53 protein-coding genes, 1 tRNA gene and 1 riboswitch are annotated in these 57,671 nt (G+C 54.9%); of the genes, 27 read left to right on the top strand and 27 right to left on the bottom strand.

From position 1 onward, the window contains the following. The first annotated feature begins 217 nt into the window (after positions 1–217). Positions 218–616 carry a hypothetical protein gene (locus E1H13_RS13215; RefSeq protein ID WP_169613885.1) on the top strand — a complete coding sequence of 133 codons (399 nt, stop codon included), beginning with the start codon at positions 218–220 and terminating at the stop codon, positions 614–616. Positions 617–621: 5 nt separating this feature from the next. On the opposite strand, the gene E1H13_RS13210 is transcribed toward E1H13_RS13215, so the two are convergent. Beyond that, positions 622–694 (bottom strand) — tRNA-Ile (locus tag E1H13_RS13210). Positions 695–1,042: 348 nt separating this feature from the next. Here E1H13_RS13210 and E1H13_RS13205 point away from each other — a divergent pair. The 3 genes from E1H13_RS13205 (at position 1,043) to E1H13_RS13195 (ending at position 4,359) form a co-directional block, all read left to right on the top strand. Beyond that, entirely contained in the window at positions 1,043–1,294 is a 252-nt protein-coding gene (locus E1H13_RS13205; protein WP_169613884.1) for a hypothetical protein, read from the top strand. A gap of 75 nt (positions 1,295–1,369) precedes the next feature. Further along, positions 1,370–2,824: a hemolysin family protein gene (locus tag E1H13_RS13200; protein ID WP_169613883.1), complete on the top strand. Its 1,455-nt coding sequence runs from the start codon at positions 1,370–1,372 to the stop codon at positions 2,822–2,824. A 479-nt stretch (positions 2,825–3,303) separates the two neighbouring features. Beyond that, positions 3,304–4,359 (top strand): Gfo/Idh/MocA family oxidoreductase, encoded by a 1,056-nt coding sequence (locus E1H13_RS13195; protein ID WP_169613882.1) that lies wholly within the window; start codon positions 3,304–3,306, stop codon positions 4,357–4,359. Between the two features lie 11 nt (positions 4,360–4,370). On the opposite strand, the gene E1H13_RS13190 is transcribed toward E1H13_RS13195, so the two are convergent. After that, positions 4,371–4,946 carry a L,D-transpeptidase gene (locus E1H13_RS13190; RefSeq protein WP_169613881.1) on the bottom strand — a complete coding sequence of 192 codons (576 nt, stop codon included), beginning with the start codon at positions 4,944–4,946 and terminating at the stop codon, positions 4,371–4,373. Positions 4,947–5,061: 115 nt separating this feature from the next. Between E1H13_RS13190 and lipA the strand changes: the two genes are divergently transcribed. The 4 genes from lipA to E1H13_RS13170 all read left to right on the top strand — a co-directional run bounded on the left by lipA (position 5,062) and on the right by E1H13_RS13170 (position 8,919). Then, on the top strand, positions 5,062–5,973 hold the full coding sequence (gene lipA, locus E1H13_RS13185; protein WP_169613880.1) for a lipoyl synthase: 912 nt from the start codon (positions 5,062–5,064) through the stop codon (positions 5,971–5,973). An 89-nt stretch (positions 5,974–6,062) separates the two neighbouring features. Continuing rightward, on the top strand, positions 6,063–6,566 hold the full coding sequence (locus E1H13_RS13180; protein ID WP_169613879.1) for a CAP domain-containing protein: 504 nt from the start codon (positions 6,063–6,065) through the stop codon (positions 6,564–6,566). A 106-nt stretch (positions 6,567–6,672) separates the two neighbouring features. Next, positions 6,673–8,436, top strand: a complete 1,764-nt coding sequence (locus E1H13_RS13175; protein WP_169613878.1) for a solute carrier family 26 protein — start codon at positions 6,673–6,675, stop codon at positions 8,434–8,436. A gap of 237 nt (positions 8,437–8,673) precedes the next feature. Continuing rightward, complete coding sequence (locus E1H13_RS13170) at positions 8,674–8,919, top strand: DUF4327 family protein (protein ID WP_169613877.1); 246 nt, start codon at positions 8,674–8,676, stop codon at positions 8,917–8,919. On the opposite strand, the gene E1H13_RS13165 is transcribed toward E1H13_RS13170, so the two are convergent. After that, positions 8,916–9,287, bottom strand: coding sequence for a helix-turn-helix domain-containing protein (locus E1H13_RS13165; protein WP_169613876.1), 372 nt, complete (start codon positions 9,285–9,287; stop codon positions 8,916–8,918). The genes E1H13_RS13170 and E1H13_RS13165 overlap by 4 nt on opposite strands. 473 nt (positions 9,288–9,760) lie before the next feature. Between E1H13_RS13165 and E1H13_RS13160 the strand changes: the two genes are divergently transcribed. Further along, complete coding sequence (locus E1H13_RS13160; RefSeq protein WP_169613875.1) at positions 9,761–10,882, top strand: site-2 protease family protein; 1,122 nt, start codon at positions 9,761–9,763, stop codon at positions 10,880–10,882. Positions 10,883–11,104: 222 nt separating this feature from the next. Here E1H13_RS13160 and E1H13_RS13155 read toward each other — a convergent pair whose 3' ends face one another. The 3 genes from E1H13_RS13155 to E1H13_RS26900 form a co-directional block, all read right to left on the bottom strand. Then, on the bottom strand, positions 11,105–11,995 hold the full coding sequence (locus E1H13_RS13155) for a nucleoside monophosphate kinase (protein WP_169613874.1): 891 nt from the start codon (positions 11,993–11,995) through the stop codon (positions 11,105–11,107). An 18-nt stretch (positions 11,996–12,013) separates the two neighbouring features. After that, positions 12,014–12,700, bottom strand: coding sequence for a Mo-dependent nitrogenase C-terminal domain-containing protein (locus E1H13_RS13150; protein WP_169613873.1), 687 nt, complete (start codon positions 12,698–12,700; stop codon positions 12,014–12,016). Between the two features lie 210 nt (positions 12,701–12,910). After that, positions 12,911–14,653, bottom strand: a complete 1,743-nt coding sequence (locus E1H13_RS26900; RefSeq protein ID WP_206070455.1) for an SUMF1/EgtB/PvdO family nonheme iron enzyme — start codon at positions 14,651–14,653, stop codon at positions 12,911–12,913. 340 nt (positions 14,654–14,993) lie between these two features. On the opposite strand from E1H13_RS26900, the gene E1H13_RS13135 reads away from it, so the two are divergent. Continuing rightward, on the top strand, positions 14,994–15,368 hold the full coding sequence (locus E1H13_RS13135; RefSeq protein ID WP_169613872.1) for a hypothetical protein: 375 nt from the start codon (positions 14,994–14,996) through the stop codon (positions 15,366–15,368). Here E1H13_RS13135 and E1H13_RS13130 read toward each other — a convergent pair. From E1H13_RS13130 to E1H13_RS13115, 4 genes are all read right to left on the bottom strand, one after another. Continuing rightward, entirely contained in the window at positions 15,365–15,772 is a 408-nt protein-coding gene (locus E1H13_RS13130; protein WP_169613871.1) for a DUF4346 domain-containing protein, read from the bottom strand. The two genes, E1H13_RS13135 and E1H13_RS13130, sit on opposite strands and share 4 nt — an antisense overlap. An 81-nt stretch (positions 15,773–15,853) precedes the next feature. Continuing rightward, complete coding sequence (locus E1H13_RS13125; RefSeq protein ID WP_169613870.1) at positions 15,854–17,026, bottom strand: GNAT family N-acetyltransferase; 1,173 nt, start codon at positions 17,024–17,026, stop codon at positions 15,854–15,856. Between the two features lie 73 nt (positions 17,027–17,099). Beyond that, positions 17,100–17,798 carry a RibD family protein gene (locus tag E1H13_RS13120; RefSeq protein ID WP_169613869.1) on the bottom strand — a complete coding sequence of 233 codons (699 nt, stop codon included), beginning with the start codon at positions 17,796–17,798 and terminating at the stop codon, positions 17,100–17,102. Between the two features lie 197 nt (positions 17,799–17,995). Beyond that, positions 17,996–18,784: a DUF2993 domain-containing protein gene (locus tag E1H13_RS13115; protein ID WP_169613868.1), complete on the bottom strand. Its 789-nt coding sequence runs from the start codon at positions 18,782–18,784 to the stop codon at positions 17,996–17,998. A 495-nt stretch (positions 18,785–19,279) separates the two neighbouring features. Here E1H13_RS13115 and E1H13_RS13110 point away from each other — a divergent pair, with 495 nt between their 5' ends. The 4 genes from E1H13_RS13110 (at position 19,280) to E1H13_RS13095 (ending at position 23,108) form a co-directional block, all read left to right on the top strand. After that, entirely contained in the window at positions 19,280–20,536 is a 1,257-nt protein-coding gene (locus tag E1H13_RS13110) for a DUF4912 domain-containing protein (protein WP_169613867.1), read from the top strand. Positions 20,537–20,670: 134 nt separating this feature from the next. Continuing rightward, positions 20,671–21,402, top strand: a complete 732-nt coding sequence (locus E1H13_RS13105) for a 2-phosphosulfolactate phosphatase family protein (RefSeq protein ID WP_169613866.1) — start codon at positions 20,671–20,673, stop codon at positions 21,400–21,402. Positions 21,403–21,807: 405 nt separating this feature from the next. Further along, positions 21,808–22,566 carry a 16S rRNA (uracil(1498)-N(3))-methyltransferase gene (locus tag E1H13_RS13100; RefSeq protein ID WP_169613865.1) on the top strand — a complete coding sequence of 253 codons (759 nt, stop codon included), beginning with the start codon at positions 21,808–21,810 and terminating at the stop codon, positions 22,564–22,566. A gap of 86 nt (positions 22,567–22,652) precedes the next feature. After that, entirely contained in the window at positions 22,653–23,108 is a 456-nt protein-coding gene (locus E1H13_RS13095) for a transcriptional repressor (protein ID WP_169613864.1), read from the top strand. On the opposite strand, the gene E1H13_RS13090 is transcribed toward E1H13_RS13095, so the two are convergent. Beyond that, the gene (locus E1H13_RS13090) at positions 23,105–23,563 is read right to left on the bottom strand and encodes a hypothetical protein (protein WP_169613863.1); all 459 of its coding nucleotides are present in this window, start codon (positions 23,561–23,563) and stop codon (positions 23,105–23,107) included. The genes E1H13_RS13095 and E1H13_RS13090 overlap by 4 nt on opposite strands. 650 nt (positions 23,564–24,213) lie before the next feature. Between E1H13_RS13090 and E1H13_RS13085 the strand changes: the two genes are divergently transcribed. After that, complete coding sequence (locus tag E1H13_RS13085) at positions 24,214–24,810, top strand: tetratricopeptide repeat protein (RefSeq protein ID WP_206070446.1); 597 nt, start codon at positions 24,214–24,216, stop codon at positions 24,808–24,810. Positions 24,811–24,868: 58 nt separating this feature from the next. On the opposite strand, the gene E1H13_RS13080 is transcribed toward E1H13_RS13085, so the two are convergent. From E1H13_RS13080 to cimA, 4 genes are all read right to left on the bottom strand, one after another. Beyond that, positions 24,869–25,084, bottom strand: a complete 216-nt coding sequence (locus E1H13_RS13080) for a hypothetical protein (protein ID WP_169613861.1) — start codon at positions 25,082–25,084, stop codon at positions 24,869–24,871. A gap of 337 nt (positions 25,085–25,421) precedes the next feature. Beyond that, positions 25,422–26,216 carry a twin-arginine translocase subunit TatC gene (gene tatC / locus E1H13_RS13075; RefSeq protein WP_169613860.1) on the bottom strand — a complete coding sequence of 265 codons (795 nt, stop codon included), beginning with the start codon at positions 26,214–26,216 and terminating at the stop codon, positions 25,422–25,424. Between the two features lie 78 nt (positions 26,217–26,294). After that, a complete protein-coding gene (locus tag E1H13_RS13070; protein ID WP_169613859.1) occupies positions 26,295–27,176 on the bottom strand; it encodes a RodZ domain-containing protein in 882 nt (293 codons plus the stop codon). A gap of 270 nt (positions 27,177–27,446) precedes the next feature. Further along, positions 27,447–29,099, bottom strand: coding sequence for a citramalate synthase (cimA, locus tag E1H13_RS13065; protein WP_169613858.1), 1,653 nt, complete (start codon positions 29,097–29,099; stop codon positions 27,447–27,449). A gap of 310 nt (positions 29,100–29,409) precedes the next feature. Here cimA and E1H13_RS13060 point away from each other — a divergent pair, with 310 nt between their 5' ends. The 3 genes from E1H13_RS13060 to E1H13_RS26895 all read left to right on the top strand — a co-directional run bounded on the left by E1H13_RS13060 (position 29,410) and on the right by E1H13_RS26895 (position 32,793). Continuing rightward, complete coding sequence (locus E1H13_RS13060) at positions 29,410–30,471, top strand: serine protease (RefSeq protein ID WP_206070444.1); 1,062 nt, start codon at positions 29,410–29,412, stop codon at positions 30,469–30,471. A 255-nt stretch (positions 30,472–30,726) separates the two neighbouring features. Beyond that, positions 30,727–30,960, top strand: a complete 234-nt coding sequence (locus tag E1H13_RS13055; RefSeq protein WP_169613857.1) for a hypothetical protein — start codon at positions 30,727–30,729, stop codon at positions 30,958–30,960. Positions 30,961–31,152: 192 nt separating this feature from the next. Further along, positions 31,153–32,793, top strand: coding sequence for a serine/threonine-protein kinase (locus E1H13_RS26895; protein ID WP_206070442.1), 1,641 nt, complete (start codon positions 31,153–31,155; stop codon positions 32,791–32,793). Between the two features lie 210 nt (positions 32,794–33,003). Here E1H13_RS26895 and E1H13_RS13045 read toward each other — a convergent pair whose 3' ends face one another. Next, positions 33,004–34,134: a spermidine/putrescine ABC transporter substrate-binding protein gene (locus E1H13_RS13045; RefSeq protein WP_169613856.1), complete on the bottom strand. Its 1,131-nt coding sequence runs from the start codon at positions 34,132–34,134 to the stop codon at positions 33,004–33,006. A 487-nt stretch (positions 34,135–34,621) separates the two neighbouring features. Beyond that, positions 34,622–35,737: an ABC transporter ATP-binding protein gene (locus E1H13_RS13040; protein WP_169613855.1), complete on the bottom strand. Its 1,116-nt coding sequence runs from the start codon at positions 35,735–35,737 to the stop codon at positions 34,622–34,624. 206 nt (positions 35,738–35,943) lie between these two features. Between E1H13_RS13040 and E1H13_RS13035 the strand changes: the two genes are divergently transcribed. Continuing rightward, positions 35,944–36,531: a hypothetical protein gene (locus E1H13_RS13035; protein WP_169613854.1), complete on the top strand. Its 588-nt coding sequence runs from the start codon at positions 35,944–35,946 to the stop codon at positions 36,529–36,531. Positions 36,532–36,543: 12 nt separating this feature from the next. Here the strand turns inward: E1H13_RS13035 and E1H13_RS13030 are convergent, their stop codons facing one another. Further along, positions 36,544–36,813: a hypothetical protein gene (locus E1H13_RS13030; protein WP_169613853.1), complete on the bottom strand. Its 270-nt coding sequence runs from the start codon at positions 36,811–36,813 to the stop codon at positions 36,544–36,546. A gap of 33 nt (positions 36,814–36,846) precedes the next feature. Then, positions 36,847–36,902, bottom strand: a riboswitch (Glutamine riboswitch). Between the two features lie 534 nt (positions 36,903–37,436). Then, positions 37,437–38,399, bottom strand: coding sequence for an RNA polymerase sigma factor, RpoD/SigA family (locus E1H13_RS13025; RefSeq protein ID WP_169613852.1), 963 nt, complete (start codon positions 38,397–38,399; stop codon positions 37,437–37,439). Positions 38,400–38,812: 413 nt separating this feature from the next. Here E1H13_RS13025 and E1H13_RS13020 point away from each other — a divergent pair, with 413 nt between their 5' ends. From E1H13_RS13020 to E1H13_RS13000, 5 genes are all read left to right on the top strand, one after another. Further along, entirely contained in the window at positions 38,813–40,117 is a 1,305-nt protein-coding gene (locus E1H13_RS13020; RefSeq protein ID WP_206070440.1) for an ABC transporter substrate-binding protein, read from the top strand. A gap of 197 nt (positions 40,118–40,314) precedes the next feature. Next, entirely contained in the window at positions 40,315–41,214 is a 900-nt protein-coding gene (locus tag E1H13_RS13015) for a sugar ABC transporter permease (RefSeq protein ID WP_169613851.1), read from the top strand. 44 nt (positions 41,215–41,258) lie between these two features. Next, positions 41,259–42,149: a carbohydrate ABC transporter permease gene (locus E1H13_RS13010; protein ID WP_169613850.1), complete on the top strand. Its 891-nt coding sequence runs from the start codon at positions 41,259–41,261 to the stop codon at positions 42,147–42,149. A gap of 51 nt (positions 42,150–42,200) precedes the next feature. Beyond that, a complete protein-coding gene (locus tag E1H13_RS13005; RefSeq protein ID WP_169613849.1) occupies positions 42,201–43,268 on the top strand; it encodes an ABC transporter ATP-binding protein in 1,068 nt (355 codons plus the stop codon). Between the two features lie 337 nt (positions 43,269–43,605). Then, positions 43,606–45,051 (top strand): NAD(P)/FAD-dependent oxidoreductase, encoded by a 1,446-nt coding sequence (locus tag E1H13_RS13000; protein ID WP_169613848.1) that lies wholly within the window; start codon positions 43,606–43,608, stop codon positions 45,049–45,051. 82 nt (positions 45,052–45,133) lie between these two features. Here the strand turns inward: E1H13_RS13000 and E1H13_RS12995 are convergent, their stop codons facing one another. Genes E1H13_RS12995 through E1H13_RS12980 form a run of 4 tightly spaced genes read right to left on the bottom strand, consistent with a single transcriptional unit; the run spans position 45,134 to position 51,953 of the window. After that, positions 45,134–47,998 (bottom strand): NHLP bacteriocin export ABC transporter permease/ATPase subunit, encoded by a 2,865-nt coding sequence (locus tag E1H13_RS12995; protein WP_169613847.1) that lies wholly within the window; start codon positions 47,996–47,998, stop codon positions 45,134–45,136. Then, positions 47,995–50,265 carry an NHLP family bacteriocin export ABC transporter peptidase/permease/ATPase subunit gene (locus E1H13_RS12990; protein WP_169613846.1) on the bottom strand — a complete coding sequence of 757 codons (2,271 nt, stop codon included), beginning with the start codon at positions 50,263–50,265 and terminating at the stop codon, positions 47,995–47,997. Before E1H13_RS12990 ends, E1H13_RS12995 begins: the two co-directional genes overlap by 4 nt. A 10-nt stretch (positions 50,266–50,275) precedes the next feature. Further along, entirely contained in the window at positions 50,276–50,851 is a 576-nt protein-coding gene (locus tag E1H13_RS12985; protein WP_169613845.1) for a hypothetical protein, read from the bottom strand. Beyond that, positions 50,844–51,953: a cyclic nucleotide-binding domain-containing protein gene (locus E1H13_RS12980; protein WP_169613844.1), complete on the bottom strand. Its 1,110-nt coding sequence runs from the start codon at positions 51,951–51,953 to the stop codon at positions 50,844–50,846. Before E1H13_RS12980 ends, E1H13_RS12985 begins: the two co-directional genes overlap by 8 nt. A 275-nt stretch (positions 51,954–52,228) precedes the next feature. Here E1H13_RS12980 and E1H13_RS12975 point away from each other — a divergent pair, with 275 nt between their 5' ends. Continuing rightward, on the top strand, positions 52,229–52,411 hold the full coding sequence (locus E1H13_RS12975) for a hypothetical protein (RefSeq protein WP_169613843.1): 183 nt from the start codon (positions 52,229–52,231) through the stop codon (positions 52,409–52,411). A gap of 215 nt (positions 52,412–52,626) precedes the next feature. Here E1H13_RS12975 and E1H13_RS12970 read toward each other — a convergent pair whose 3' ends face one another. Together E1H13_RS12970 and E1H13_RS12965 are read right to left on the bottom strand one after the other, a co-directional pair. Next, positions 52,627–53,025 (bottom strand): hypothetical protein, encoded by a 399-nt coding sequence (locus E1H13_RS12970; protein WP_169613842.1) that lies wholly within the window; start codon positions 53,023–53,025, stop codon positions 52,627–52,629. A gap of 5 nt (positions 53,026–53,030) precedes the next feature. Further along, positions 53,031–53,687, bottom strand: a complete 657-nt coding sequence (locus E1H13_RS12965) for a peroxiredoxin-like family protein (protein ID WP_169613841.1) — start codon at positions 53,685–53,687, stop codon at positions 53,031–53,033. A 260-nt stretch (positions 53,688–53,947) separates the two neighbouring features. Between E1H13_RS12965 and E1H13_RS12960 the strand changes: the two genes are divergently transcribed. Then, complete coding sequence (locus E1H13_RS12960) at positions 53,948–54,970, top strand: DUF3179 domain-containing protein (protein ID WP_169613840.1); 1,023 nt, start codon at positions 53,948–53,950, stop codon at positions 54,968–54,970. Positions 54,971–55,112: 142 nt separating this feature from the next. Next, a complete protein-coding gene (locus tag E1H13_RS12955) occupies positions 55,113–55,994 on the top strand; it encodes a sulfite exporter TauE/SafE family protein (RefSeq protein ID WP_169613839.1) in 882 nt (293 codons plus the stop codon). A 138-nt stretch (positions 55,995–56,132) separates the two neighbouring features. Here E1H13_RS12955 and E1H13_RS12950 read toward each other — a convergent pair whose 3' ends face one another. Then, on the bottom strand, positions 56,133–56,708 hold the full coding sequence (locus E1H13_RS12950; RefSeq protein ID WP_169613838.1) for a DUF2808 domain-containing protein: 576 nt from the start codon (positions 56,706–56,708) through the stop codon (positions 56,133–56,135). Positions 56,709–57,476: 768 nt separating this feature from the next. Then, positions 57,477–57,671: IS1 family transposase (locus E1H13_RS12945; protein WP_240966398.1), on the bottom strand; the 195-nt coding region annotated here is incomplete at its 5' end.

The following is a 57,671-nucleotide window of genomic DNA, read 5'->3' as shown; positions in this document are numbered from 1 at the left end:
ACGTGTCCGTTTCTAACGTGTCTGTACTTATCGGTACTCAGAGGTTGCTCTTGGAAATTATTGGCCCGAGGTGTTCCGTTTTGGCTGGGTTGCGCTATAAAGGACGTGGACTGGGAGATTCTGGCTGTATCTACCGCGATCGGGGATGACCCTGGGGCAGTTTAGCCAGATCCCACCGTATCGTACTGTTACATTGGGTTGTTGAGGAGGCTTGGCCATGGGCATTCAATTAAATCACATTTCAGGGATAAGCTTGGCACTGGTGGCGGCAGCGGCGATCGCCGCCCCAGCTGGGTGGGCCCAAGAAGCTCCCCGGCAAACTATTCCCGACGCCATGGACGAGCTCACTTCCACCTACTCGGGGGATTTCTATCGCAATCGCTCCATTAGCCGCCAGGCTGCTCGCATCGTTGGTTTTGGGTTTCCCGAGCGAGAAATTGAGTGGGATAGCCACGCCACCTCCGCCGCAGTTCGGGATCTGATGCTGCTGCAAACCGGGGTCGATCCAACCCTGCGGGTGCCTGACATGGCCACCCCCTTTAACACCAGCCTGCTGACCATGCCAAGCAGCCAGGCTCCAGCGGTCGGTACAGAATTTATTTTTGAGCGGCTTTAATAAAATCCAGGGTGCAGGAGTTGAACCTGCCTAAGGCGAATTATGAGTTCGCTGCCTAATCCGCTCGGCCAACCCTGGCTAAGGTCAATACTATTGTATGGCGTCTCCAGCCAATGGCCAAAAATTTTTGGCTAATTTGTCTAAACATTACATGGCACCTGGACCAAGACATCTCCTGACAAGGGAAGCCTCTCGCTATCCAGCCATTGTCCTAGTCCGTTGTGGCATTAGTCGGCCAACCCTGCTTGATACCTGATACCCGGCACCTGACACCCGACCCCCTCGGCCAGGGGAGTTACATCTCTGCCAGCCAGTACTCATTATCGGAGTCAAAAAAAAGGACTTGCATCCCTAGGATTTATAGGTCAAAATTTGGTTCTATCGATATGCTAGTAGGTGTCCACTTGCCGCAGCCTAGGCTCCACCATGAATCCTGCCGTTGCTTTCACCCTGATTCTGTTGTCCCTGATGATTGGTTCAGGGGTTGTTAGTGCATCGTGGGGATTTACCCTGGGTCGGCAGGCCCTAACGGGGGTGCGCCAGCCAGAGGCTCGTCCATCCAGTGGAACCCCAGTTAGTCGCGACGGAGCCACCACTGGGCAAGGTAGCGTTATTTTGTTAAGCGAAGACGAGATTTTACAGCAGGTGCAAGCTCGTATTAACGGCGGAGGTCAGTAGCGGGCGAGCTGGCTGTTATCCAAGCACCCTCTAGGGAGAGGGCTGACCTTGGCGCCACTTGAGCACCCCGTGGCTATGAACATCTCTCTCCAGGTGTTGGTTGTGGTCATTCCGGAAGAACTGCCGCCCTCTGCGGTTCTGTCCCGATTAATGGCGGTCTTTCTGCTGATTGGCATCAACGCTTTTTTTGTGGCCGCCGAATTTTCTATGGTATCGGTGCGGCGATCGCGCATTAGCCAATTAGTTTATGAAGGTGATCTGCGGGCTAAAACCGTTCAGCAACTCCAGCGCAGTTTAGATCGACTGCTGTCTACCACTCAGTTTGGCATTACCCTCTCTAGCCTGGCCCTGGGCTGGATTGGCGAAAGTACCATGGCTGCCACCCTGGCCTTTTGGATTACCCAAACCCCCCTCAACGCCGCCCAAAGCCACGCCATGGCTCACACCATTGCGGTGCCCGTGGCCTTTATGCTGATCGCCTACTTGCAAATCGTTCTAGGAGAGCTCTGCCCCAAGTCTGTCGCAATGTTGTACCCCGAGCAGGTGGCGCGTTTTTTGGGACCTGCGAGTGTGACCATTGCCCAACTATTTAACCCGTTCATTTGGGTGTTAAACCAGTCCACTCGGCGGCTGCTGCGACTGGTGAATATCCAGTACAGTAACCAATTTAGCTACAGTCGGCTTACCCCAGAAGAATTGCAGCTGATTATCAGCACTACCGCCGAAACCCCCGGCTTAGACGCAGATGAGCGAGAGCTGTTGAACAATGTATTTGAATTTCGGGACTTCACCGCTGGGGAAATTATGATTCCCCGCACTCAAGTGCATGGGGTGCCCCTCGAAGCAACCTTTGGGGACCTGCTGGATGTGTTTGCCGCGACCGAACATTCCCGCTACCCGGTAATCGGCGACTCTTTGGATGACATCCAAGGCATTGTCGATGTGAAGCAACTGCTACAGCCCCTAGCGAAACAAGACATCACCCTAGACAGCTCGATCCAGCCCTGGGTCAAGCCGGCTCGGTTTGTACCCGAGTACACCCCCCTGCACGAATTGCTGGCCACCATGCAGCGCACGGGGCAAGAATTGGTCATGGTGGTGGATGAGTTTGGGGGCACCGCAGGTCTATTGACCCTGCGAGATTTAACCACTGAAATCATCGGTGAAATCAACGAACCTGACAGCCAGGACGATTTGCCAGTGCAATTGCTAGAAGACCAGTCTTATCGGATTAAAGCCTACACCGACCTGGAAGAGGCCAACGAATTATTGGGTTTAGAACTGCCCTATGACGAAGACTATCAGACCTTAGGGGGCTTTTTAATCTACCAAATGCAAAAGATTCCACGGGATGGCGATCGCTTGATCTACGCCAATCGAGAGTGGATTGTGCTGTCTACCGACGGCCCTCGCCTGGAAGATATTTTGGTCAAACCCCTAGATCCCCTAGCCGAAAGCGCTATGACCCATCCTGTCGATCCCAACACTCCGATCTTCTTTCCAGCCGTAGATCGGCCTAAAGCCCCTTAAGCGATCGTCGTGTTCCCTCGAACCAGCTGGAAAACTGCCACATCCTCGTCAATTGACCTAAGACCAGCCGGTACCCTGTTAACTGTGTTCCAGCTCAATATCTTCCCAAGGTTTAGATCTAGCAGGCCAGAAAGGCTACGCTAAATAGTCTCAGTTGGCATAGCGGATAAGTCCGGCTCAAGTTGTTCCCCAGGCCTATGTCTTTTCAGGGAAATAGAAGGCGTTCTATCGTTAGATTAGGCAATTATTCTTTACAGGTCTAAGCATTGTGATACTATCTGGATGAATTTAGCCCTAAAGGGCTTGATTCAGATCCCTCTTCAACCTAGTCCAAGTTCACCAACCGATTTTGTGTGCAAAGAGCTGCACAATTAAACCCTGACTAGGTTACTTAGGGCGACGGTATCGTTTTAACGTATTTTCGTCCCCACAAAGGAGGGACAGACGTGCATCTCCCCCTATCGTCATCTGCCTTAGATATGCATCCATCTCGAAATCAATCTGATCCAATCCGTGTAGGTGTCATCGGTGTTGGCAATATGGGCCAGCATCATACTCGGGTGCTCAGCCGATTCAAGGATGTGGAGTTAGTTGGCATATCTGATGTCAATGTGGAACGTGGCCTAGATACAGCGGGTAAGTATCGGGTCCGTTTTTTTGAAGACTACCAGGATCTGTTGAACCATGTGGATGCGGTGTGTGTAGCGGTGCCCACCCGGCTACACCATGCGGTGGGTATGGCTTGTCTGCAAGCCGGAGTACATGTGCTGATTGAAAAGCCGATCGCAGCCAGCATTGCCGAGGCAGAGTCGTTAGTAAACGCCGCTGCCACCACCAACTGTATTCTGCAGGTGGGTCACATCGAGCGGTTTAATCCAGCCTTTCAAGAACTGCACAAAGTCCTTAAAACAGAGGAACTTCTAGCCCTAGAAGCTCGCCGCATGAGCCCCTATTCCCAGCGGGCTAATGATGTGTCAGTGGTCCTGGACCTGATGATCCACGACATTGACCTGCTCCTGGAATTAGCGGGGTCTTCGGTGTCTACCCTGACGGCTAATGGTAGCCGGGCATCTAACTCGGGTTATCTAGACTATGTGACCGCCACCCTAGGGTTCAGCAACGGAATTGTGGCCACCCTGACTTCGAGTAAAGTCACCCACCGAAAGATTCGCAGCATTACGGCCCACTGCAAAAATTCTCTCACCGACGCCGACTTCCTCAACAATGAAATTTTGATTCACCGACAAACAACAGCGGATTGTTCCACAGATTACGGGCAGGTGCTTTACCGTCAAGACGGTCTGATTGAAAAGGTTTACACCAGCAATATCGAGCCCCTGCATGCGGAATTAGAACACTTTATTAATTGTGTCCGAGGTGGAGAAAAGCCCTCTGTTGGTGGTGAGCAGGCCCTGAAAGCACTACGACTAGCTAGCCTAATTGAACAAATGGCCCTAGATGGTAAGCCCTGGCAGTTGGTTGACTTGGCGACCAATTCAATACCGGCTGAAGCCGAAGTGACCATTGCAGTTTAGGGCTTAACCGCTTAAGGCTTAACAATTATGGGGGTGCCGACCGTGACCCGGCTGTAAAGGCTTTGAATGTCATGGTCGAACATGCGCACACAGCCATGGGATACCGCTTCGCCTATGGAGTCCTCCTGGTTGGTGCCATGGATGCCGATGTGGTAGTCCCCGTCTGTGGCAAAGCCAATCCAGCGGGAGCCGAGGGGGTTGGTGGGGCCTGACTGCACCGCTTCTTTGGTGATTGGGTGTCGCCAGACAGGATCTACCCGCATATCGCGCACCGCAAAGTCGCCGAGGGGGGTTTGCCAATCGTCTTGGCCAATGGCTACTGGGAATTCAGCCTGAACCATATCGTTCTGGTAGAGGATAAGCTGTCGCTGGCTGAGATTAATTTCAATGCGAGTATTGGCTGTGATTAAAGTGGTAGGAGCATGGCTGAGCATCGTGGTCAGCCGGGTGAGGGAGTAGCGCTGAAACGGTTGTCCCACTGGGTTAGGGTTGGCCACATAGTCACGCCAAGTCCCAGCTGCTAAAAAGCCAGCAGCGACATAACACAGCACAACGGCGCAGCGATTCAGGGGAGATGGGGTTTCCATAAGTTAAGAATACTGCGATCGCTGAGGGACAGCACAGGGGGCAAATGTCAAATCTTATCAGCCCTGGGGCTAGGGCTTGTTATGATTAAAGCGCACCCCATTTTTAGACGAATCTGTGACTGTAAAACCAGACTGGTTAAGGGTTAAAGCACCTCAATGGGAGCGGGTTGGGGCCGTTAAGGCGATCCTGCAAGACTTGGGTCTTAACACCGTTTGCGAAGAGGCCTCTTGCCCCAATATTGGGGAATGTTTTAAGGCCGGTACCGCAACCTTTTTAATTATGGGGCCTGCTTGCACCCGGGCCTGCCCCTACTGTGACATCGACTTTGAGAAGCAACCCAAGACCCTAGATCCCACAGAACCAGCTCGATTAGCTGAATCTGTACGGCGCATGGGGCTAAACCATGTGGTAATTACCTCTGTGAACCGCGATGACCTGGAAGATGGCGGGGCCAGTCAGTTTGTGGCTTGTATCCAGGCGGTCAAAGCCCTGTCGCCCCAAACCACCATTGAGGTGCTAATTCCTGATTTGTGCGGCAATTGGGATGCCCTAGCCACAATTTTGGCAGCCCAGCCCCACGTGCTCAATCACAATACAGAGACCGTGCCTCGCCTGTATCGGCGGGTGCGGCCCCAAGGTAAGTACGATCGCTCCTTAGAACTGCTGCGCCGCAGCCGGGAATGGGCTCCCTGGGTTTACACCAAATCAGGGTTGATGGCTGGCTTGGGGGAAACCGATACTGAAGTGCAGCAGGTGATGGACGATTTACGGGCTGTGGACTGCGATATTCTCACCCTGGGTCAGTACCTTTCCCCTGGTTCAAAACACCTACCTGTGGTCGAGTTCATTACCCCAGCTCAGTTCGATGCCTGGCGGGTGGCTGGGGAAGCCAAGGGCTTTTTGCAGGTGGTGTCTTCTCCATTGACTCGCAGCTCTTACCATGCCGAGGAGGTGCAGCGGCTGATGGCTCAGTATCCACGGCCACGCCCCGTGATAGCCCCCCTCAACCGAGTGGAACTGTCGTAGCCTAGGGGACGTCAACCCTAGGGTTACCTATGGTGAGGTATGGGATGGCTGGCAACTTATTTAAATCGTTCGGGTTAGGGGGGGTTAGTTTGGCCCTATTTGCAGGCGGGCTGTGGAACGCTGGGGTGGACCTGGGGGCGATCGCCGCTAGCCAGAGGTTGAGTCCGGCGTTAGAAGTAGTCCCGGCGCAGCACCTGAGCCAAGCGGAGGACCCAGCCGTTGCCGAACTGCTGACCCGAGTGAACCAGGAACGCCAACAAGCGGGGGTGAATCCCCTCAGACTGAATCCCCAGTTGACCACTGCGGCCCAGGGCCATGCCCAGGATATGGCCAGCACAGGGCGGCTCAGCCACACAGGGTCGGATGGTTCAACGATGCGATCGCGGATTGACGCCACTGGCTATCGCTGGCGGGCCATTGGCGAGAATGTGGCCATGGGGCAGCCCACGGCCGCTGCCGTGATGGAAAGTTGGCTAAATAGCCCCGGTCACCGTCAAAACCTATTAAACCCTACCTTTACCGAACTGGGGTTGGGACGGGCGGAAGCCGGGGGACGCCTGTATTGGGTGCAGGTGTTTGCCAAGCCCATGTAGAGACTACTGGTCATACTACTAAATAGTTAATTAATCAGATAGACGTCTATCGGGGTATTGTGGAGGAGCACAACCGCCTGTGGGTTAGTTGGTCTAGCGCAATACCATGCCTGATTCCTCATCGTTGCCTAAGTCGTCTGGTTTTGGGGCGTCCCTGCGTCGAGTGCTACCGATCTTAGATTGGGGACTTAACTACCAGGCTAAGGATCTGCCTGGGGATATGATGGCGGGTATGATCGTGGCGGTGGTGTTGATTCCCCAGGGGATGGCCTATGCGATGCTGGCTGGATTGCCGCCCCAGGTGGGCCTTTATGCCAGTATTCTGCCCTTGGTGCTGTACGCCGCCCTGGGTACCAGTCGGGCCTTGGCCGTCGGGCCGGTCGCCATGGTGTCGCTGTTGGTGGCCACTGGCTTAGGCCCCCTAGCTGCCCAGGGTAGCCATGACTATATTGCCGCAGCCTTAGCCTTGGCCCTGATGATTGGCCTGATCCAAACCCTGATGGGAGTGGTGCGCCTGGGGTTTTTAGTTAACTTCTTGAGCCATGCGGTGATTGTCGGCTTTACCAACGCCGCTGCCCTAATTATTGGGGCCAGTCAGCTCAAACATGTGATGGGGGTGAGCCTACCTCCGGCAGAAGGCTTTGCTGAAACCCTGCACTATTTGGTGCAATCCGCGCATCAAACTAACGGTATCACCCTGCTGTTGGGGGTAGCCAGTGCCGGCCTGCTACTGTTTTTTAGTCGTGGGTTGCCTCCCTGGCTTAACCGCTGGGGGGTGTCCCCCGCCTGGGTCACGCCGATTACCCGTAGTGGCCCATTAGTGGTGGTGGGCGGCAGTATTGGGGTGGTGTGGCTGCTGGGGCTAGACCAGCGCTATGGGGTGGCTATTGTGGCAGACATTCCCCAGGGCCTCCCCTCCCTATCTTGGCCATCTTTTGACTTAGGGCTGTGGCAGGCCCTGTTGCCGACGGCCCTGGCCATTAGCTTTGTCGGCTTTATGGAGAGTATTGCCGTGGCCAAGGGGCTGGCCAGTAAGCGTCGGCAGCGGATTAACCCCAACCAGGAATTGGTGGCCTTGGGGGTGGCCAATCTGGGGGCCGCCTTTACGGCGGGCTATCCGGTCACAGGGGGTGTCAGCCGCTCCATGGTGAACTTTAGCGCCGGGGCCAACACCGGCTTGGCTTCGATCATTACGGCTGGATTAATTGCCCTGGTGGTGCTGTTTTTTACTCCCCTGCTGTACCATCTGCCACTGGCCACCTTAGCGGCGGTCATTCTGGTGGCGGTAATGAATTTACTGGATATCAAGAGTGTGCGCCATCTGTGGCAGGTGTCGCGCTGGGATGGGGTGACCGTGGTGATCACATTTTTGGCCGTGTTAGGCATTGGGATTGAAGCGGGAATTGTGGTGGGGTTGGTGACCTCGATCGCCTTTTACCTGTGGCGCACCAGTCATCCCCACATTGCCGAGGTGGGCCGTATCAGCGGCACCGAGCACTTCCGTAACATTCAGCGCCACCCGGTCCAGACCTGTGAGGGGGTACTGGCCATTCGTATTGATGAAAGTCTCTACTTCGCTAACACTAAATATCTGGAAGATTATCTCCTGGGGGTTGTGGCCCAGCACCCTAAGGCTAAAACGCTGCTGATTATCTGTAGCGCTATCAACCACATTGACGGTAGCGCCCTGGAGACCCTGGAACGGTTAATTGAGGGGTTAGCAGAGGCAGGGGTGACCACCTACCTGAGTGAGGTGAAAGGGCCAGTGATGGATCAATTGCAGCGGGCAGGCTTTGTTGACCACCTAGGGGGACGCGATCGCATTTTTCTGACCACTCACCAAGCCATGCAAGCCCTAGGGTGTACCTAGAGTAAGAGGCATGTTAAAAAACGGTAGTGTAGACTACCAATATTGCGATCTGTAAACAAAGGTAAGGATACACATCAATTGCTGGCTCCAGGAGAAAGGGAGGCTCAGTATAAAGGTGGAGGACTAAGCAATTATTCTTACTTTGTTCTAGCAGGCGGCTGGTCAGACCAGTGTCCCAAGCTTGACGAGTTCAGTCAGCCCCTGCCCCTATCGTTTTGGATTGGAGAGCGAATCGTTATGACGACTACCCTTCCCACAACCCAGACATCTACCCTGCACTACACCCTACAAATGCTTTGTGATGAAGCTAAGCAGTTGGTTGACAGTGGGTTGGTCAGCCGCCAACAGCCTATTTTTACCCTGTGCCGCTATATTGCTGCCCGGGAATGGCCCCTGATTGAGGCCGAACTGGAAGAACATGACTATCTGCTGCGCGATCGCATCGCTGACTTACTGACCCACGAAACTTGGACCAATGACTAGTAGCGCGGCATAGAGGCTGGACTGCCCGCAGGTCTCTGCACTAACCACTGGGTACCCACCTGATTTAGGGCGGTCATAATCGGCTGCACCTCTCGCCCTTTCGGTGTGAGAGAGTACTCCACCCGAGGCGGTACCTCAGGGAATACCGTGCGCTTGACCAAGCCATAGCTTTCCAACTCTCGCAAGCGAGCCGTCAGAGTTTTTGTGCTGATGCCTGGTAAGGCTGCCAAAAACTCATTGGTGCGGCGGTTCCCTTGAAACAGTTCTCGCAAAATTAAAATTGCCCATTTGCCGCCGATGTACGACAGAACCAGATGAACTGGACAATGGGGCAGCTTACCGTTAGTACCGTAGTGGGGTTTGGGCATCGGCATCGCTCCATATTGAGGATGTCGATTCCTATTGTGAAGGATTATTTTTTTGCTGGTGGTTACCTTGGCATCATATCTCCAGAATTTAATCTTTTCTTCAGAAGCGCAGTCTTGACATCAAGTCGCTTCCCTCCTGTGTTACCAGTCCAGAGGTCTTGACAGCCGCTGAAAGAGGAATTTTAATGCTCTATCAATATGACAGTAGCGGGTTTACGGTATGAGGTTTAAGGCGAACCGTGAACCGCGAACCGTAGACCGTGAATCGAAAACCCTGTCAGCCCCTCACCTTTAGCTCGATAGATCATTGGTTGGGGTTGACCCCCCAGAGGCACGGTAATCCCCCCCGGCCTCTTCGGATGTTCCCCCCTTCAGTGGATGAGGAACCTTTTAACACTTCGTTACAATCTAGTTAATGCGGATGGCCAGCGCTACAGGCTTGCCCATCCCAGTGTTCGATAGCGAGGTGCCCCATGAACGGCAACTTACGGGTAGGAAATTTATTTGGCATTCCATTCTTTGTGAATGTGTCTTGGTTTTTAGTGCTGGCCTTGATCACCTGGGACTATGGTGGTGGCCTGGCCCAAGCCTTTCCCCAGCTGGGAGGCAGTCTGCCCTGGCTGCTAGGACTTGGGGCCGCACTGATGCTGTTCGCTTCGGTACTGGCCCACGAACTGGGTCATAGCTTTGCCGCCAAACGCCAGGGCATCGGTGTAAACTCCATCACCCTGTTTTTATTTGGTGGCTTAGCCGCCCTAGAGAAAGAATCTGATACGCCCAAAGGGGCATTTTGGGTGGCCATTGCTGGTCCCTTAGTCAGCTTTGCCCTGTTTGGTCTATTCTTTAGTGCATCGCAACTATTGCCTCTCACCGGCCCAATCGCAGCCGTGACGGCTTTACTGGCCTACATCAACCTGGCCCTGGGAGTGTTTAACCTGATTCCTGGGCTACCCCTGGATGGTGGTAATGTGCTCAAGGCTTTGGTGTGGCAAATTACTGGCAAACCCTACAAAGGTTTGGTGTTTGCTAGCCGAGTGGGTCAACTGATTGGCTGGGCTGCAATTATCACTGGCGTTGGTTCCATCCTTGGCCTTAGCCCTGTGGGCAATATCTGGACCCTGCTGATTGGTCTATTCCTGCTGCAAAATGCGAACCGTAGCGCTCAGTTTGGTGAAGTTCAAGGTCGACTAACCGGTTTCACCGCTGAAGATGCTGTGGTTGCCAATAGTCCGGTGGTGACGACGGCCATGTCCCTGCGCGAGTTTGCCGATACAGCCCTGTTGTCGGGCACTACCCCCTGGCGCAAGTTTTTAGTGGTGAATGAGGCTGAGGAACTGGTTGGGACAGTCTTAATCGACGCCCTAAAGCAGGTGCCCCGAGAGAATTGGTCGACCATGTCCGTTGACACGATTATGGACTCTGCGGCCCCCACCACCGTGAAGCAAGATCAGCCCCTACTAGAGGTGATTCAAACTCTGGAAACTGAGAAACTACAAGCCCTGGCGGTGGTGCGACCAGATGGTTCGCTGGTGGGTCTGCTGGAAAAAGCCGCGATTCAGAACCTACTGAGCCAACCCCAAGCCCAAGCGGCTTAGGGCGCCGGTACAGTTCCCAACCGATCCTAGGGTTACGCCGTGGGATACCCCAAGGTTCATAGTCCATCAGCCGGGGAGTGCAGAGTTGCGCTCCCCGGCTTTTTGGCTACCGTAAATCCCTAGAACGCCGGTACAGATCCCAGGGTTCTGCCCTCAGATACCCCAAAGTTCCTAGCTAGTCAGCCCAAGACCCCTGGGATCTTGACATACTGTACCGATGCACTAGTCCAATAAACAGGTCAGGGTGACCTCGTAGTCTTGGTAAGACTTCACCCCTGTCAGGGTCTCCTGTAAGTCGCCGTCTTTAAAGAACATCACCGCCGGAATGCCTTGGAGGCCGAATCGCTTAGAAATCTGCCGATTGGCATCAAAGTCCATGGTCATCACCTTGACCTGATGGCCATAGGTTTCCGCTAACCGATTGATCAATGGCATCACTTGCTTGCAAGCGCCGCACCAGGATGCCATACAGTCGACCACCAGTACAGAGCCTTTCGCCAGTAGTTCATCCAGCTCAGCTTCATCTTGCACCCAACGGATTGCCGTTGGTGGGTCGTTGCCCACCTGGGCCAGATCCCGGGCCACCTCGGCAGCTGATAGGCTACCGTTAACGGTTTCGAGTTGTCCCTGCTGCTGGTAGTAGTCTAGAAGGGGGGCTAACGCCGCCCCATGATCGTCCAACTGGCGGCGAAGTAGCGGGATAGGCTGTTGCTGCCCGCCCTGATTCCACAGCCGATTTAGCAACAACTCAGGAATTGCCTTCAGGTAAACCACGGTAGGGGCTGGTTGTCCCACCGCTGTCAGCCAGTCGCCCAGCCCTTGCGCCTGGGCCAGAGTGCGCGGGAACCCATCCAGCACCCACCCCTGCAACATGGCATCGGGTTGCTCTAGTCGGCGGCGAAGTAGCGTCATGGCCAGGGCGTCAGGGATCAGGGCATCCGCGTCGACATAAGGGCGGATCTCAAGGCCAAGGGCAGATGGTTGCTCGGTAGCCTTACCCACCAGCTGGCCCATAGAAATATGGGGAATATGCCAGTGCTCAGCTAGGGTATGCCCTTGCTCCTGCACCTCCACTCCCGGCAAACCCAATAGGATAAATTGCTTGAATGTCATAGCACACACCAAGTCAGCTTAAAGCAGGGGCGTGACATCTTCGCCACAGTCATCCGCCAGATAGGATAAAGCCCGAAATCGTAGGCCCACTAACTGCTCATAGAGGGGATTGAGCTTGCACATGGGGGGAATGTGCACCAGCTTTTTGTTAAACAGCACCACATCCCGCTCAAACGGGCATTGGGAAGGAATCAGTTTGCACACAAACCTAGCCAGGCGGGGATCATGTACTTCTAGCTGGTCTAGCCATTCTCGGGCCGGTTTGAGCGGGTCGATTTTACCACTGTCGGCAGGAGGGCGCAGCCCTTCAGCCACCTCAGCATTGTCAGGGCTAAGGCTATAGAGGGTCGATCGCACCGATGTCAGGATGTTGTCCTCTAAGTTCAGCACCTGACAGAAGGCTTGTAGTTGCTCATCCTCTTCAACAGAGTAGACCCCATCGGCCAGGGCAACCATCACCGCCATTCGCAGAAAGTTTTCGGCCACCTGGGGATCATCCCCTAGGGTTGTGCCCAGTTCCTCTGGGGTGACTGGGTCAAAGTGGTCAAAGTCAATGCAAGGGGCCAACTCTTCCTGGGTCATGTCGGCAATCAAGGCTTGTTCATCTTGATCAAAATCACCGTCGGCCCAGGCGATGGTTAACAGCCCCCGCAGCCAAACTTTAATTTGCGCTTCAGTATAGGGAGAATTAGTGACTGTGGGCATAGGATTTATGAGGTTGGCATCACATCGGCATTGAGGTGCTAAGCCGTAATATACCAAGTTCAGCTCGGGATCTGGCGTTTTCTCACAGGCAAAACCTGAGGTCTGGACTTGGATTTGGTTTAGACCAAGTTCAGCTCGGGATCTGGCGTTTTCTCACAGGCAAAACCTGAGGTCTGGACTTGGATTTGGTTCACTTCGATTCTAACGTCGTCAGCTCGTCCCGGGACCTGAATCAGCCTGATTTTCCAGAAGCAGCGATCGCACAATCCGAAAGCCCACATCCCGCTGGCGGCTGTGGGCGGTCAAGCCCGTGCGGTAAGCGGACCGACAGTGGTGAGGGCGACTTTGCCAGGACCCACCGCGAATCGCCCGTACTGGCGGTTCGACATGGGGCCGGGGGGTGTGGGATGGATCGGCTTGAATTAACTCGGTGGTTGGGGGCTCATCGGCTTGACTGTCGGTCTCTATGTCTTCATCGATAGCTTCAGGGACCTGCTGCGTCCAAGCATCCGCACACCACTCCAGCACATTACCGTGCATGTCGTAGAGGCCAAAGGCGTTGGCATGGCCCAGGCTGCCTACGGCGGTGGTGGTGCCGCGCAACGTCCCCACGGGCTCTTGGCGGTAGGGATAAGTGCCGTCATAGTTGGCTAAGGCTGTGGTCAAGGTTTCGCCGGTATGAAAGGGGGTCGTGGTTTTGGCCCGACAGGCATATTCCCACTCGGCTTCGGTGGGTAAGCGAAAGGGGGATAGCCCTGGTTGGGCTAATCGACTGAGGCGATCGCAAAATTCTACGGCCTCCATCCAGGTCACTTGCTCTACCGGGCGATCGTCGTCGCCTTTAAAGTGGGCCGGGTTCGTCGCCAGTGGGCGGTTCACTTCTGGCAGCTGGGCCACCGCTCGCCACTGGGCTTGGGTGATGGGGTAAATGCTCATCCAAAAGGAGTCTACCGTGGCAATGGTTGGCTGCAGGTCAGCGGCGGCATGACCGGGTTCAGCAGCTGGGGCTCCTTGCAAAAACTGTCCCCCCGCGATCGCCACTAATGGCAACAGGACAGTGCCAGTTGGCGTTTCTAAGGAAATCTCTGTGTAAGCCTGAGTGGCGACTTGGGCCTGATGGCGTTGCCGTCCAAACTCGTCCACCGTCACCGAGACAAATTCATAGGCATCGGTGCGATCGCTAGACAGGTCAGTGGCAGCCGTCCAAGCCCGCTGCAGTCGATCGGGCAGCGTCGCCAGGGACGGCAGTGGGGCCGCAATCCGGTTAGGTGTAAGCTCCTGGAGTGACTGTCTCCAATGACGCACGGCCAGCGTTGAACTTCCCCCCATCAGCCCCAGCCCCATCAGCCGTAACCACCGCCGCCGGGTTAGAGGCCGAGGGGTCGGCTCTTGAGGGGACTTGGCCGCGGTCAAAGCCGCCGCCAAGTCATCAATCAACGCCCCATAGGGAGACGACGGTGCCCCAGCCGGAGGCGTTAACCGACTAAACACCTCTTCCAAACGTTGAATTAAGCGATCCAGGTCCCGATGAAAATCGGGGTCATGGCGTACCAGAGCGCTTTGACGATAGACCAGACCTCGTAAACTGTCCGGCAGATCGGTATCCTTGGGTATCGATGCCCCGCCTACTAACACCGGAATCACCAGACTGTCTCGTTTCAGGGCGGCTTCAATTTCGACCCGTACCCAATCAGCTGGATCGTCAAGACGCCGCTGCCCTTGTTTGTCGGTAATGGTTAACCACTCAGGACCAATCACCGCCAGCAAGACCGGGCAATGGCTAACTTCCCGCTCTAAATGCTGGCGAAAATTTACCCCAAAGGGAATGGAATCAACATCTTTAAATACGCTGTTGGCGCCAAAATACGCCACTAGTCGGTCATAAATTCGCCCTACGATGTCGATGCTATCGCAGCGACGGTAGGAGATAAATATAGCTTTGGCAACAGTCATAGGATTTAGCTACCGAAACGTAGAATGCACACCCAGAAGCTTTGATGGGCTTGCCAATCAAAAGGATTCCGAGTTCCGGCTAGATTCGTGAATTCATTACATGACCGGTGGCTAAATCCTTAAATCATGAACTTTGTGTATGTCATTGGGGCCAAGGGGCTGTGCCAGGGAAACCTGTAGGCCTAGTCACGCCATCCGAATAAAATAGAGGGATACGCCACCCTCGCGATTGAAAACAACAACACCGCTGGGCAAACAAAGTTTAAATGATTCAGGAGACGCAGGAAGATTGATTGAGTTGAGTCTAGGATAAGTAGCGAAAACTAAAAACAGGCGTCATATGGACTCCATTCAAGAGCAAGTCGTGGTTTTGACTACTAAAGTTGACGCGCTGCACCAGATGATTGATCAAATTAACAGTCAGGTCTCCACTGTTTTAGCTTCAGGCTATCCATCATCTAGCGATATCAGTAACTTTAAGGTGGGGCAGCCAGTCAACCGATACACTCCAAAATCCAATCCCAGTCTGCTAGACACCGTCTGTGAGCACAAAGATATTCTGGTGGATAGCAGCTACCTAGATCTAGAACGGCAGAATAATGAGGCCAACATTTCTCAGGATGTGCAGATTCAGCGCCTGACGGCCCAGCTCACAGCCGCTTACCACCGTATTGCCGCCCTAGAAGAGCAGTTACTCGCGGCCCGTGTCCATTAGTCCTGAATGTAGGGGGCGTTGGTGTTGAGAGCAGCCTCTGCTCGCATAAACTCCCGCCCTAGATAGGCGGCATGATCGAGGTAGCTAATCGGGCAGGGGGTGCCAGCATCTTCGAAAATGGCGATACACAGTTCTTTGGCCGTGCGGCCGCTGTAGGTGTGGGTGGGTACTCGTTCTACAGGGCCTCGCACGGGCAAGGGTTTGCCGGTGACTGGGTCGCAGGCGAGGCCTTTTTCGTTAATCGTGTTGGCAAAGTGTTGGGCGTAGATTAAGCCCTGGGTGTTATCGACATAAATTAAAAAGTATCCCCCTGGGTCCAGGGCGATAAATCGCTTAGACAGCTGATCGTCTAACGCCTGACGTTGGACGTTGTCTAAGGGTTGAGGGGTAGGCGGTATCGTCATCACAAAAGTGGGGCTTAGAAGGTGCACTACAAACCATAGGGCGTGGCCTTCTATGGTATCGCACGGTATCGCACTTGCTCCCTAAGGCCGTTTCAAAGGCAGCTCGGCATTAATGGCGTCGATTTCTGTTTGCTCTAGCTGATTGACTTCAGCAATATAGCGAGTCAGCAGGGTTTGTAAGCGGGGCTGGTAGAATCGGTGCAAACTATAGTTGCCCAGGGCTGGAAAGCCTCGTCGCTTTTTGTGCCGCCCCCCAGCCCCGGGGTCAAATAGATCAATGCCATTGGCGATCGCCCACTCGATCGGCGCATAGTAGCAGGCATTGAAGTGCAAGTTGTTCACCTCCACCCTAGAACCCCAGTAGCGACCATAGAGGCGATCACCCTTAGTCAGGCAAAATGACATACCAATCGGATCGCGATCGTCGTCGTCATAGGCGGCGAAAAACACCATACGATGGCGATAGTTATGGTGCAGCAGCTGAAAAAACTTGCGGCTGAGGTACTTACTGCCCCACCAGCCAAATTTGTCGCAAGTGTCGCCATAAAAGTCGTACATCAGGTTGCACAGGGGCTTACTGATGGCGTCGCCAGTCACCGCCTCTAGCCGCAGACCCGCCGTAGCCATCGCCTTACGTTCCCGCTTGATATTGCGTCGCTGGTTGGCATTGAATTGACTCAGGTAATCATCGAAGTCGTCAAAGTTGTGGTTTTGCCACACGTAGCTGTGGTGCAACCACTGGGAAAAGCCCAACTGGGTCATGGTCGCCCGCCATTGGGGATCGACGTAGAGAAAATGACAGCCCGAAATATTGTTGCGATCGCAAAATCCATCAATCGCTTCTACCATGGCCAGGGTCACAGCCGCTTCATCTTCCCCTGGGGCAATTAAAAAACGATAGCCCTCCGCTGGGGTAAAGGGGGACATGCCCAACAACTTCGGGTAGTACTGCACCCCCAACCGCTCCGCCAGGTCAGCCCACTGATGGTCAAACACAAACTCACCATAGCTGTGGCCCTTCAGGTACAGGGGGGCTGCCCCTATCAAGGTCTTACCCCGCCACAGGGTCAGGTGGCAGGGCAGCCAGCCCGCATTCGCCCCGACGCTGCCAGAGCGCTCCATATTGTGCAGCCAATGCCATTCCAAAAACGGCGTCACCAGGGGCTGAGCCAACTCATCCCACAGAGCCTCTGGTACCTCCTCAATGTGGCGAATCCAGGTGGCAGTCAGCGGCGGCACAGACGGATAGCCCATAGATCATCAGCCAGTAAGGAACAAGGATTATTGACTAGGGTAAAGGAATTTATCCCTGCCTGCAGCTCAGCCTTTAACCGTCAGGTGGCAAAACCCGATAGTGTAAAAACACTTCGTCCTCCACTGTTCGATGGGACAACAGTTTCAACCGAGGGGCCACAGCCGCTAAAAACCCAGGTCCATCCACCGGGGTAGGGGCGGTGACTCCCCCCAACAGCAACGGACAAAGGGTGAGGTAAATTTCATGCACACAGCGGCAGCGCAGCAATTCTGCCGTCAGGGTGCCCCCGCCCAGCAGCGCCAGGGTGTGTATTCCCTCCTGTTGCAGCTGAGCTAGCAGCCAAGGCCAATCCCAGGGGTGAGTGCGCGATTCTGGCATCACCCAAATGCGCTGAAACTGCTCTGAATCCCAGTTGCGGGCCCCCATAGCCGTGGTGATCAACCCCCGGGGGATAGGTTGCCGAAAAAACTGAGCTTGGGGGTCCAACTGACCCGAGGGGGACCAAACCATTTGTAAGGGCTGAGGCGGCTTTCCCCCTTGTTGTCGCTGAGCCAATAGGTGCGGGTGACGCACGGACAAGGCGGTGCCATAGGCCCGCAGGGTACCCCCCCCAAACAAGACCCCGTCCACCGCCGCCACCCGCTGTTCTAAATGGGCCAAATCTGCCGACGACGAAAACCGAGCCGCCCCCCGCTGGACATCGGCAATTTTGCCATCCAAGCTCATGGCTAAAACCAGGGTGGTGTCAGGAATGGGTGCTGGGGCAGACATTAGCTAAAGAACGAAAAGAGAAGACAGAAGAACGCAGACACCCCCAGTGTACTGACCGCTGACGACAAGCTCAGGCCGAACGACAGCGACCCAAAATGAGAATTGTTGTGAGCAGAATCAGCATTGGCATCAGGGAGCAGGGCTACTGTAGGGTGGGCTGCGCCTGCCATTGGAAAGCCTATTGTCCAGCCGTTGCCTTAGGTGGCGGCGATCACCTGGACCGTGCCCTCTAGGGTAATGGCGGCGGGGGTCACTGTCAGGGTTTGAATATCGGTTTCAGGGCCTAGATCAAACCTCACATCGTCTACAACTATGGGGTTCGCTGCCCCAGAACAGGGGTCAGGTGGCTGCAGGGTCAGGGTTGGTTGTTGCAAACATAGCCAGCGCCCATCCACCAGGGTTAAGCGGGCTTCCATGGCCAGAAACTGATCAGCCGCCACGGCCCAGACCAGGGTGCACTGATCAGCCCCCAACTGTATCTCCCGAATGCTGGGGGTCGATTCTCGAGTAGTCGATGCCACAGTCGACCACTGATTTAACTCAGGGCGACTGTGCCACAGCCGTTGCAGCAGGTCTTGCAGCCCATCGCCCAGCAACGCCGAGCCTAAGGACGCTTGTAAATCGGCCGCTTGCACCGCTATCTGCCCACTCACCGGGAATGACCGCAATAATTTCAGGGGCTTGCCTCGCACTATCTGCCCCAAATTGACATAGATATCGGTGGCCGCTACAGTCACCTGGCTGACGTGCAACCCCCGATAAATCGCCTGCTGGGCTGACGCCGTCACCTGGGGCACATGACCCGACAAAATCTGGCGATCGCTACCGTTAACCCGAAAATCAAGCCCTTCAATATGGTCCAGCTGGGTCTGCAACCAAAGGCGAATCGCCGGAGACAGGATCCGGCTAATCAGACGGCTGCCTCGCCCGGAGGTCACTGATGAAGTCGAGCGGTTATCCGCAGAGCTAATCGAGTTGGACGGCATCGATCATCAAATCCTCAAGGAATGCGTAGGCTGGATATCCTTCCAGACTTTAACAAAGATGTCGCACACACCCCGCCGAGATCAAAATGTTTTTAATTCATGACGTAAATACACTCACGGGGATCAAAATGTCATGATATTTTGACATTTTGATCCCCGAACCCCTTAATCCTCGCTGCAATCACCAGAAAAGCCTTGATAGAGGGTTGATCCCAGCTTTCTTTTTTGTCATAGTACCTGGCAAAGATTGATCCCCGCCTTGGCTCGGGGCATCCATCTTAGGTGATTGCAGAGGACTTTTGGATCCCATTGGTCTCATTGCTCCAGTTTGCAGCTTGTCCACAGGTCAGTTGTTGGGTTCCCATCTGTTTGACTTCCAACTCTTTAGCCGTAGGGTGGGCACTGCCCACTACTGGGGAGAACGTTTTCTAGAGGTCACCCTAGGGCTCAGCGTTTAGTTCCAAGTTGTTCAGTTCCCATAGGAGAAGCGTGTCTATGTCTCAGCCTCGTCCCCCCCTTGAAGAAATGACACTGCGGCAACTCCGTAAGGTTGCCAGCGACTATGAGGTCTCTCGCTACAGCCGCATGCGTAAGACTGAATTGATCGCGGCTATTCAGGCCGTGGACGCGAAGCGGGTTCAGGAGCAGGTGCCCCCCGCTGCGGCCCCACCCCAAGCCGCCACCACCCCAGCCGCCGCCCCGGCTATGGCGCCAGCCCCAACAAATACCCTGGCTAGCGTGGATGATGGCCTGGCGGATTTACCCGGTGGCTATGGCGAAAGTCGGATTGTGTTGATGCCCCGTGATCCTCAGTGGGCCTATGCCTACTGGGATGTGCCCCAAGACCATAAGGAGGTGTTGCGGCGGCAGGGGGGCGCCAAGCTGGCCCTGCGGTTCTACGATGTCACCGATATTGACCTCACTTACCAAGCGCCCCATAGTTTGCAGCAGTATGAATGTGATGAAATGGCACGGGAGTGGTATCTGCCAATTCCAGTCAGCGATCGCGACTACGTGGCTGAAATTGGCTATATCACTAACGATGGCCGCTGGCTGGTCCTCGCCCGTTCCCTGCCGGTTCACATTCCCCCGGTGTACCCCTCCGAATGGGTCGAAGACCACTTCATGACCGTTGACTGGCAGGCTGACCTGCGCGGTAAGACGCTGATGTCCCTGAAGCATCCCAGTCAGCGCCTCAGCGACCATGGCAGCCCGATCTACGACAACATCTTTGCCATGACCCAGGGGGCCGAAGCCCAGCGGGTAGCCGGATCTCTGTTTGGCTCAATGCAGCATGTGCCCGGCTCAGTGATCAGTTCCTATGCTTTGCCAGCGGCACCGGTTAGTTCCTATGTCTTCCCCTCCGGGGCTGGGCTGTGGGCTGTGCCTGGGGCTGTGCCCGGTATGGTGCCCAACATGTCTGGGTTGACCATGTCTGGGGTTGGCTTTTCGGCCTCGGCCCCACCGATTCGCCCTCGCCAATTCTGGCTAGTGGCTGACGCTGAGTTGATTGTCTACGGTGCCACCGAACCCGACGCCACCGTTACCATCGGCGGCAAGCCGATCAAACTCAACTCCGATGGCACCTTCCGCTTCCAGATGTCCTTCCAAGATGGCAATATCGACTACCCGATTATGGCCGTCGCCGCCGATGGTGAGCAGACCCGATCCATCCATATGACCTTTGATCGGCAGACCCTCTCCCGCCGCACCAACACCAAAGAAGATGCGGTGCTAGAGTGGCTGCCCTAAGTCGTCCGTTTGCTTAACGCAGAATCACCTGTCGAGGAGTACCCCTTGGGTGCTCCTTTTTTTGGTAAAAAGGGTACGGCTCCCCGCATAGAATGAAACATTGGTGATCCGTACTAGGTTGAGACTCTCCAGCTGTGAAATTATTTCTGTACCACACTCCCGAAGAAGTGCCCGGCGATGGCAGCCCAGCTTGCGCCGTGGCGATTGATGTGCTACGGGCCACCTCCACCATGGCGGCAGCCCTTGAGGCTGGGGCTGAAGCCATCCAAGTGTTTAGTAATATTGACGACCTGCTGTCTACTGGTGCCAGTTGGCCTGCGGATAAGCGCCTGCTAGCGGGGGAGCGGGGTGGTGCCAAAGTGGATGGGTGCGACTTGGGCAATTCTCCGCTCGATCACTCTGCGGAGCGCTCCCAGGGAAAGCGGTTGTTTATGAGCACCACCAACGGTACCCGCTGTTTAAAGCAGATCGAACATGCGCCGATGGTGATTACAGCGGCCCTGACCACCCGCCAGGCAGTGGTCGACTTTCTGCTCCACCATCAACCCGCCACGGTTTGGCTGGTGGGTTCCGGCTGGGAGGGCACCTATTCGTTAGAAGATACAGTGTGTGCTGGAGCGATTATCCACGGGGTGATTGCCGCCACAGGCCAAACGTTTAAAGACCTAGCCGGTAATGACGCGGCGATCGCATCTGTGAGTCTATATCTGCAATGGCAGGACCAACTGCTAGATTTGATGCACTACGCCAGCCATGGGCAACGACTACTGCGCCTAGATAACGAAGCCGACCTCAAATATTGCGCCCAGTTGGATGTGCTAGATGTTGTGCCGATCCAACAATCCCCCGGGGTACTAAGTCGCTAGCACCAGGAAAATCAATCAGGCAGAACCTTTGGTGATCTACAGGAAAGATTTTCCCTTAACGTAGGCTGGGCAAAGGGTCTTGCCCGTGCCCAGCTGGGCTATCGGTCGCTGGGCAAAGCTTGCGTGCCCAGCCTACGGAGGTATTTTTTCATCCAAAAGTCGCCTTAGAGCCTGCACCAACCTTCTAGCTGAAAACGTTTGTCAACAATTCGTAGGGAAAGGGACAATCACAAGAAAACTTCATGTTTTTTGGTTGTTTCCTTACGAAACTTAATTTATAGTTGGCTTGAACCGTAGGGTTCTTATGTAGACGGTACTATACAGAACACGTTATATCGTAGCAATGGCTCTCAATCGATGGGTTGGGGGCCATTACTATGGCATCTTAGATTTTAGGACTTACCCGTGGCTCTACCCCGTGTGATTGTTGCCCCTGATCAGGTTACTCCCGATCAGATTGCCCTCACCCAAGACCAGCAGCACTATCTTCACCGGGTGCTGCGGCTAGTCACTGGGGATCGCTTTATTGCTCTAGATGGCCAGGGACAGCAGTGGGTGGCTCAACTTACCACCACCCCTGATACCGCCGCCATCGTTAACACCCAGCCCCCCCTACAGCCATCAACCGCCCCCATTACCCTGGTAATGGCCCTACCTAAGGGCAATGGCTTTGACCAGGTGGTGCGCCAGGCGACGGAACTCGGGGTAACAACAATTCAACCGGTGATTAGCGATCGCACCCTACATCATCCCAACCCCAAAAAGCTAGATCGCTGGCGACGCATTGCCGCCGAGGCCACGGAACAATCTGAACGACTGCAATTGCCTCAGGTTTTGCCTCCCCTACCCTGGGCCGACTACCTACACCAGCCCGGGGAAGGGTACCGCTGGCTGTGTGTGGCCCGCTGCGGTGAGCCCCACCTACTAACCGCCCTGCAAAACTGCCATAAGCCCCTACCCATAACCCTGGCTATTGGTCCCGAAGGGGGGTGGACAGCCGCTGAAATTGACACCGCGATCGCCGCAGGGCTACAGCCCGTATCCTTGGGGCCACGCATCCTGAGAGCTGTTACGGCCCCCCTAGCGGCCCTGGCCTTAATTACCGCCGTACAAGATCTTTCTGCTGACTTTGCCGCCGCCCGTCTTCGGACTTATTCTCAATAAGAAAAATCTATTGCAAACAGCCATCAAAATTCGCTACTATTCTCAACAAGGGTAGATTATTGAAATTCCTTGGGAGGATTTGAGCTATGGCAGCATATACTCCAACAGCTCTAAAGGCAGAGCTCAATGAGCGAGGCTGGCGCATGACTCCCCAACGGGAAACCATGCTCAAAACCTTTCAGAACTTACCCGAAGGCACTCACCTGAGTGCTGAAGATCTCTGTGACTTGCTTGACAAAGAAGGGGAACCCATTAGCCTATCCACGATTTATCGCAACTTAAAGCTAATGGCTCGCATGGGAATTCTGAGGGAACTGGAGTTAGCTGAGGGGCAAAAACGTTACGAAATTAACCAACCCGCCCCTCACCATCACCATCACCTGATCTGTGTGCGGTGCAATAAAACCATCGAATTCAAAAATGACTCGGTGCTGAAGGTGGGGGCAAAGACGGCAGATAAGTCAGGCTATCACCTGCTGGATTGTCAGTTGCTCATCCATGGTATTTGCCCCCCCTGTCAGCGTTCAATCATACCGACTTAGAGCACTTCATGGGTATATTTGTGCTGCTTAACGTTGTCAGCTAGCGACACCTTACGCTGACCATTCAACACCCGCTTCTTTTCCACTGAGAAGTTAATATCATCCCGCAGGGTACCAAGGGGTAATAAATTGATGGCCTGGGGGCGGGTTTGGTAGGTGCGGGCCGCCGCCAAAAGCCGTTCTTCAAAATCTAGACAGGGTTGAGCCACAGCCACTTTGTCGGTCGAGAACCCAGACACATCTAAGGCTAAAGCTTGGCCTAAAGTAGTGCCACAAATAGCGCTGTAAGAGGTGGCCACCCCTTTAAATACCGCCTCCAAGTAAGCGGAAGGCACTGGCTCGAATACCTGGATTTCTTCCGTCTCACCATCTTGCTGGCGGTAGCAGGTGGCCAGGCCCAAGGCCACGTAACTATCGGCCGGAAGGGAAACCGTCTGGGCGTTAGCTTGAACCATAATCCTTGGCATGAATAACAGCAACATTGAGAGCGTGTCGATCGCCGCCACAAGACGGGTATCTTCTTGACCGCATCCACTGTTTTGAATTCTAGCGGCTAGGTTCAGCAGGACTTAGGTCCACCCCTCAGAACTGTCACAAAACAAAATCTCCTCCCAGAGAATTTAACGCTGATTCATGAGACCTAAAGAAACTACATAAGCCATCTGCGTACAAACCCCGAGAAAACCAACCAAATCCCACTTAAGCCAGAACCCCCCCCGAGAAATCTACGTCCTTTTGCGGTTTAGCCAGCTTTAGGTTGGTGGGAGTATGGCAGTACATCAGGCATGATTGATATCCCTTATGCCAATTCATGTCTGGATAAGTCAGGAATCTTGCTGATTTATGCCCTAGTGCAAGACAACCCAATAACTGCCACACCCATGGCCTGGATCAATCCACTATTAATGCGACTCTATAGCCAGAAATCGCAGGATTACCTCTAACCCTGTCAGCGATGGACTATCGAGCCGGTTAAGCACACCCGTAATCGACAGGACCAATCATGGACATCTACCAACACCCTAGGCGCACAGCAACGGCAACGATCACCGCTCCTGCCCCCAACCCCGGCAGGGTTGCGGTTAAGCCAGTCAGGCCATTACCCATGGCTGTCCCCGACAATGTAATCAGCCAATCTGCCCATCGCGCTATTCAACGCCAGCAGTATGACTGGGCCCTAGCCCTGTTGGACCAGCTGATTGACCGGCATCCCCAGCGAGCCGCCTACTACAGTAACCGGGGGCTGGTGCAGTTGTGGAGTGGCCATCACCAAGCGGCGTTAGCTGATTGCAGTCGCGCCATTCAACTCGATGCCAGTCTAGATCAGGCCTATAACAACCGAGCCAGTTGCTATGTTGCCCTCGGCCAAAAGATGAAGGCCGTGGATGACTATGAGCAGGCCATCGATCTGAACCCGTTTAATATCAAAGCTCGCATTAACCTGGGGATCACTCTGCGGGATTTGGGAAATTGGGATGGCGCCCTGGCTCAATTTGAAGAGGCGTTAATTTTTCATCAACTACCGGACTTTGTTTACGCTGAACGAGGCCGCACCTATCACCTACGGGGTGACTGGAACTGTGCGATCGCCGATTACCAACGAGCCCTAACTGCCGCCAGCCTGGAACCGTCCAGCCTTCAGCGACAGCACATGATAGAGCGGGTGCAGCGGTGGACAGCAGCATTACTACCTGCAGCCTAAGCCATTACAGAAATCTCCTCGACAGACCCCTAGGGTTGTCGCAGCCCTCCGCCTGCAATTAGTCAATCGTAATGGATTGAGGCCCATCGCCATTGCGATGATTGTCGTGGTCGCTGGTCATAATGCTGGGGTTAACCCCCTGCTTCGCTAGCCAGGACTTAACGGGGTCGTCGTTTAAGCTTAAGCGCAACAGACCAGAGGCCAGTCCACCCAGGAAAGGTACAGGATGGCTGGCAAGTTCTCTGGCGAAAGGAGAAAGTTCGTCTAGAAACATAGGGGTTTAATCAGTGACGTCTGCTAGAGCCTTGGTACAGTATGTCAAGATCCCAGGGTTCTTGGGCTGATTGGCCACGTTTTTTGGGCATCCAGGGACAGAACCCTGGGATCTGAACCGGCGTTTTAGAGCCTTGGTACAGTCGGCCAAGATCTCAGAGTGCTTGCCTAGAGTATTGCTCCAAACATTATTACAGTATGCCAAAAATCCACAGCTTGCTGCCCCTTGGCTCACCGTTTTGACATAAACCCGATCTAAGTCCAGACCTGGAGTTTTGCCTGGGGGACAACTCTAGATCCCGAGCTGGACTTGGGATAGTCCCTTTGCCAGGGACGGACTAGCGGCCAATGGCCTTAACCATGAAAATGCCACCAAAGTAAAGAAATAGCACCGCCCCCCCGAGTAAACTTTGGGTAATTGGGTCCGTCGATGGTGTCAGCACTGCCCCCAGCACCGCTGCCCCCAGTAACACGTAGCGCCAACCCGACAGCATTTGCTTAGAGCTGACAATACCCAACAGTCCTAGCAACAGCTGCACCACTGGAATTTGAAAGGCTAGACCGGTGCTAAACAGCAGCAGCAGCACAAACTCGAAGTAGCGATCGATGGACCACAGCTGTTCCACCACGTCGGCCCCATAGCTGATAAAGAAATTCAGAGCCGCCGGGATCAAGGCAAAGTAGGCGAAAAACAGCCCAGCAAAGAATAGAACACTGGACCCTAACACCAGCGGCCCAATCAGCCGCCGTTCGCGTCGGGTCAGCCCTGGCAGCACAAACAGCACCACCTGGTAAAGAATAAACGGGCTGGCGATAACAATGCCGCTATAGCCTGCCACCTTTAGGGAAACAAAGAAATACTCCCCAGGGGAAAGCTGTAAAAACTTCGCTCCTTGTGCCGGAATCTCCAGCAGGGTGACAATGCGATTGACTTGCCAAAAGCACAGGATAATCCCAGCCAAAACGGCAATCAGCGAGTAAAAAATGCGCATCCGCAGTTCTTCCAAATGGTCGAACAGGGACATTTCCACATCGTTGGGGACTTCGTCCAAGTCAGCCTTGGGGTTGGCGGTGGCACCGTTGGGGCTAACCGTCTGGGTCTCGGCGGTATCAAGCTCGGTGGGCGGTGTCATAGGCGTGGCAAGTGGGCTATGGACGCAATGGTTTTATTGTAGAGGAGCGATCGCTCCCACGGCTCAACCTGGCTGGGCTTAGGGAGATGTTGCCAGGGTTTCAGCCCCCGACTCTGGGGTCAACGTCAGGGTGCGCACATCCCCAGAGTTGCCGAGTTCCACCGGGTCATCCCCATTTACCGACAGCTCTACGCCCCCAGCATTGCCAGTGGTAAAGACGAGGGTATCTTCAGCCGTCCAGGTTTCCTCAAACCCGATTTCGGGGGTGCCTTCGTAGACGTTCGAACCATCAGCCACGACGCTCAACCAAGCCCGCTCGCTCAACCGGGCCGTAACCACAATCGGAGCCTCCAAGGGAGCAGACTCCACCACCACGGTATCCGCTGACGCGGCGTCATCCTCTCCCTCAGCCATGCCTACCCCATTGGCTTCCGTGGCTGGGTCAGTGGGGGTACCCGCTACCGGGGAGGGATCGGTGCGGCCAAATAAGGCCCACAGGCCAGCGATGAGTAGCAGGGCTACAGCCCCAAGCCCCAACCACCCAGGGAGCGAAGACTTAGATTTAGGAGTAGAACGACGAGCCGTAGTTGGCGCAGGGGCCGCTTTTTCCAAGACTCGGATGCTGTGGCGGGTTTTAGGTTCCACTACGCCATCAGTGTCAGCGTTAACCAAGCGTTCAGGACTGGGCAGCACGTCCACCGGGGTAACGGCAAATTCCTGGGAAATGCCTTGGCCGTCAAGCCCTAGCGCTTCGGCATAACGACGGATGAAGCCTTGAATAAACACTGGTTCAGGCAGGGCATCATCGTTTCCTGTTTCCAAAGCATGCAGCAAAGCCGGTCGAATAAAAACTTGATTCGCCAAAAGGTCTAGGGATAACCCTTGCTCTTGGCGCACCTGGCGCAGGTAAGCCCCAATATTTTGGAGCTGTTCGACTTGGGTAGGTGCTAACTTAGCCACGGAACCTCACTGAACTAGGCTATGGGCCATAAGCCCGAACGAAGATATTCTAATGGGAAACGGCTGATAACGTTGCGATGAATATTGCGTTTTAACCCAGACTAACTTACCGCTGTCCCTCCGGGAGGGGAACAACCCCTGCCTACTTTGACCAGCTCAGGACATCGCCTGGGGTCACTGCGCGAGCAGTACAGGCTTTGTAGAGAGGGATAGTTAAGCTATCAGCCCAAGCATGACTCTTGTTCGAACTCGGGGCAAGCTCGGATAAGGTTAGAGGGCGTAGTCTGAGGCGATCGCGCAGAACAGCGGCTTTGTCTCCAACATCAGACCATATTCTAGCCCCTCGGTAACCGCCTGATAAGAGGCCTCAATGATGTTGGTGGATACCCCCAGGGTAGTCCAGCGCTGGTAGCCATTGGTGGATTCTACTAAGACCCGGGTTTTGGCCGCTGTACCGGCGCCACTGTCAATAATTCGTACCTTGTAGTCAGAGAGGTGGAAGTTGGCGATCGCCGGGTAGAAGGTGGTCAGGGCCTGGCGCAGGGCATTATCCAGGGCTGCCACCGGCCCATTTCCCTCGGCAGCGGCCAAAATGTCTTGCCCATTGACGGCCACTTTGATGGTAGCTAACGACTGGCTGTTGTGGTTAGCGCCATTCCCCTGGCGCTGGCAATTAATCTGAAACCCCTTCAGGTCAAAGAAACAGGGCCGTTCCCCCAAAGACTCCCGCATCAACAGCTCAAAACTAGCCTCCGCTGCTTCGAACTGATAGCCGTCATGCTCCAAGGTTTTGAGTCGATTGAGCAATTGACGGGAGGCCGGATTTTGACGATCCAACGTCAACCCAAAGCTGCGAGCCTTGACCAGCACATTGCTCATGCCCGCCTGATCAGACACCACAATCCGGCGGCTGTTGCCCACGGTAGCAGGATCAATATGTTCGTAGGTTTTGGGCTCTTTTTGCACAGCGCTGACATGGATACCCCCCTTGTGGGCAAAGGCAGAGCGACCCACATAGGGGGCATGGTCGTCGGGGGCGAGGTTAACCACTTCACTGATAAATCGACTGGTTTCCGCCAGGGTTTCTAGGCGGGCTGGCGCGATGCAGGGGTACCCCAGCTTCACCTGCAAGTTGGGGATCAAGGTACAGAGGTTGGCGTTGCCGCAACGTTCCCCGTAGCCATTGATGGTGCCCTGGACCATGGTGGCCCCCGCCTCGACGGCGGCCATGGCATTGGCTACCGCTGTACCGCTGTCATTGTGGGTGTGAATGCCCAATTGGGGGCCGGGGCCGGGCCGGGTCTGGAGCCAGGTGTGAACGGCGGCTGCGATCGCCCCCACATCCCCGGGCAGAGTACCGCCATTGGTGTCGCATAGCACCAGCCATTCTGCCCCGGCATTGGCGGCAGCCGCTAGGGTTTGCAGGGCATAGTCAGGGTTGGCCTGGTAGCCATCAAACCAGTGCTCGGCATCGTAGATGATCCGGCGCCCCTGGCTTTTGAAGTAGCGAATCGTGTCATCAATCATCGCCAGGTTCTCGGCCAAGGTGGTTTGCAGCCCAGTGGTGACATGCAAATCCCAAGACTTGCCAAACAGGGTAATCCACTCGGTGCCTGCGGCTAACACGGGCTGTAGCATGGGTTCTGCGGCGGCTTGCCTACCCGGCCGCCGGGTGGCACAAAAGGCAGTTAGTTTAGCTTGGGCCAGGGGCGCTTCTTTCAGTTGCCAAAAAAACTGCACATCCTTGGGGTTGGCCCCCGGCCAGCCCCCCTCAATAAACGGTACCCCCAGGGCATCGAGCTTACGGGCAATGCGAATTTTGTCTTCAATGGACAGGGCTAACCCCTCTCGCTGGGCGCCATCCCGCAGGGTGGTGTCGTAAATTTGGATGGAAGCCTTTGCCTGTCCGTTACGCTGAGCCATAGGGTGCCAAACTATCGGGTTGAATCAACATCTGTCCAATTACTTAGCTTACCCGCACCGTTAGGCTCCCTTGGAAGACCCCCTAGCATAGTGTTATAAAACGTAGATATTTTTTGTACGGCGGGGAAATTTTAGTGCCTGCCGGGTCAACCTCAGATGGAACCTTGTTCTAATAGCCAACATCAAGCCAGTCTGGCGGTCGTCAAAGATGACCCGCACGGGTAGTGTGATTGCCATGGGGTCCAGGGCTACAAAGGATGAGAGTTTCCCCACGAAACTTTCTACCTAACGCCTAGGAGCGTAATTACTTATGACAACCACTTATTTAGACGAATCTGTGGGTGAGTCTGTGGAGTTGGAAGGCATTGCAGAAGGTTATGAGCCTCCCTTTGTTAAGGCTGCCTTTAATGACAGTGACGAGGATGCTGAGACATCCAGTAATGGCTTGATTAGCCAGGATCAAGCGGATGTTGCTGAAGCGTTTGTCGGTGTTGATGGTGCAGCGGTGACGGATGGTAGTCGGTTGGGTTTAGAGACTGTCCCTGGATTTGATCAGAGTGTTCTCTATACGTCCCGCCAAGAGCAAGTAGAAGCCCGAGGCGAAGACAAGCTGCTCGATGTCTGGTATGCCGACCTAGACGATCCGATGATTGGGGCTTTGCTGCGGCAGCCCGATTTTTCTAGCCTGGTCCAGGAAGTGGTCATCGGCACTGATGACCGCATTCAAATTCAAAATACAACCAGCTATCCCTGGCGTACCATTTGCAGCTTACGCATTACCGCCCAAGATAACAGCCAATGGATTGGGACTGGTTGGTTGGTCGGGCACCGTACTGTGATTACCGCTGGCCACTGTATCTACATCCATAGCCGAGGCGGATGGGTTAAAGAGGTGGAAGTGATTCCAGGCCGCAATGGCTCCAGCCGTCCCTACGGATCCTGCCGGTCGTCTAACTTACGCAGCGTTAAAGGCTGGACGCAAAACCGTCGGCGTAGCCACGACTATGGGGCGATTATCTTGCCCCAAACCTGTCAGTATGGTCAGCAGTTGGGTTACTTTGGCTATGGCAACTACAGCAATAGTAATCTGAACAACCTGCATGTCAATTTATCGGGCTACCCTGGCGATAAGCCCACGGGTACCCAATGGTGGCATGCCCGCCGCATTGAGCGAGTCACGAGCCGCACCCTGGTCTATAACATCGATACCGCTGGGGGTCAGAGTGGTTCGCCAGTCTGGCGGCTGCTGAATGGCAAGCGCTATGCCGTGGGAATCCATACCAATGGCTCTAGCTCTGGTAACTCGGCGACCCGCATTACTAAGCCTGTGTTCGACAACATCCAGAAGTGGAAGGCAGAAGGGCAGTCTTAGCGATCGCCCTAGGGCCGAGGTTACACTGCTAACGTCGGCCCAACGTACATTGACAGCTACACCCATGATTTGGATTGGCTTATGTTAACTACTGCCCCCTTCATCGGGAGAGTTGCTGGCAGAGTGGCTTGGTTAAGTGGTCTATGCTGGATGGTAGGAGCGGCCCTTTTATTAAGTTGTCAGGCGCCTTCCTACGATACCTTGCCCCCTTTAGACGATTCTGCGGCCCATGTTCCTGCTTCTGATGATTCAGCCATGACAACAATTACAGGAGAGATTACTGAGGTGATGGAAAGTTGGCCACTACAACTAGTGGTCATGACCCAAGCTGGGTCATACGATATTGCCCTAGAGGCGGAAACGTCAGTTACTCGTGCCGGGCAGGCGGCTACAGCCAATGATCTGTCCCCAGGTCAGCAAGTGCGAATCACGGGAGTAACCTCTGAACCTGGTCAGGGACTAATTGCTCACACCATTGATATGTTGTAAGTCCTGGGATTGGAGATCAGGCGATCGCTACCCACCACCGTTCAAACTGCACCCTCCCCCCCCACCCAAGCTGGTCGTCACCAAGCAAACTTAGCTTAATCAGCAGGTGCAACAGAAATAGTCTGCGTTCGTCAGTCATCTATACTGTGTGCTCAGCACTCTGTGCTCCGTTGACTGCTTTCATCTAAGGCCATGCCCAGCTTGCCCAATCTATCCCCAGAGTCAAAGCCCATAGGGGGTCGCTATCGGCTGATTCAGCCCCTGGGGGCGGGGGGATTCGGCCAAACCTTTAGTGCCCAAGATTTGCACCTGCCTGGCCACCCCCTCTGTGTGGTCAAACAGCTACAACCCCAGGTCACCACGGCTGAAGAGTTGCAGGTGGCCCGGCGGTTGTTTGACACCGAAGCCCAGACCCTCTATCGGTTGGGCTCCCACCCGCAAATTCCTGGGTTACTGGCCCACTTTGAAGAAGACCAGGACTTTTATTTGGCCCAGGACTTTGTCCAGGGGCACGCCCTTGACCATGAACTGGAGGCGGCTCCCTGGTCAGAAGCGCAGGTGGTGACTTTTTTAGGAGATTTGTTGGGCATTCTGGCCTTTGTGCACCACCATGGGGTGATTCATCGCGACATCAAGCCGTCTAACCTGATGCGCCGCCATCGTGACAACCGGATTGTGTTGATTGACTTTGGCGCTGTGAAGCAGGTCAGCACCCAGGCCACCCACCTGCGATCTGGCCTCAGCCACACCATTTCCATTGGCACCCAGGGCTACATGCCCAGTGAACAGGTGGCTGGACGGCCTCAGTTCAGTAGTGATGTCTATGCTGTCGGCATGGTAGGCATCCAGGCGTTGACGGGCTATGCCCCCAGTCAGCTGGTCCCTGACCCCCACAGCGGCGAACTGGACTGGCAGCCCTATGCTCCCCATGTCTCTGCCCCTCTGGCAGCAGTGCTAGACACCATGGTGCGCTATGACTTTCGCAGCCGCTACCGCACTGCCGCTGAAGCTCTGGCCGCCCTGCGGGCCTTGCCCCCTGCGTTGAGCCGTTACATTCCTTCCGAAGCTGGGATTGGGGGAATTGCGGTGCCAACGCCCGACACCCAGGCCCAACCGACGGTGGCGGTGGGGCGCTCCCCTCAACCGACCCAGGCTACGGATGTTCACGCTACGGATGGGCGCTTAACTGGCCAACGACAGAGACAACCAGCGACAGCGTTGTTATGGCCCCTGACAGGGGTGGCGATCGCGGCGGTTGTTGCTGTCGGGCTACTGGTCTGGTCTTTCTGGCGGTTTACGGCGACAGACCCGGCCCCAGAGTCCCCTGAGGTGGCAGTTGATTCAGGCGAGGAGTCTGAGCTGGAGACCGAAGACACTGCCCCACCCCTGTCCCCTGAGCCACCTGAGCCTGAGCCTGAACCGGAGCCGCCTGAACCTGAGTTAACCACTCCCCCAGAGCCGGCTCCCGCAGACCCATCTCCCCCGGATCCGGCCCCTAGTCCTGACCTGACCCCGGCAGCGGCCCAGGCCACGGTGACCACGTTGTACAACCATGTGTCGAATCAGAATTGGCAGGCGGCGCGATCGCAGTTTGATGGGGCCTTGGCCCAACAGTTTGATCCCAACTTCTTTGCCCAGTTCGATCGGGTAACCGTGGAAAATCTGCGGGTGACCGATCAAACCAGCGATCGCATCGAGTTTCTGGGCGAAAACACCTACGTTTACCCTGACGGTTCTACCCAGCGGGAAGAGCGCACCTTTACAGTCCAAACCATCGACGGTCAGCCCCGCATTGTGGCCTCTAGCTTTCGGCGGGTGATAACGCCCCGTTAGTACAGAAAGGCAGAAGGCAGAATGGGAACCATTCTGTATCCCTAACCTGAAGAAAGGGGTTTTATCTGGTTCCCGTGCCCTCCATTTTTCTATAAGTGCCGAGGTTCTGGTTTGGGGTGGACTTGACAGCTACCGAGTGGTGGGCACAGCCCACCCTACGAACGCGACGATTGCCGACTTAAAGTGGGGATCTGCTTTCTCGAAAATCGCCTAAGCACTGGTGATTTCGGTCCAATACTGGTCAAACAAATCGTTGCTAGCCAGATCGATAGACTGGATTCCCTCACTTCTGGCCAAAATATCATCGTCGGGATACAGGTCAGGGTTAGAACGAATCTCCTCGGGTAGGCGCTCGAACGCCGCCTGGTTGGCCGTCGCAAAATATAGGCGCTCTACGGCAGCCTGGGCCACCTCTGGCTCCAGCAAAAAGTTGATCCACTGGTAGGCGGCCTCCGGGTTTGGGGCGTTAGCCGGAATTGCCATGGTGTCAGTCCAAAGAGACGAACCACTGGCTGGGATCACAAACTCAACATTGTCCCCTTCCAGGGTAAGGGCGATCGCATCGCTAGAGTAGCTCATGGCCACGCTCAAATCCCCCGCCAAAATCTCGCTTTCAAACCCTGTGGTCTGAAACGAGGCGATGTGGGGCTGGAGTTCCAGCAGCCGCTGGTAGGCTGCCTCAATCTCAGCCGGGTCAGTGGTGTTATAGGAATAGCCCAACGACTTCAGGGCTGCCCCCAGGGTTTCCCGCATATCGTCAAGCAGGGTAATGCGGCGAGACAGGGCCTCCTGATGGTCCCACAAAAAGTCCCAGTCAGTGGGGTCTTCGGGCACCACATCCCGATTGTAAAGCAGGCCCGTGGTGCCCCAGTTAAAGGGAATGCTGTGGGCATTGTTGGGGTCGTAGGCTGGGTTCTGCCACTGGGCCTTAAGATTCTCCAGCCCCTGCAGGCGGCTGTGGTCAATCGGGGCCAGCATGCCCAATTCCACCATTTCCGACACCATATAGTCTGACGGGTAAAGCAGGCTATAGGCACTGCCACCCCCCGCCTGCATCTTGGTCAGCATGATTTCGTTGGAATCAAAAATGTCAACCACCACTGGAATGCCAGTGCGATCGGTAAATTCTGCGGCCAGGGCATCGTCAGTGTAGTTGGCCCAGGTATAGATGTGCAGAGCCCCATCTCCGCCCCCCTGCCCGGTTGGACCGGCCAGGTTTTGCCGACAGTTGCTCAAGGTTAACCCGACGGTTGCCGCTGCGGCCCCCTGCAGGAAACGCCTACGGGTTGGCCTGGGGCCATAGCGACGAGGGTTAAGGCGTGGTGGTTGGTAACGTGCCATAGTAGTATCCCCAATGCAGCTGGAGCCAGTTAACCAGACTTAGATTTCTGAACCCATACAGGTGAGCTAATGCGTCTTTGAAACCATAAGTCTTTAACCAGAGTAGCGGCTGATCACCCTGGCAACTGCACCCAGGTCAGGGAAATTTAAATTAAATACGGACACCCAGGTCTGCCCCTACGCCATCCCTCATTCATCCGTTTACCAGCGTTTCCATTTCCCCCCCCGGGCGGACACCCAGGTCCGCCCCTACGTCATCCCCCCATTCATCCGTCTACCAGCCCCACTCCTCGACCGTAGGTTCCGGCGGGACTTGAGTGACCAGGCGATCGCCCTAACCCCAATCGCCTAACCCACCCTACGAATCCAAAATCCAAAACCTTCCCCACCCTTCGACTCCGCTCAGGGCTCTGCCTCCCCATCTCCCCATCTCCCCATCTCCCCATCTCCCCATCTCCCCATCTCCCCATCTCCCCCATCTCCCGCCTTACAGAGCCAAACAATCCTCCGCTTGCCAATGGACGTACACGGGTGCCTCTGGGGCAATGGTGCCAGTGGCCCGGTTGGGCTGGAGAACCGCCAAAACATCACCGGAGGTAAGGCGCACGGTGCAGTGCATGTGGGTGCCCAGGTACATGACATGGCTGACCTGACCGGCGTAGCAGTTACTGTCTGTGGTGGGGGCGGTGGTGCTGAGGTTAATTTTTTCTGGGCGCACGCTGACCACCACTGATTGACTTGGGGGGGTATGCTGAGGGGGCTTAGCCAGCACCTGTAGGCCACTCTGGGTGACTACCTGTACCTGGCGGGCATCTTGCTGTTTTACCTGACCCGGCAACAGGTTAGTGTCGCCAATGAAGTCGGCTACAAAAGGGGTACGGGGGCGATCGTAAATATCGCTGGGGGAGCCAATTTGCTCAATTTCCCCCTGGTTCATTACCGCAATGCGGTCTGACAGGGATAGGGCTTCTTCCTGATCATGGGTGACCATAATGAATGTGATGCCTAACTGCCGGTGCAGGTTAGCCAACTCTAGCTGCATTTGCTTGCGCAGTTTCAAGTCCAGCGCCCCCAGGGGCTCGTCCAGCAACATCACGGCGGGACGGTTGACCAACGCTCGAGCCAGGGCGACCCGCTGCTGTTGCCCCCCGGATAGTTGGGCGGGGTAGCGATTTGCAAAGGCGTCCATTTTGACCAGACGTAAGGCATCGGCGACGCGATCGCGCACCTGCCCGGCCCCCATGCGCTTAATTCTGAGGCCAAAGGCAACATTATCTTTAACGGTCATGTGGTCAAACAGGGCATAGCTCTGGAATACCGTATTCACCGGGCGGCGGTGGGGCGGGGTATGGCTCATGGCCACCCCTTGAATCATCACATTCCCAGCGGTGGGGGTCTCGAACCCAGCAATCAGGCGCAGGGTAGTGGTTTTGCCACAGCCAGAAGGCCCCAAAATGCTAAAAAACTCCCCTCGCTGCACCGTCAGGTTTAAGTTTTGTAGGGCCGTATCGGGGCCGAAGGTTTTGATCACCTGTCGTAGTTCAACATCAGCCTCTGTTGCCAATGCCCCAACCCCAACGGTGGGATAAGCAGTTTGAGCCATAAGGCAGTGCCCTCGTGGTACCCCTGATATGGGGAGTGCAACAATTTCCTTTTAAGAATTGTTTCCTAAAAGGCGTCAGGTGGGTTGACCCAGCTGATCAAAGCGTCCTGCTTGCCGCTGGCGATCGCCTACACCATGCCTATAATTTACCCAGACTCGGCTTCTAATGCACCTGAATTAAGACCGCTCCTGGGGCGGCTCTCAAAATGGCTTCATCGTTTGTTCCTGCCAATCGTTATAGGCTCCATCGTCACAGAACCCGTCCCTTGGTGGCGGGGCTGACCATCCTGACCTTAGGGTTAGGGGGCTGCTGGTGGTTTCCTTTCTCAGACGGTCCGCCAGAAAGGCCGCCAGAAAGACCGATAGAAGGGCCTGCAGACGCCCCTTCCGAAACCCCAACCTCCTCAGACCCCTCTCCAGATTCCCCTGCCGCCGAAGCCCCGGCCACAGCGCCAACAGCATCAGAGGCTCCCCTGCCGGATGATCTGGTGCAGAAGTGGGAGCCCCTGAGTAACGTGCTGTTGACCTTTGGCCCAATGACTGTGACCCCTAACCAGGTGCAGTGGGGCAGCGGCCAAACCAGCGATTACACGGTGATTAGTGCCGATGATGGCTACGTATTGGCCCTAACGGATACTCCCAATCTTTACGACACACCAACCCCCTATATTCGCCTGATTCCAAAAACCAGCGAAATGGGTGAAACAACCGCTGTAGAGGTGGCTTTTTATGAGAGCGAAGCCAGTCTGCAGGCCGGGGAGTACATTATGTACGGCTCTTATTTTTTGAACTGAACACTGGCTGGCTCAAAATTCATAGGCTAACTGACCATTCTTTTCAATCCAAATCGTAGAAATCTTCAGCCCTGCCAGGGTAATGGCATGGCGTAGTTGAATTTGGGCATCGTCAAGCTGCCATAACGACCCGTAGTCGCGACAGTTAACCACCAGGGTAGTGTCGGTGGCAAAGGCATAGACCATATTTAAGTCAGTCAATCCAGCTAACGATAGGATAGATTGCCCTAGTTTTTGAGCCTGGCGAATTTGGTAGATTAGCTTCTCAGTTTTTACAGTCATGGTAGTCGCCTCCAAATGTGGTGATGGAAAAGAGGCGCGTTCCTTCGGGAAAATCCCTACTTCCGTCTCCTGCGCTGGAGATGAACGGAGTGACTTGGGGGGGAGAGGAGGGGAGCTCAAGCATCCCAGGGTGTACACACCAGGACCTTCCTTACTCGCAACCAAGCAAGACTGATCTGTCTGTATTCAGTTTTACCAATTTAGAGCCAAAAATCTACTCTGTAGATTATTTGTAAAACTTTTCGTAAATACCCGTAACATCGCAGCGGTTGCTGGTGATTCGCTGAAGCGGATCACAAGTAACAACATCAGTCCGGTAGACCAGACTGATGTTTCGGTGAGAGCGTAAACTCCCAGGGGGTTGAGCTGGAGGAGTGCATCCCAGTTTTGTAAGTTGGCCCACCCTTTCCTGCGGAACGCTTCGCGAACGGGAAGCGCAAGCTCTACATCCCCCAGTCCCTTCTCCCAAAATGGGAGAAGGGGGGCCGGATTCAAAGTCCCTCTCCCGCTCTGGGAGAGGGATTTAGGGTGTAGACGCGGAGCGGCTTCTCTTGAGTGGGCGGCAAAAGTGGGATGCACCCGAGATGAAGTCCCTTATCCCATCGACATAGTGGGAGAAGTTATTACCCAGCCAGATATGCACGCAGGTCTTGTCGGGCAAACCGCAGCTTTTTAATCGCATCTCGCTCAATTTGACGCACTCGCTCGCGACTGACATTGAGTTGCTTGCCCACTTTCGACAGGGAGAGCCCTTCGCCGGTACCCAGCCCAAAGCGGAGAATGAGCACTTCTCGTTGTTGGGGATTCAGCCGATCCAAAATTTTAAGGATGTCCTGTTGCAGGCTGTTGTGGGTGGCAAACTCTTCAGGAGAACGCCCCTGATCGTCTTCCAGCATTTCTCCCAGTTCCGTGTCTCCTTTGTCACCCATGGCCATGTTCAAAGACATGGGCTGCTGGGACTGGGCCAAATACTGCCGCACTTGCTTCAGGGGTAAGTCGAGGTGGTCTGCGACTTCCTCTAGGGTGGCGGTGCGACCTAGATCCTGAGCCAGGGTGCGCTGGGCCCGCTTGATCTTGGTTAGCTTTTCAAAAATGTGGATCGGTAGCCGAATGGTACGGCTCTTTTCGGCAATGGAGCGGGTGACGGCTTGCCGAATCCACCAGTAAGCATAGGTGGAGAAGCGGTAGCCTTTGGTAGGGTCAAACTTTTCTACCCCCCGGTGCAGGCCAATGGTTCCTTCTTGAACCAGATCCATCAGGTCGAGGTTGCGCTTGGTGTATTTTTTGGCAATGGACACGACAAGCCGCAAATTAGCCTCCACCATGCGCAGTCGGGCGGCTTCACCATCTTGCTGCTGTTGCTGTAACTGGTCCACAGATAGCTCTGCTGCCTCGGCCCATTCGTTGATGGTGGGCTTGCGACTGAGGGTGTCTTCTAGCTCGTCAGCAACCTCTGTCAACTGCACTAGCTGCTGCACCTGCTTACCCAGGGAAATCTCCTCTTCTCGCGTCAAGCGAGAAATGCGACCAATTTCCTTGAGATAGGCCTGTACAGAGTTTTGCGTGGCAGATGAATGTTGTGCCATAAAAGTTTTTGAAGAATGATTAACTACAGCCCCCTAACGTGGGCAGCTAATCTTCAATTAATTTTCATCAAAGACTAGCTATTTGATTTAACTTTACTTTCCCAGATGTTTCTGGATAGCGCCTCTATCTATGGGTTAGGGCTGCTACCCCAAGGCTAAAAAAGACTAGAGAAGTGAGGGTGGGTACGGAAATCGCGATCGCGTAACATTTTGAAATCACACCTGGGATAGATGTGATGCGATCGCGATTATCGGTTTGCTGAGTATCTGAGTAAATAATAAGATGAAGTCACAGGACAGCTAGCTAGACTCTTTTACAAGAGATTTCTAGCTTTCTCAGTATCCTGTCTGACTTTTTTCCAACTTATTCTTTTTCCGAAGATTCCGAAGACATCGATTTCAGGTTACGGACTTTGTTTAACTTTTCCTTGAATCGCATTACATTAGCTTGGCGACGGCGGTTTCGTTGGGTGGCGCTGGCCCTGGTGAGTGGGCTGATTGCCCTCACCTATGGTTTGACCGTTTGGGCCCAACAACCAGTCACCATTTCCTTCTTGGTGCGGGCTGTGGAAGCAGACCAAATGCAATCCCTGGCCAACCAGTTTATGGAGGAGAACCCCGATATTCGGCTGGAAATGGTGCGGGGGCCTAACGCCGCAGACGCTGTGGAAGATCTCTATACCACGTCCTTCCTGTTGGGGGACTCTCCCTATGACCTGGTGTTTTCAGACGTGGTCTGGATTCCCAAGTTTGCAGCCGCTGGCTGGTTAGAGGATATTTCCGACCGGGTCAGCGACGAAGAGCTATCAGAGTTTTTAGATGCTGACGTGGTCGCTGGGCTATATCAAGATGGCCTGTATCGCATGCCCTTCCGCTCTGATATGGGCATGCTCTACTACCGCACCGATTTGCTGGAAGAGGTGGGGCTAGAACCCCCAGAAACCTTTGCCGATCTAATTGCGGCTTCACAGGCGATTCAGGAAGAGACTGACACTAACTGGGGCTTTGTCTGGCAGGGCTCTCAGTACGAGGGTTTGGTTACTAATTATGTGGAAATTGTGGCTGGCTTTGGCGGCTTTTGGATTGACCCCGATACCCAGGAAGTGGGGCTTGATCAAGACGCTAGCATCAAAGCTGCTGAATTTATGAAACAGGTGATTAGCGACGGCATTACCCCTGGCGGCGTCACCAATTACCTTGAGGAAGATTCCCTGCGCCAGTTTGAAAATGGCAACGCCGCCTTCCTGCGCAACTGGCCCTATGTGTGGGCCGAGGCCAACAAAGAAGGTTCCCCTGTGGCCGGAAACATTGCCCTGAAGCCGATGGTGCATGACGACGGCCAGCAACCAGCCGCTTGTTTAGGCGGATGGGGCTTTGGCCTTTCAGCCACTACTCCTCACCCTGAAGAAGCCTGGCGGGTGGTGGAATTTTTCACCAGCCCTGAACCGATGAAGGCGTTTGTGATGGAACACGCCTATGTTCCCAGTCGCCGAGCCTTGTTCACCGATCCAGAGGTGCTGGCCGAGTTCCCCCACTTTGAGCAACTGCTGGAGGTGGCTGAAACCGCCATTCCTCGACCACCCATTGGCCAATATGCCCAGCTGTCAGACATCCTACAGCGGTATCTAAGTGCGGCTATTACTAACCAAATGACCCCAGAAAATGCCATGCAAGCCGCTGCCCGAGAAAGCCGCCGAGTGCTTGGCACAGACGGATGAGGGGAAGGTAGAAGGTGCAAGGTGCAAGGTGCAAGGTGTTAGGTGCAAGGTGTTAGGCGCAAGACAGACCCCCAAACCATGAACCGTGAACCGTGAACCGCAAACCGTGAACCGCAAACCGTGAACCGCAAACCGCAAACCGTGAACCGTGAACCGTGAACCGTGAACCGTGAACCGCAAACCCTAGCGATCCAACCATGACCCAAGACTACATTCGACAACGAGAAAAGCGTACCGGCTGGATGTTGGTGATTCCAGCGGTGCTGTTGCTGTTGCTGGTCTATGCTTTCCCGATTTTACGGGCGTTCTGGCTGGGCTTTTTTACCGAAAACCTCAGTACCAACTTGCAGCCAGAATTCAGCGGTTTAGAAAACTATGGCCGCATGATGCAGGATGGCCGCTTTTGGCAAAGTATTGGCAACACGGCCATCTTTACAGTCTTTTCGCTGTTATTTGAGTTGTTGTTGGGGTTAATTATCGCCCTGGCCCTCGATCAAGCTTTTCGAGGCCGGGGGCTGGTGCGTACCATTGCCATTTTGCCCTGGGCCTTGCCGACGGCACTAATTGCCCTGGCCTGGCGCTGGATTTTTAATGCTGAGTTTGGGGTCTGGAATGATATTTTGCTGCGGTTGCAAATTATTGGTAACCCGGTCAATTGGCTGGGGGATCCAAACTGGGCCATGGTATCGGTGATTGCCGCTGATGTCTGGAAGACCACGTCATTTGTGGCGATTTTGCTGCTGGCCGGGCTACAGTCTATTTCCCAAGACCTGTATGAGGCCCACTCCATTGATGGCGCTACCCCCTGGCAAAGCTTTCGGCAGATTACCCTGCCCCTGATTGCGCCCCAGATCTTGATTGCGATGCTGTTTCGCTTTGCCCAGGCCTTTGGCATATTCGACCTGATTCAGGTGATGACGGGCGGTGGCCCTGGGGGGGCCACGGAAATGGTGTCGATTTACATCTATGCCACCGTCATGCGCTATCTGGACTTTGGCTATGGGGCAGCGCTGGTGACCGTGACCTTCCTGATTTTGATTATCGTTGTGGCTCTGGCTGGGCTGGGGCTGAAACGGCTACAGGCCGATACAGAGTAAATCCAGAGATCTAGGGTTTTGGATTGTAGATTTTTGAGCGAACTATGACTACTGCTACGAAGCCAACGACACCCACGCCAGCCTCAACCTCAGACAGCAGTATTCCCTGGAAGCGGATTCTGCTGTGGCTGGCGATCGCATTTACCATCATCTTTAGCCTGGCACCAGTGCTGTGGCAGGTATTAACCTCCATTAAAACCAATGCCGCCATCACCGCTGACCCAACGGTCTACCTTCCAGGGCCTGATCAGCTCACGTTCAGTCACTACATCGACCTGTTTCGAGAAGAACATTTTCATATCTACATCATTAACAGTGCCCTGGTGGCCGTTATTTCTACAATCCTGTGCTTAGGGCTTGGGTCGCCCGCCGCCTACGCCCTGGCCCGGTTAAGAATCCCTGGAGAGCGACTCGTTTTAGGTGCGGTCCTGGTGGTCACCTTATTTCCCTACATTTTGTTGTTCTTGGGTCTGTTAGAGATTGTCCGGGCCTTAGGGTTGGCCAATAACTACCTGGCTCTGATTGTGCCCTACACCGCCATTAACTTACCCCTCACGATTCTGGTGATGCGCAGTTTCTTTCAGCAACTGCCTAAAGATTTGGAAGATTCTGCCAAGGTGGATGGCTACAACACCCTACAGATGCTCTGGCAAATCGTGTTGCCCATGACCCTACCGGCCTTAGTCACCACGGGCATTCTAGCCTTTATCTTTGCCTGGAATGAGTTTCTGTTTGCCCTGACCTTTATGACCCGCGAGTCGATGAAGACAATTCCAGTGGCGGCGGCTCAACTAGGGGCAACCACCCTGTTTGAGGTTCCTTATGGTCCCCTGGCCGCCTCTACCGTAGTTGGGACGTTTCCGCTGGTGCTGCTGGTGTTGTTCTTCCAGCGACGGATTGTACAGGGTCTGACCGCTGGCTCTGTGAAAGGGTAGCTGGATTGACATCAATTTGAATTTTGAGTTTTGAATTTTGAATTAAATACCATGGCCAAACTTGAACTCCAAAATCTAACCAAAGCCTACAGTCAAAAAATTGTGCCGGTAAAGGACTTAAGCCTGTCGGTAGAAGATGGTGAATTTCTTACCTTGGTGGGGCCGTCAGGGTGCGGTAAGTCTACGATTTTACGGATGATTGCAGGGCTTGACCAGCCCACTGAAGGGCGGGTGTTAATTGGGGGTAAGGATGTTAATCCGTTGGCACCGGGCGATCGCAACATTGCCATGGTGTTTCAGAGCTATGCGTTGTATCCCCACATGTCGGTGCAGCAGAACATTGCCTCAGGGTTGAAGCTACGCAATTTGGCGTCTGGCGATATTCAAAAGCGGGTACAAGATGCCTCTCGGGTCCTGGGGTTAGACCCTCTGCTTGACCGTAAACCGGCTAAGCTGTCGGGTGGTCAACGGCAGCGGGTAGCCCTGGCGCGGGCCCTGGTGCGCAATCCCGATGTGTTTTTACTCGACGAACCCCTGAGTAACCTGGATGCCCTCCTGCGGGAGCAGGTGCGGGCTGACCTGAAGCAGATTTTTGAAGATCAGCAGTCCCCGGTGGTGTATGTCACCCACGACCAGACTGAGGCCATGACCCTCTCCACCAAGGTAGCCGTCCTCAGTGATGGCTACTTGCAACACCTGGGTAGCCCCAACGAAATCTATAAGACCCCGGCTAACCGGTTTGTGGCCAGCTTTATTGGCAGTCCCCAAATGAATTTGATCTCCTTAGAACGGGTGAACAATGCGGTATTGCTGGGCGATTCCAAGGTGGATCTACCAGCTAACCTGCCAGCCAAATCCTCCGTGATTATGGGCATTCGGCCGGAACACCTGCGTTTACCTCGGGAAGGCGATCACCAGATTGTGCAGGGCAATGTCTTCCTGGTGGAAAATTTAGGGATGAGCGATCTAATTAGCCTGCGGGTGCATGGCGATGAAAACCTGACCCTACGGGCTCTATTACCTTCTGACGCCACTTGGAGTCGGGAAAATCTGAAGTTGGCCCTACCCCCTGAGTCAATTCACTGGTTCGACACACAGACAGAAGCTCGCCTGAATTAAGGCTCACGCTGACAGGATCAGGCTACACCTGACCCCCTCAGCAATGGTGGTCATATTTTTGTCAGGCAGTACTAGAGCATCGGTTCAGTATGGCTAAAAACCCGGTTTCTTCGTCACTGCTCTAACGACATAATCTGCTGTCTGGCCAAGAAACCAGGTTTCTGTACCGGCGTTCTAGATATACGCTCCTACCTGTCGCCCAGGTCTCAGGAAAAACTCAACCTGTCATCAGGGTAACTTCAGGCTGATTTCCTTCAATGGAGGTGCCCCTGAGCGGGTTAACACCTTAACTCTTAAGGTCGAGATACAAGAAGGCAGCCTAGGGAAGGATGAAGCGATGTCTGTGACCACAGAGCCCACCGTAATTGTGGGGGGAGGGTTTTTAGGGTTGTTTGCAGCGATGCACCTCTGCCATCAGCACCACCCGGCCCCAATTATTTTGATTGATCAAGCGGAACGCTTTGTCTTTAAACCCCTATTATACGAACTTCTGAGTGGTGAGCTAAGTGAGCAGCAGGTGTGGCCCAAGTACGATGACCTGCTCAACTGCGATGAGATCACCTTCATCCATGACCGGGTGGACCAGGTTGACTTGCAGCAGCAGCAGCTCAGGTTGGCCTCTGGCTTGCAGTATACCTATGGCCATCTGGTCCTGGGGGTGGGCAGTACCATGCATGATTTTGGCATTCCCGGGGTTAAGGACTATGGGTTTCCGTTCCGCACCGGGGAAAATGCCCGCCGCCTGGCCCAACACCTGCGACAATGTTTGCAGCGGGCCAGTCAAACCACCGATGCCACTGAGCGGCAGGCGTTGCTGACGGTGGCGATTGTCGGGGCAGGACCGGCAGGGGTTGAAATGGCCGCTACCCTGGGGGACCTGTTGCCCCAGTGGGCTCGCAAGTTTGAGGGGATTCGTTCAGACCTGCGGGTGGTGGTGGTGAATCGCAGTCAGGACATCCTCAAGGGGGATCTGAATGATGGTCTGCGCGACACGGCCAAACAAGCGCTCCGAGAACGGCTGGTACCGGTGGAGATCATGGCTGGTGCCGCAGCAACTGAGATATCGCCCACCGAGTTGACTTATACCCGGGCAGAGCAGTCCCATACGCTACCGACGCAAACAGTCATTTGGACGACTGGCAACCGGGTCAACCCGCTGCTGTCTAGCCTGGATGTGCCGCCAGACAGCCGCGATCGCGGTGGTCGGCTGCGGATCTTACCGACATTGCAACTGCCGGACTACCCGACTGTGTTTGCCGGGGGAGATTGTGCTGTGCTTGACTCTCCTCAACCAGCCACCGCTCAGGTGGCCTATCAGCAGGGAGAGGCGATCGCCACCAACGTGAATGCCCAGGTGCAGGGACAACCGCTGCAACCCGCCCAGGTCACCCTGCGGGGCACCCTGATGAAGTTGGGGCTAGCCGATGGGGCCGCCAATCTGTTTAACCGGGTGGTGATTACGGGCCGTCAGGGGCACCTACTGCGCCAGGCCACCTATTTACAACTACTGCCGAATCCAGTCCACAACTTTAAGGCATCGCTCAGTTGGCTAACCGATGAGCTGCTACAACGCCATACGGTGTCTTCTCGCCCGGCCCGCCAGCGGTCTACCCCGCCGGTTACCCGCTGGGTGGCCAGCACCCTGCTGGGGCTGGGGGTCGCGACCGGGGGGTTGGTGCTGTGGCGCAACGCCAGTCCTGACCATTTCAACACTACCTGGGAAGGAACCGGGCTGCCGACGCTATTGAATCGGGGCGATCGCCCGCATGAACAAGACGACTGATGCCATCTGAGCTTACCGACGTTCTGCGATACCCCTCACCAGAGCCAGAGCCTGGGTTCCTCGCATGGCTGATGCCTTTGGTTCAAAGCTGCTGGCGCTGAGTTAGTTGGGCAAACAAACCGGGTTGATTTGCTAATTCGGCAAAGCAACCCTGCTGTACTACTCGACCGGCCTGCAAAACATAAATCCGGTCAGCATGGCGAATGGTACTGAGGCGATGGGCGATCACGATCCGGGTTACCTTAAGACGACCCAGACTTTCGGTAACAATCGCCTGAGTACGGTTATCGAGGGCACTTGTGGCCTCATCCATCAGCATGATTTGGGGTTGATTAGCCAGGGCTCGGGCAATCAGCAATCGCTGTCGCTGTCCTCCGGAGAGGTTGCCGCCGCCCTCACTCACCACTGTGTGCATTCCCATGGGCAGGGCGCGAATATCTTCAGCAAAACCCACTTGCTCCGCCGCTAGCCAAGCATCCTCTAGGGAAATCAGACCATTCCCAGCAATGTTGTCAAAAATCGATCCGGCGCTGAGGCGACTGGTTTGCAGCACCACCCCCAGTTGTCGGCGGATCGCCACCACATCTAATCCGATCAAATCCTGGCCATCGAAGTACACACTGCCAGATTGGGGCATTTCAAACCCTAGCAGCAGTCGCATCACGGTGGATTTTCCCGAGCCTGATGGTCCTACCAGGGCGATAAATTCGCCGGGTTGGGCCGCCAGGGAAAGTTGGTCAAGGATCAGCGGACCGTCGTCGCGGTAGCGAAAGCCGACCCGATCCAGCCGGATGTTGCCAGAGAGGGGACCGGGATCGCTTTTGGTCAGGTCGATTTCGGGCTGGGCCTGGAGAATGGGGTGCGATCGCCGCCACAGGGGCACCACGTCGATCAAGCTCAATAGGCTATAGCTGAGGGCAGTAGTGCCCCCAATGAAGGTGCCGTAAGCTACGGTAAAGGCAATAAACTGGCCGGTACTCAGGGCCATAACGCTATCATCTCTGCCCCCAACCCACACACTGGCCAGCCAGAACAGGACCAGGGTGGTGAGCGTCGGCAACGCTGTGTTAAATACCTCCACGGCATCTTCCAGCCGTTGGGTACTGAGCGTGAGCCGCAACTGATCGCTGTAGCGCTGCCCCCACTGGTTAAAGGCCCGCTCTTCGGCCCCGGCAATGCGTAGTTTGGCCACCCCGTTGACTAGCTGCACCACCAATCCGTAGAGCTGCCCCTGAATGGCCAGTAGGGGTTCATGTTTGCGGATCAACACCAGACCAGACCCCAGGGTTACCCCCAGAACCAACAGCGCCACCAGTCCAGCGACCCCGGCCAATGGGGGGCTGTAGTAGATCAGTAAGCCCAGATTTAGCAGAGCGAAGGCCCCGGCAAACAGCCCCTGAATAGCCACCTCACTGACCCGGCGGCGGATGCCGTTAATGCTGGATACCCGAGAGTTGAGATCACCAATGGCATACTGCCGGAAAAAGGTGGGTCGTAATTTCAGTAGACGATCCCACACCGCCACCTGAAGATCGGCCTCTGATCGCGTTTCTATGCGCAGGGTGGCGATCGCCTGAGCCAATTGAAAACTAGTTCGGCCCAGGGCCACGGCCAACAAGCCCAGCCCCAACTGAAACAACAGGGAAGTTTCACCGTAGGGAATCACCTGGTCTACCAATAAGGCTGTGGCCTGGGGAACCAACATCCCTAGCAGGGTCGCCACCAGCCCCGTGGCTAAAATCATCAATCCATCCTGGCGCTGCCCCTGGAAGACAAACTTCAGTAGGGTGTCAGGGCGAATCACCGGGGGCAGGGGACGGTAGATCATGGCGGCCTGGGGGGCCAGGCGACCGGCCAGGGTCGGGTCTACGGGCTGGCGATCTCCCCCTTTAGGGTCAAACAGGTCATATCCCCCGGGTTGGGGCAGTAGGGCTACCGGTTGGCCACTATCGCACCAGTTAGCCACCAGGGGGCCATTGTCCTGCTGCCACCAGGTTCCCCGCAGTAATACCCGCCGCAGTCGCACCTGCGAGGCTCGGGCGATCGCGGCTAGAGGATCCTGATAATACTTCTGCCCTGTCCCCTGGGGGGCTGGTTTAATCGTTATTCCCAGGGCATGGCCCACGGCCCCCACGGCCCCTAAGTAGGGATCTTGGGAACTGGCCAGGTCCGAAGGCGTAGGAGATAACACTGTTGTCAGCGTCTGCACCACCTGCTGGGTCAGGCACTGGTTAAGCTGCAACCGTTGGTGTAACCGGTGTTGAGTCTGGCGATCGCGATCCGCCTCCAGCTCTTCCAACAGTTGAAAAAAGTAACGATGCAGCTGCCGCAGTCCCTTCACCAAAATCGTTTTATTTTTCACCTTAGGGGTAGCTCGGGCAAAGAACTCGATGTTGTCTTGCGCCGTCAGAAACATACCTGGCCCCACCGGAAAACAGCCCAACGCCGACTCGACGGGCAACTGTGCCGCACCCATCCAAGCCGCCTGCCCCTGCTGCAACCGCACCCACAACACCTGCGAGGGAGCCGGAATACACACCTGCCCGGCCATCAAAGCAACATAGTGGGTCTCTGGAACCCGTCCTGGCTGAGGTGGTCGTGGCAGCCCCGTCACCTGCCCCAGGTGCTGAATCCAGCCATCAACCAGAGGCGTCAGCATCGCTTGGGAGCAGGTGTCATCCGCCGGAGTAAACGGTAACGGCTGCACCGCCGCTGGTGCCAACGCCACCGCCAATAGCCCCCAGATGCCATCCGCCGGCGCCCCAAACATCGCTGCCCCGGACGACACCGTAAACAGATAGCGTCGCTCCCCTACGGGGTCTCCCTCTTGCAGTCGCACCGCAAATACAGCAATCTGGCCAGACTCGATGAGCCAGGCTTGGTAGGGATCGTTGAGGAACAGTGGGGTGTTAGCCGTGAGCATGGGTGGATGGGTAGCGGTCTTCATGTTTCCTGTTGCAGCAATTCGGCATAGTGCCCGCCCTGGGACCAGAGTTGTTCATGGGTGCCCCGTTGAACCACGGTGCCGCGATCGAGGACGATGATTTCGTCGCAGTCACGGATGGTGCTGAGGCGGTGGGCGACAAGAATGCAGGTACACCCCCGTCGTCTCAGGTTCTGGTCAATGTGGTACTCGGTGGTGCTATCCAGGGCACTGGTGGCTTCGTCAAGGATTAGAATGGCGGGGTTATTGATCAGAGCACGGGCAATTTCCAGGCGCTGACGCTGACCGCCACTGAGGTTAGTGGCCCCTTCCATCAGGGGGGCATCATAGCCACAGGGTTGGGCTAGAATGACGGACTCAATGGCGGCATCCTGGGTGGCACGGCGTAGATCGGCGTCGGGAATTGTACTGTCCCAGAGGGTGAGGTTGTCACGGATAGATCCCTCGAAGATCACAATGTCTTGGTCGACAAAGGCGATGGACTGGGACAGTACAGCGGCGGGCCAGTGGTGGCGGGGGCGACCATCAAAGTAAATGTCACCCTCCCAGGCAGGATAGAGGCCCGCAATTACCCGGGCCAGGGTAGATTTACCAGAGCCACTGCCCCCCACTAGGGCAATGCGCTGCCCCGGTCGAATCGATAGGTTAAAGTCTCGGATCAAGGGGGCGGCCAGGGGTTGATAGCCAAAGGTGAGGTGATGCAGGGCGATCGCTCCGGAAAGGCGCGGAGAATTGAAAGGTGGGGAGGTGGGCGACGCCCTGTTTGGGCCTTGCCCCCAGGCAAGTAAGGGGTCACAGGGGAGACGGGAGGCTGCGGAGGACATTGCCATTTCCTGCCGACGGCTGTCTAGGGTGTCTGCTGGGGCCGTTTGCAAAACATCATCCAGCCGATTCAGGTTGCCCTGGAGAGTTTGCAGGGTGCTGCCAAAGCTCACCAGCTGATTGACGGGGCGCTGAAAGCTTTGCATCAGCAGTTGAAACGCAATCAACATGCCAATGGTTAAGCTGCCGTTTATGACCCGCCAGCCACCGACCAGCAACAGCGCCATGGCCGTCAGAGTGGATATTAGTTCGGGCAGCACCCCCACCAGTCGATTGACCTGACTGAGGGCCTGCTGGGCCTTTAGGGATTTGGTGTAGTAGCCAGACCAGCGGGCAAAAAAGTCGGACTCCAGCCCGGAGGCTTTCAAGGTTTCGATGGTTTGCAAACCTGCGATCGCCACTCCAGATACTTTGCCCCGCTCTTGGGCCAACCGCAGATTGGCATCTACCCGGTGCCGGGCGGCCCATTGCAAGACTAAGATATTGACAGTGGCTAACCCGACGACTAGTAAGGTCAGCAGCCAGTCATACAGAGCCATCGCCACGGCATAGACTGTCGCCAGCACTAAGCTAATCACCGTGGTGGTAAGACGCCCGGACAACACCTGGGCAACCTCGTCGTTCAGGCGAATGCGGCTGGCAATTTCCCCGGCAAAACGCTGCCCATAGAAGTCTGCGGGCAGTCGCAACAGGTGCCAGACAAAGCGACTTGTCATACCCACCGCCAGTTTGATTCGCATGGCTCGTAGATACTGCCGTTGTAGCGCCGTTAGCCAGGCTTGGATACCAGCAGTCAGCAGTAAGACCCCCAACACATAAGGCAACCAACTATCTTGATCACCCACCAAAATGTCATCGATAAAGATTTGGTTGAGAGCTGGCAGGGTCAGTGTTGGCAACACCAGCAAAAGACCCGCCGCCACGGTCAGTAGCAGGGCCCCCCTGGCGGGACTGAGGCGATGCACCAGCGACCTTAGAATCCGGGGATGGTGGCCACCAGGGGTAAATCTCTCCCCGGGACTAAAGGTAAGGGTGATGCCAGTATAGCCCTGGTCGAATTCCTCTAACGTTACCTGGCGAGGACCAGTGGCCGGGTCATTTAAGGCAATCCGGTCTCCTTGAAAACCCTCAACCACCAAAAAATGATTAAAGTGCCAGAACACCATAAAAGGGGGAGGCACTTGCTGCACTCGGCTCAGACTTTTCTTAAAGCCTGCGGCCTCTAGCCCATAGTACCGAGCGGCCTTCAATACATTGGCGGCGGTTACCCCATCCCGCGAAACACCACAGGCTTGGCGCAGTTCTGCCAGGGGCACATAACGACCGTAGTAGCCCAAAATACTGCCAAGGGCAGCAGCACCACATTCCACCGCTTCCATTTGTAAGACGGTGGGGGTTTTAACCCGATTGGGCCGGGTGAAGACCTGCCAGGGGTGGATGTAAATCATTGTGGGATCGCTAGGGAGACTCCAAAAACGGTAAGACAAAGCTCAAGGGGCGCTTTTCAGCCAGGGTGATGCGCCCTTCCACCCCGACCCCGGGTGCCACCATGGCTGCGGGCACCGCTGTCTCGGGCAGAGGCACAATCAGGTCTAAGGGGTCAGGGTCTCGCAGTGCGGCTGTGGCTGGTTGATCGCGCACAGCGGCCAGGGTCAGGGGCTGGCCTGATACCACCGCTTGTACCGCTGCCATTAAAGGGGGATGGCTCAAATCTGCCAGGGGATCTGGCATTAGCGCCACGGTCATGCCAGGTTGTATCCGCCCCCGGTAACGCCCTGCCACAGAAAGGAAGGCCACCGGAGTGCCGTCCTCGCCCTGGACCAGAACCCCAGAGGCCTGGGCCGTCACGGGAATCCGCCCCCACCAGCCCCAGGTCGCCCCCACCCCCAGGAGCAGGGCCATGGTTGCCAGGGGCAGCCAGCGCCGTAGGCTGACGATCGGCATCAACTCATCCAGCCGCTCTGGGGATGAAAGACGCTCCAGAGATTCCTGACGAAAGAGGGGATGAGGTTGCTTTGTCGAGGGTTCAGCCATATCCGCCTCCGAGTTGTTGCAACATCCAGTTAAATTTAGCTCCCCCTTCAGAGAGGGTTTGCAGGGCCTCTAAGTCCAGGGTTTGGTCAGTGTCACCCTCAGGGCCAGCCTGGGTATCAGCGGTGGAAAAATTGGCGATCGCAGCTCTGGGAGGGGCCGCCGCTTTAGCATCAATACCATGGCGATCGCGGAGGCGATCGCGGATGGCCTGCATCAACTCCAAGATCTGCACTGCAATAATTCGGTAGAACCGGGCGGCAAACCCCCTATCAACGTGCAGCTTGGTGACCAACATGTCACAGGGTACCGCCAACAGTCGACAGTGGGTGGTAGTGCGAATGGTCACTGGCAGGGGACTGAAATCCACAAATGAAATTATTCCTGGCAAAGCGCCCTGGCTGATTGTCGTCAGGGCGATCCATTGGCTCGGAGGGAGGTTGAGGTTGGCAAAACAGAGTTGAATGGGTGTAATGCCGGTGGGTGGTGCAGTAATTTCTAAGCAGCCGTCCAGCACAATATAGAAAGCATCCACAGGTCGCCCTGCTCGCAGCAGGGTCTGTTCCGGCCCTAGCTCGTGCACCATACCGAAGGACACCAGCCAATCAATATCGCTGTCTTGCAACTCCCCAAAGACCGACAGCACCTGCCGGACCTGCCCCGGTTGCATCGCCCTGATGCTGCCCTGGTATTCAAATAACCGTCTTAGTCGGTGGGAGAGAACCACGGCCACACAGCGGTAAAGGTGGGCCGCGAAGTCTAGATCTTGCTGCAACTTCAGGTGCAAAGCCGCTAGCTCGATAGACAACACCTGAGCCCCTTTCAGGACGCTGACATGGGCAAGCGGCTCAGTTCCTAGCAGCCCTGAGATCCCGGCCATCTCCCCTGCCGTCAACCTATCTGTGGCGTCCGACCCCTTCGCATTTTGCCGATCTGCCCAGGCTAACTGTACCGCTAACTGCCCCTCTACTAGCACATACAGGTGGGTTTGGGGTTGCCCTGGGGTGATCAGCTCAGTATTGGCTGTCAACTGCGATCGCACCCCCTGGGCTAGTAACCAGTCCAGGTCAACATTTGATAGCGATCGCAATAAAATATCTTCCATAAAACACCTCCCATAAACAGCCAGATCAAAAAGAATATAGAATAAGTAATGACGATTACATTTCAGTCCAAGGTGTTGTGTATTTAACTACTTTTTTAGGTGCTTATCCAAGTACTTGTCAAAGCTTTGCCATAGTTTATCTGATTTTAAGTCTAATAAAATGAGAATCTTTTTATCTGTTTCTCATCCTAGATTCATTCTAATTATTGTCAAGCCATTAGGGTAAAGGTGTTCGAGATTAAGCAATCTAATTGTTGAATTCCAAAGGAATACCTATGACTGAAGATCAAAAAATGCAAAATCAACAAGCCGAACAACAAGAACAAGTCTCTGATGAGCAGCTTGAGAATGTTGCAGGTGGATCGGGTTCATCCAATCCCGATCAACTAACCGAAGAAAATACGACTGATCCTATGGAACGTTTTCGCGAGATGCGGCGCGAAAATCGGGATAAGTAATCCCACGATAGATCAAGGTTCTCGAGTTGTTCCTTTAACTCAAAGGCTCTCTTTAATAGAGAGCCTTTTCTGATCAAATCCTGGTTTTATTTGAAATCAGTGCCCCAAGACTATACCAAGTCCAGCTCGGGATCTAGAGTTTTCCCACAGGCAGAACTCCAGGTCTGGACTTGAATCTGGTTTATAACGATTCCTGGTTGCACGAGGTACGTCGCTCAGGATACCGTCCAGCGAGTGTCCAAGTCCCTCAAGGAAAACAGCGTATAGCAAGCCGCCAGCATAGGCCAAGCCGCAAAAAAAAGCAAGTTGTTGAAAGGATCCAAGTATTGGGGAAAAGACGACAGGGTGGAAATTCCATGGAATACCAGGATGGCACCATAGGTCAGCGTTTTTTGGTAACCTACAACAAACCCAATAATCAAAATCAGTTCTAGGATACCTAAGATATAGAACGCTGTTGGTCCTAAGCCGCCGATAAAGTAGAAGTTTTCAAAAATGGCAGCGGCATGCTCTGGCATAACCAGCTTATCCAGCGTCCACATCAGAAAAACCAGAAAAACACTCAACCTTAGTAACAGCAAGGACAACGAAACTCGTGATTGTATGGAACTCATAATGGCTATGCTGTAACATTCAGGTTTTTCAGTACCATCAAAATGCCTTCTGGGTCCTGACGCTTTTGATAATTAGCATTGACAAACCCATGGGCAATGACGCCATCCCTCCCCACTACATAGGTCGCTGGTAGGGGCAGTTCAAAACTGTCATCACCGTTATAGGCGGGTAGATCAATACCCATCGATTGATAGATTGGCCGTAGGGGCTCGGGCACTGTAAAGACCAAACCGAAGGACTGCGCCACCCGGTTCCCCTGATCACTAAGAACCGGAAAAGATAGGTGGTGTTTTTCTGTGGTCGACAGGGAGTTATCGGGGGTTTCTGGGGTGATCTCGACCAGGGCGGCACCCAGGGCTTGGATCTCAGGTAGGGCCTGTTGCAGGGCGCGCAACTCTAAATTGCAAAAGGGGCACCAACCGCCCCGGTAAAAGCTAATGACCACAGGACCTGACTTCAGTAGTTTAGACACGCTGACCAGCTGACCGGTGGCATCGGGAAGGGTGATTTCCGGGATGCGATCGCCGGTTGACAAGCTGTTGTCAGCGATGCCAGATTCCAGTAAATTTTGAGCAGCCTTAGCCATTTCAGCCTTAGCCGCCTCAGGCAGCTGAGTCTGCATCTGAGCTGCAAGGTTGGCTAGATCTTGGGTTAAGGTCATGGCATCTCTCGATTAACATCATTGTTAGGGATGGTGACAGCCTCAGATGAGATTGCCCTGAGAGCCCTCTAATAAAAAGACCGCTGTCATTAAGGTGGGCCGGGGCAAAATGTCTATGGCCAGGGCCGAGACCAGCGGCTACCCTAACCTCAGAGGGCCTCAGAGGGATGAAAAACCATCAGGAATGTCTCACGAGACACTCATCCCCCATTCAGGTAACCTCGCCATCCTAGAAACAGACTTGATTAGGATTGGCCACCATGAAACCTGCTCGAACCATTGCTATCGGTGCCCTCGCCACCGCTGCTCTAGTCACTGGGGCGGCGATTGTCGAAGCGGGGGGGTGGGATAACTTTAAGCTGCGCTACTATGCCTGGACCAGCATTTTCCACGACCAGACCCAGGAACTCGACGATCTGCGATCGCAGTCCATAGCACCAGAAGCCACCAGCCGGATTGATTTGGCCCAGCTACTCGACGGCGGCCCCCCCAAAGACGGCATTCCCAGCATTGACCAACCCAGCTTTGATACGGCCAGCACCACCCCCTTTGGGGAGAATGATTTGGTGGTCGGGGTGGTGATCAACGGTGAAGCTAAAGCCTACCCCTTCAACATTCTGAACTGGCATGAAATTGTCAACGATACGATTGGGGGGGTGACTGTGACGGTCACCTATTGTCCCCTGTGCGATACCATCGTCGCCTTTGAGCGGGGAGACACCACCTTTGGGGTATCGGGCAAACTCTACCAGAGCTGTCTGGTCATGTTCGATCGCAGCGATGACAGCCTATTTGCCCAACCCTGGGCCCAGGGCATTGCCGGTCCCCAGGTGAATCAAAACCTAGATCGAGTTCCGGCGGTGAAAACCACCCTGGGGGCTTGGCTGGCCCAACATCCCGACAGCCAAATTCTGTCAACCCAGACCGGTCACCGCCGCGATTACCAGCGCTATCCTTACGGTACCTATTACACCGATGAACGGATTATTTTTCCGGTACGCCACCAGGATCAGCTGGAACATCATCCCAAAACCATCGTGAGTTATGTGTGGGAAGCCGACGATCAAACGCCCCACAATCGGTTTTCTGGGGATAGTTATGCCTTTGTCCATGACCAGCTAGCCCAGGGGGGCACCCAGGAGGTTGAATTAGCCGGTTGTACCCTTTTGGCCCGTTGGGACAGCGATCTGGCCACGGTGGTGGTAGAAGATCGTGATGGCCATGAAATCCCCAGTACCACAGCCTTTGCCTTTGTCTACCCGGCCTTCTTTGGTACTCCCTAGGGCATAACGTAGGCGTATTCCTTACGGCGGGAAGCGATGCCTGTAATAGAATTCAGGAGCCAGGAGTCAGAATACAAAAAAGCTCTGGATTCTGGCCTATCCAAAGTTTCCCGGCTTCAATTTCACGCTCATTAAAGGCACAATGATTTTTGACTATTGGTACATGTTTCCCATCGCCATAGCGATCGCCACCGTTGCCATGGCTTCTGGAGTGGAAGGGGCCACTTTTTTTACCCCGCTGTTTATTTTGGGGCTGGGCTTACCCACCGAAGTTGCTGTGGGCTCTGGCCTGATCACGGAGGTATTTGGCTTTTCCAGCGGGCTCTATGCCTATATGCGCAAGCAATTGATTGACTACAAACTGGGCCAGATGCTGCTGCTGGTGACCATTCCATTAGCTCTGGTGGGGACATGGGCGGCTGCCGCCATTCCAGAAACCGTGCTGAAGGGGATTTTAGGGGTAGGGCTATTTGCGATCGCCGCTAGTTTTTTACACACCCCCAATATTCCCAATATTGACGACCTGGGCCTGCTGGACCCAGACATCAACGTCCACCACCCTGCCCATTCCCAGACTTGCATCACCTCGGCCAAAGGACATACCTTCTGCTACACCGTGGCTAATCGCACCGAGGGGCAACTGTTGGCCGGGATTGGGGCCTTGTTTTTAGGCATGACATCCACCGGGTTGGGGCAACTAAATGGGTTCTTTCTGATTAAACGTTGCCGCATCCCCAGTCCAGTGGCTGTGGCGACCAGCGTGTTTGTGGTTGCAATCTCGGCTCTGGTGGCGTCTGTCGGTCACGTTGCCCAGTTTATCCAGGCCGGTGGTGATACGTTGAGTATGGTACTGAGCCTGGTTATCTTTACGGCACCAGGGGTGCTGATTGGTGCGCAATTGGGCGCCATAGTCGCGACTCGCCTGCCGCAACGCCAGCTTGAGCGCGCCATGGGTATCTTATTTGTCATTGTCGGTGGGCTTTTGCTGGGGGAAATTGTGCTGCGATCGCAAACATCTCTCTGAGAATGAGAACTGAGAATGGGAAGCAGAAGCGGTTACGGCGTGGCGTTCAGCATATGGAACCGCCAGTGACGAGACTCGCCACTGGCTCAAGCCATCACAAAAAGACAGCGCTATCCCCAACTGAGCTTAGTTGTGAGCTTAGTTACTGGTGTCATAGAGGTGGATACGGCCATAGCCCAGAAATTGGCCCACCCCATTCTCCCCGGCGGGATAGCCAGTGACCCCAAATAGGTACACCCCACCCCAAGGGTTATAGGCTGTGCGCAGGGTGACCGTCACCGTTTCCCCAGGCTGCACCGGCTGATCAAACACCAGCAACACCTCGTGGGGGTTTTCGGGGACACCGCCAACACTGGCTAGGGATAATTCTGGCCCCCGGGCATAGGCAACCCCCTGCTGAGCCGTACTGGCATCTAGGGTAAAGTTAATCCGCTTAGCATGGTCACGGGGGGTAACAACGATCGCTTCTAGGGCTTCTCCAGCATTTTCGGGTACTTCAATCACAAAGTGATAGCGCCCTCTAGCTCCAGAATGGATATCGCGGGTCGTCGCTTCCACTAAGGTGGGGGGGCGGTCAAACATGACCCGTCCATCTGGCAGCGTTACTGCCTCTACGGACATAGCCGCAGCAGTGCCTAAAATACCTACCCCCAGCGCACTCACCTTTAAACTTTTAGCGAAATTTTTAGTTAGATTATAAATCCAGGTTTTCATCGCTTGATTCCTCATTATGCAACAGGAAGAAAGCTCGGTTTCTGTCCACAGGCTTTCTACAGCGGTAAGATCACGACTCATCCGCTCTGGCTAATTTGTCTACAGCTAACCCGCTCGGAACTCAGTTCAAGCAAGACTTCTTACATCTCGACCGAGCTTGAAATGACAGAAAGAATTTCAAAGAACGTGTAGATTTTTCTCGGGCGGGACTAAAACTATACCGTGCTCAGGCACTGGTTATCACCATCTATTTAGTTAATCAAAAAGCCATACCAAAAAGATGAATTTGCCCTGAGTAAACACTTAAATTTTCCTGAGTAAGCGAATGTAGAGAACTATTGTTAGCCTTGACACTGCACTAATGTTGAGCCCAAAAAAAATGACGGGAGATGTGACTTAAGGTTCACAGCTCACGGTAAGCGGTTTAAAAGTGAGCCCTGTACCGTTTACCGTAGACCGCTCACCGGAAACCCTTCAATGCTAGCTTGACAGACCATTAGCACAGAACCCTGACTGGGTGCATCTCACTTTTGCAGCCCACTCAAGAGAAGCCGCTCCGCGTCTACACCCTAAATCCCTCTCCCAGAGCGGGAGAGGGACTTTGAATCCGGCCCCCCTTCTCCCATTTTGGGAGAAGGGGCTGGGGGATGTAGAGCTTGCGCTTCCCGTTCGCGAAGCGTTCCGCAGGAAAGGGTGGGCCAACTCGCAAAACTGGGATGCACTCGCCCTGACTCCTGACTCCTGACTCCTGACTCCTGGTAGTGAATTTTAGTGCAGGCCAGAGGAAAAGACCGGATGACCTTGCTTGGCCAACTTCTCTCTGATGCAGCGATTGTAGTCATGGATGAATAGCCAGATGGCCCCAATGTGGTTCTCGAGCTTTTTAGAGAACGACAGGGTCTTTCTCACCAGTCGCGCCACCCGCTGCCTCAACGTGTTGTTCAAACGCTCGATGTAACTGGT

Source organism: Nodosilinea sp. P-1105 (assembly GCF_012911975.1).
Taxonomy (GTDB): domain Bacteria; phylum Cyanobacteriota; class Cyanobacteriia; order Phormidesmidales; family Phormidesmidaceae; genus Nodosilinea.
Note: the sequence above shows the minus strand (reverse complement) of the source record. Positions and strands in the feature narration are given on the sequence as shown.

Coding starts and splice junctions, on each gene's coding strand:
- E1H13_RS13215 (WP_169613885.1), top strand. CDS start 218: ATGGGCATTCAATTAAATCACATTTCAGGGATAAGCTTGGCACTGGTG.
- E1H13_RS13205 (WP_169613884.1), top strand. CDS start 1,043: ATGAATCCTGCCGTTGCTTTCACCCTGATTCTGTTGTCCCTGATGATT.
- E1H13_RS13200 (WP_169613883.1), top strand. CDS start 1,370: ATGAACATCTCTCTCCAGGTGTTGGTTGTGGTCATTCCGGAAGAACTG.
- E1H13_RS13195 (WP_169613882.1), top strand. CDS start 3,304: ATGCATCCATCTCGAAATCAATCTGATCCAATCCGTGTAGGTGTCATC.
- E1H13_RS13190 (WP_169613881.1), bottom strand. CDS start 4,946: ATGGAAACCCCATCTCCCCTGAATCGCTGCGCCGTTGTGCTGTGTTAT.
- E1H13_RS13175 (WP_169613878.1), top strand. CDS start 6,673: ATGCCTGATTCCTCATCGTTGCCTAAGTCGTCTGGTTTTGGGGCGTCC.
- E1H13_RS13170 (WP_169613877.1), top strand. CDS start 8,674: ATGACGACTACCCTTCCCACAACCCAGACATCTACCCTGCACTACACC.
- E1H13_RS13165 (WP_169613876.1), bottom strand. CDS start 9,287: ATGCCCAAACCCCACTACGGTACTAACGGTAAGCTGCCCCATTGTCCA.
- E1H13_RS13160 (WP_169613875.1), top strand. CDS start 9,761: ATGAACGGCAACTTACGGGTAGGAAATTTATTTGGCATTCCATTCTTT.
- E1H13_RS13155 (WP_169613874.1), bottom strand. CDS start 11,995: ATGACATTCAAGCAATTTATCCTATTGGGTTTGCCGGGAGTGGAGGTG.
- E1H13_RS13150 (WP_169613873.1), bottom strand. CDS start 12,700: ATGCCCACAGTCACTAATTCTCCCTATACTGAAGCGCAAATTAAAGTT.
- E1H13_RS26900 (WP_206070455.1), bottom strand. CDS start 14,653: ATGACTGTTGCCAAAGCTATATTTATCTCCTACCGTCGCTGCGATAGC.
- E1H13_RS13135 (WP_169613872.1), top strand. CDS start 14,994: ATGGACTCCATTCAAGAGCAAGTCGTGGTTTTGACTACTAAAGTTGAC.
- E1H13_RS13130 (WP_169613871.1), bottom strand. CDS start 15,772: ATGACGATACCGCCTACCCCTCAACCCTTAGACAACGTCCAACGTCAG.
- E1H13_RS13125 (WP_169613870.1), bottom strand. CDS start 17,026: ATGGGCTATCCGTCTGTGCCGCCGCTGACTGCCACCTGGATTCGCCAC.
- E1H13_RS13120 (WP_169613869.1), bottom strand. CDS start 17,798: ATGTCTGCCCCAGCACCCATTCCTGACACCACCCTGGTTTTAGCCATG.
- E1H13_RS13115 (WP_169613868.1), bottom strand. CDS start 18,784: ATGCCGTCCAACTCGATTAGCTCTGCGGATAACCGCTCGACTTCATCA.
- E1H13_RS13110 (WP_169613867.1), top strand. CDS start 19,280: ATGTCTCAGCCTCGTCCCCCCCTTGAAGAAATGACACTGCGGCAACTC.
- E1H13_RS13095 (WP_169613864.1), top strand. CDS start 22,653: ATGGCAGCATATACTCCAACAGCTCTAAAGGCAGAGCTCAATGAGCGA.
- E1H13_RS13090 (WP_169613863.1), bottom strand. CDS start 23,563: ATGGTTCAAGCTAACGCCCAGACGGTTTCCCTTCCGGCCGATAGTTAC.
- E1H13_RS13085 (WP_206070446.1), top strand. CDS start 24,214: ATGGCTGTCCCCGACAATGTAATCAGCCAATCTGCCCATCGCGCTATT.
- E1H13_RS13080 (WP_169613861.1), bottom strand. CDS start 25,084: ATGTTTCTAGACGAACTTTCTCCTTTCGCCAGAGAACTTGCCAGCCAT.
- tatC (WP_169613860.1), bottom strand. CDS start 26,216: ATGACACCGCCCACCGAGCTTGATACCGCCGAGACCCAGACGGTTAGC.
- cimA (WP_169613858.1), bottom strand. CDS start 29,099: ATGGCTCAGCGTAACGGACAGGCAAAGGCTTCCATCCAAATTTACGAC.
- E1H13_RS13060 (WP_206070444.1), top strand. CDS start 29,410: ATGACAACCACTTATTTAGACGAATCTGTGGGTGAGTCTGTGGAGTTG.
- E1H13_RS13055 (WP_169613857.1), top strand. CDS start 30,727: ATGACAACAATTACAGGAGAGATTACTGAGGTGATGGAAAGTTGGCCA.
- E1H13_RS26895 (WP_206070442.1), top strand. CDS start 31,153: ATGCCCAGCTTGCCCAATCTATCCCCAGAGTCAAAGCCCATAGGGGGT.
- E1H13_RS13045 (WP_169613856.1), bottom strand. CDS start 34,134: ATGGCACGTTACCAACCACCACGCCTTAACCCTCGTCGCTATGGCCCC.
- E1H13_RS13040 (WP_169613855.1), bottom strand. CDS start 35,737: ATGGCTCAAACTGCTTATCCCACCGTTGGGGTTGGGGCATTGGCAACA.
- E1H13_RS13035 (WP_169613854.1), top strand. CDS start 35,944: ATGGCTTCATCGTTTGTTCCTGCCAATCGTTATAGGCTCCATCGTCAC.
- E1H13_RS13030 (WP_169613853.1), bottom strand. CDS start 36,813: ATGACTGTAAAAACTGAGAAGCTAATCTACCAAATTCGCCAGGCTCAA.
- E1H13_RS13025 (WP_169613852.1), bottom strand. CDS start 38,399: ATGGCACAACATTCATCTGCCACGCAAAACTCTGTACAGGCCTATCTC.
- E1H13_RS13015 (WP_169613851.1), top strand. CDS start 40,315: ATGACCCAAGACTACATTCGACAACGAGAAAAGCGTACCGGCTGGATG.
- E1H13_RS13010 (WP_169613850.1), top strand. CDS start 41,259: ATGACTACTGCTACGAAGCCAACGACACCCACGCCAGCCTCAACCTCA.
- E1H13_RS13005 (WP_169613849.1), top strand. CDS start 42,201: ATGGCCAAACTTGAACTCCAAAATCTAACCAAAGCCTACAGTCAAAAA.
- E1H13_RS13000 (WP_169613848.1), top strand. CDS start 43,606: ATGTCTGTGACCACAGAGCCCACCGTAATTGTGGGGGGAGGGTTTTTA.
- E1H13_RS12995 (WP_169613847.1), bottom strand. CDS start 47,998: ATGAAGACCGCTACCCATCCACCCATGCTCACGGCTAACACCCCACTG.
- E1H13_RS12990 (WP_169613846.1), bottom strand. CDS start 50,265: ATGATTTACATCCACCCCTGGCAGGTCTTCACCCGGCCCAATCGGGTT.
- E1H13_RS12985 (WP_169613845.1), bottom strand. CDS start 50,851: ATGGCTGAACCCTCGACAAAGCAACCTCATCCCCTCTTTCGTCAGGAA.
- E1H13_RS12980 (WP_169613844.1), bottom strand. CDS start 51,953: ATGGAAGATATTTTATTGCGATCGCTATCAAATGTTGACCTGGACTGG.
- E1H13_RS12975 (WP_169613843.1), top strand. CDS start 52,229: ATGACTGAAGATCAAAAAATGCAAAATCAACAAGCCGAACAACAAGAA.
- E1H13_RS12970 (WP_169613842.1), bottom strand. CDS start 53,025: ATGAGTTCCATACAATCACGAGTTTCGTTGTCCTTGCTGTTACTAAGG.
- E1H13_RS12965 (WP_169613841.1), bottom strand. CDS start 53,687: ATGACCTTAACCCAAGATCTAGCCAACCTTGCAGCTCAGATGCAGACT.
- E1H13_RS12960 (WP_169613840.1), top strand. CDS start 53,948: ATGAAACCTGCTCGAACCATTGCTATCGGTGCCCTCGCCACCGCTGCT.
- E1H13_RS12955 (WP_169613839.1), top strand. CDS start 55,113: ATGATTTTTGACTATTGGTACATGTTTCCCATCGCCATAGCGATCGCC.
- E1H13_RS12950 (WP_169613838.1), bottom strand. CDS start 56,708: ATGAAAACCTGGATTTATAATCTAACTAAAAATTTCGCTAAAAGTTTA.